The organism is Chryseobacterium sp. GW823-FHT05E08, from assembly GCF_058795655.1.
Map to the genome: position 1 here is coordinate 19,121 of NZ_JBXAHY010000006.1, position 57,671 is coordinate 76,791.

The 57,671-nt window shown below is 35.4% G+C and carries 42 protein-coding genes (1 of these 42 cut by a window edge); 29 read left to right on the top strand and 13 right to left on the bottom strand.

Annotation, left to right across the window (positions count from 1 at the left end):
• Positions 1-272: 272 nt before the first annotated feature.
• From AC1Q7L_RS18305 to AC1Q7L_RS18335, 7 genes are all read left to right on the top strand, one after another.
• The gene (locus AC1Q7L_RS18305) at positions 273-818 is read left to right on the top strand and encodes a peptidoglycan-binding protein LysM (protein WP_309944897.1); all 546 of its coding nucleotides are present in this window, start codon (positions 273-275) and stop codon (positions 816-818) included.
• Positions 819-1,019: 201 nt separating this feature from the next.
• Complete coding sequence (locus AC1Q7L_RS18310) at positions 1,020-1,565, top strand: peptidoglycan-binding protein LysM (RefSeq protein WP_492307448.1); 546 nt, start codon at positions 1,020-1,022, stop codon at positions 1,563-1,565.
• A gap of 82 nt (positions 1,566-1,647) precedes the next feature.
• Positions 1,648-2,448: a fimbrial biogenesis chaperone gene (locus AC1Q7L_RS18315; protein ID WP_223878199.1), complete on the top strand. Its 801-nt coding sequence runs from the start codon at positions 1,648-1,650 to the stop codon at positions 2,446-2,448.
• A gap of 9 nt (positions 2,449-2,457) precedes the next feature.
• Positions 2,458-5,262: a collagen binding domain-containing protein gene (locus tag AC1Q7L_RS18320; RefSeq protein ID WP_073174710.1), complete on the top strand. Its 2,805-nt coding sequence runs from the start codon at positions 2,458-2,460 to the stop codon at positions 5,260-5,262.
• A gap of 10 nt (positions 5,263-5,272) precedes the next feature.
• Entirely contained in the window at positions 5,273-6,706 is a 1,434-nt protein-coding gene (locus tag AC1Q7L_RS18325) for a hypothetical protein (protein WP_073174711.1), read from the top strand.
• A gap of 703 nt (positions 6,707-7,409) precedes the next feature.
• Positions 7,410-8,144 (top strand): sensor histidine kinase, encoded by a 735-nt coding sequence (locus AC1Q7L_RS18330; RefSeq protein ID WP_073174713.1) that lies wholly within the window; start codon positions 7,410-7,412, stop codon positions 8,142-8,144.
• Positions 8,144-8,788 carry a response regulator gene (locus AC1Q7L_RS18335; RefSeq protein ID WP_073174714.1) on the top strand — a complete coding sequence of 215 codons (645 nt, stop codon included), beginning with the start codon at positions 8,144-8,146 and terminating at the stop codon, positions 8,786-8,788. Before AC1Q7L_RS18330 ends, AC1Q7L_RS18335 begins: the two co-directional genes overlap by 1 nt.
• A 641-nt stretch (positions 8,789-9,429) precedes the next feature.
• Here the strand turns inward: AC1Q7L_RS18335 and AC1Q7L_RS18340 are convergent.
• The gene (locus tag AC1Q7L_RS18340; protein WP_223878201.1) at positions 9,430-13,335 is read right to left on the bottom strand and encodes a response regulator; all 3,906 of its coding nucleotides are present in this window, start codon (positions 13,333-13,335) and stop codon (positions 9,430-9,432) included.
• A 1,433-nt stretch (positions 13,336-14,768) separates the two neighbouring features.
• On the opposite strand from AC1Q7L_RS18340, the gene AC1Q7L_RS18345 reads away from it, so the two are divergent.
• The 3 genes from AC1Q7L_RS18345 to AC1Q7L_RS18355 all read left to right on the top strand — a co-directional run bounded on the left by AC1Q7L_RS18345 (position 14,769) and on the right by AC1Q7L_RS18355 (position 19,622).
• Positions 14,769-17,063: a hypothetical protein gene (locus tag AC1Q7L_RS18345; protein ID WP_073174716.1), complete on the top strand. Its 2,295-nt coding sequence runs from the start codon at positions 14,769-14,771 to the stop codon at positions 17,061-17,063.
• 64 nt (positions 17,064-17,127) lie between these two features.
• On the top strand, positions 17,128-17,721 hold the full coding sequence (locus tag AC1Q7L_RS18350; protein WP_073174717.1) for a phage tail-like protein: 594 nt from the start codon (positions 17,128-17,130) through the stop codon (positions 17,719-17,721).
• Between the two features lie 449 nt (positions 17,722-18,170).
• Positions 18,171-19,622: a hypothetical protein gene (locus AC1Q7L_RS18355; RefSeq protein ID WP_073174718.1), complete on the top strand. Its 1,452-nt coding sequence runs from the start codon at positions 18,171-18,173 to the stop codon at positions 19,620-19,622.
• 173 nt (positions 19,623-19,795) lie between these two features.
• Here AC1Q7L_RS18355 and AC1Q7L_RS18360 read toward each other — a convergent pair whose 3' ends face one another.
• Entirely contained in the window at positions 19,796-19,930 is a 135-nt protein-coding gene (locus AC1Q7L_RS18360; protein WP_262484369.1) for a hypothetical protein, read from the bottom strand.
• 630 nt (positions 19,931-20,560) lie between these two features.
• Here AC1Q7L_RS18360 and AC1Q7L_RS18365 point away from each other — a divergent pair.
• From AC1Q7L_RS18365 to AC1Q7L_RS18440, 16 genes are all read left to right on the top strand, one after another.
• Complete coding sequence (locus AC1Q7L_RS18365) at positions 20,561-21,916, top strand: sigma-54-dependent transcriptional regulator (RefSeq protein WP_073174719.1); 1,356 nt, start codon at positions 20,561-20,563, stop codon at positions 21,914-21,916.
• Positions 21,917-23,059 carry an FIST signal transduction protein gene (locus AC1Q7L_RS18370; RefSeq protein ID WP_073174720.1) on the top strand — a complete coding sequence of 381 codons (1,143 nt, stop codon included), beginning with the start codon at positions 21,917-21,919 and terminating at the stop codon, positions 23,057-23,059.
• Positions 23,060-23,061: 2 nt separating this feature from the next.
• Positions 23,062-26,583, top strand: coding sequence for a PAS domain S-box protein (locus tag AC1Q7L_RS18375; RefSeq protein WP_073174721.1), 3,522 nt, complete (start codon positions 23,062-23,064; stop codon positions 26,581-26,583).
• Between the two features lie 125 nt (positions 26,584-26,708).
• Positions 26,709-27,149 carry a response regulator gene (locus AC1Q7L_RS18380; protein WP_073174722.1) on the top strand — a complete coding sequence of 147 codons (441 nt, stop codon included), beginning with the start codon at positions 26,709-26,711 and terminating at the stop codon, positions 27,147-27,149.
• 7 nt (positions 27,150-27,156) lie between these two features.
• A complete protein-coding gene (locus AC1Q7L_RS18385; RefSeq protein WP_073174723.1) occupies positions 27,157-27,888 on the top strand; it encodes a polysaccharide biosynthesis/export family protein in 732 nt (243 codons plus the stop codon).
• A 9-nt stretch (positions 27,889-27,897) separates the two neighbouring features.
• Positions 27,898-30,039 carry a GumC family protein gene (locus AC1Q7L_RS18390; RefSeq protein WP_073174724.1) on the top strand — a complete coding sequence of 714 codons (2,142 nt, stop codon included), beginning with the start codon at positions 27,898-27,900 and terminating at the stop codon, positions 30,037-30,039.
• A 3-nt stretch (positions 30,040-30,042) separates the two neighbouring features.
• Complete coding sequence (locus AC1Q7L_RS18395) at positions 30,043-31,269, top strand: lipopolysaccharide biosynthesis protein (protein ID WP_073174725.1); 1,227 nt, start codon at positions 30,043-30,045, stop codon at positions 31,267-31,269.
• Positions 31,260-32,375 (top strand): glycosyltransferase family 4 protein, encoded by a 1,116-nt coding sequence (locus tag AC1Q7L_RS18400; protein ID WP_073174726.1) that lies wholly within the window; start codon positions 31,260-31,262, stop codon positions 32,373-32,375. The genes AC1Q7L_RS18395 and AC1Q7L_RS18400 overlap by 10 nt, the downstream gene beginning before the upstream one ends.
• A 3-nt stretch (positions 32,376-32,378) precedes the next feature.
• The gene (locus AC1Q7L_RS18405; RefSeq protein WP_073174727.1) at positions 32,379-33,668 is read left to right on the top strand and encodes an O-antigen ligase family protein; all 1,290 of its coding nucleotides are present in this window, start codon (positions 32,379-32,381) and stop codon (positions 33,666-33,668) included.
• 132 nt (positions 33,669-33,800) lie between these two features.
• The gene (locus AC1Q7L_RS18410; protein ID WP_073174728.1) at positions 33,801-36,110 is read left to right on the top strand and encodes a nucleoside/nucleotide kinase family protein; all 2,310 of its coding nucleotides are present in this window, start codon (positions 33,801-33,803) and stop codon (positions 36,108-36,110) included.
• Positions 36,107-36,847 (top strand): acyltransferase, encoded by a 741-nt coding sequence (locus tag AC1Q7L_RS18415; protein WP_073174729.1) that lies wholly within the window; start codon positions 36,107-36,109, stop codon positions 36,845-36,847. The genes AC1Q7L_RS18410 and AC1Q7L_RS18415 overlap by 4 nt, the downstream gene beginning before the upstream one ends.
• Entirely contained in the window at positions 36,795-38,027 is a 1,233-nt protein-coding gene (locus tag AC1Q7L_RS18420; RefSeq protein WP_083536218.1) for a glycosyltransferase family 4 protein, read from the top strand. The genes AC1Q7L_RS18415 and AC1Q7L_RS18420 overlap by 53 nt, the downstream gene beginning before the upstream one ends.
• Before the next feature lies 1 nt (position 38,028).
• A complete protein-coding gene (locus tag AC1Q7L_RS18425; protein ID WP_492307447.1) occupies positions 38,029-38,484 on the top strand; it encodes a glycosyltransferase in 456 nt (151 codons plus the stop codon).
• 42 nt (positions 38,485-38,526) lie between these two features.
• Complete coding sequence (locus AC1Q7L_RS18430) at positions 38,527-39,105, top strand: glycosyltransferase (RefSeq protein WP_492307446.1); 579 nt, start codon at positions 38,527-38,529, stop codon at positions 39,103-39,105.
• Positions 39,106-39,231: 126 nt separating this feature from the next.
• The gene (locus tag AC1Q7L_RS18435; protein ID WP_083536219.1) at positions 39,232-40,452 is read left to right on the top strand and encodes a DUF1972 domain-containing protein; all 1,221 of its coding nucleotides are present in this window, start codon (positions 39,232-39,234) and stop codon (positions 40,450-40,452) included.
• Positions 40,453-40,463: 11 nt separating this feature from the next.
• Positions 40,464-41,534 carry a glycosyltransferase family 4 protein gene (locus tag AC1Q7L_RS18440; protein WP_083536220.1) on the top strand — a complete coding sequence of 357 codons (1,071 nt, stop codon included), beginning with the start codon at positions 40,464-40,466 and terminating at the stop codon, positions 41,532-41,534.
• 599 nt (positions 41,535-42,133) lie between these two features.
• Here the strand turns inward: AC1Q7L_RS18440 and AC1Q7L_RS18445 are convergent.
• Entirely contained in the window at positions 42,134-42,286 is a 153-nt protein-coding gene (locus tag AC1Q7L_RS18445; protein ID WP_492307445.1) for a hypothetical protein, read from the bottom strand.
• A 299-nt stretch (positions 42,287-42,585) separates the two neighbouring features.
• Between AC1Q7L_RS18445 and AC1Q7L_RS18450 the strand changes: the two genes are divergently transcribed.
• Positions 42,586-43,839 (top strand): hypothetical protein, encoded by a 1,254-nt coding sequence (locus AC1Q7L_RS18450; protein ID WP_492307444.1) that lies wholly within the window; start codon positions 42,586-42,588, stop codon positions 43,837-43,839.
• Positions 43,840-43,994: 155 nt separating this feature from the next.
• On the opposite strand, the gene AC1Q7L_RS18455 is transcribed toward AC1Q7L_RS18450, so the two are convergent.
• The 9 genes from AC1Q7L_RS18455 to AC1Q7L_RS18495 form a co-directional block, all read right to left on the bottom strand.
• On the bottom strand, positions 43,995-45,245 hold the full coding sequence (locus tag AC1Q7L_RS18455; protein ID WP_492307443.1) for a hypothetical protein: 1,251 nt from the start codon (positions 45,243-45,245) through the stop codon (positions 43,995-43,997).
• Between the two features lie 229 nt (positions 45,246-45,474).
• A complete protein-coding gene (locus AC1Q7L_RS18460; protein WP_492307442.1) occupies positions 45,475-46,101 on the bottom strand; it encodes an NAD(P)-dependent oxidoreductase in 627 nt (208 codons plus the stop codon).
• Between the two features lies 1 nt (position 46,102).
• Positions 46,103-46,909 carry an inositol monophosphatase family protein gene (locus AC1Q7L_RS18465; protein WP_492307441.1) on the bottom strand — a complete coding sequence of 269 codons (807 nt, stop codon included), beginning with the start codon at positions 46,907-46,909 and terminating at the stop codon, positions 46,103-46,105.
• Between the two features lie 60 nt (positions 46,910-46,969).
• Positions 46,970-47,851, bottom strand: a complete 882-nt coding sequence (locus AC1Q7L_RS18470; protein ID WP_492307440.1) for an AraC family transcriptional regulator — start codon at positions 47,849-47,851, stop codon at positions 46,970-46,972.
• A gap of 65 nt (positions 47,852-47,916) precedes the next feature.
• Positions 47,917-48,552 (bottom strand): nitroreductase family protein, encoded by a 636-nt coding sequence (locus tag AC1Q7L_RS18475; protein WP_492307439.1) that lies wholly within the window; start codon positions 48,550-48,552, stop codon positions 47,917-47,919.
• A gap of 60 nt (positions 48,553-48,612) precedes the next feature.
• Positions 48,613-49,056, bottom strand: coding sequence for a nuclear transport factor 2 family protein (locus tag AC1Q7L_RS18480; protein WP_492307438.1), 444 nt, complete (start codon positions 49,054-49,056; stop codon positions 48,613-48,615).
• 57 nt (positions 49,057-49,113) lie between these two features.
• Entirely contained in the window at positions 49,114-50,112 is a 999-nt protein-coding gene (locus AC1Q7L_RS18485) for a VOC family protein (protein ID WP_492307437.1), read from the bottom strand.
• A 212-nt stretch (positions 50,113-50,324) separates the two neighbouring features.
• Entirely contained in the window at positions 50,325-51,182 is an 858-nt protein-coding gene (locus AC1Q7L_RS18490) for an SDR family oxidoreductase (RefSeq protein ID WP_492307436.1), read from the bottom strand.
• A gap of 114 nt (positions 51,183-51,296) precedes the next feature.
• Positions 51,297-51,875, bottom strand: coding sequence for a Crp/Fnr family transcriptional regulator (locus tag AC1Q7L_RS18495; RefSeq protein WP_492307435.1), 579 nt, complete (start codon positions 51,873-51,875; stop codon positions 51,297-51,299).
• A gap of 192 nt (positions 51,876-52,067) precedes the next feature.
• Here AC1Q7L_RS18495 and AC1Q7L_RS18500 point away from each other — a divergent pair, with 192 nt between their 5' ends.
• Positions 52,068-53,204: a helix-turn-helix domain-containing protein gene (locus AC1Q7L_RS18500; protein ID WP_492307434.1), complete on the top strand. Its 1,137-nt coding sequence runs from the start codon at positions 52,068-52,070 to the stop codon at positions 53,202-53,204.
• An 89-nt stretch (positions 53,205-53,293) separates the two neighbouring features.
• Positions 53,294-53,833, top strand: coding sequence for a DUF3575 domain-containing protein (locus AC1Q7L_RS18505; RefSeq protein WP_492307433.1), 540 nt, complete (start codon positions 53,294-53,296; stop codon positions 53,831-53,833).
• 168 nt (positions 53,834-54,001) lie between these two features.
• On the opposite strand, the gene AC1Q7L_RS18510 is transcribed toward AC1Q7L_RS18505, so the two are convergent.
• Positions 54,002-57,671, bottom strand: the 3' portion of a protein-coding gene (locus AC1Q7L_RS18510; RefSeq protein WP_492307432.1) for an RCC1 domain-containing protein. The gene runs 377 nt beyond the window's last position; the window shows 3,670 of its 4,047 coding nt (coding positions 378-4,047); the start codon falls outside the window, past its right edge — the gene reads right to left on this strand; the stop codon is at positions 54,002-54,004.

Below are 57,671 nucleotides of genomic sequence, written 5' to 3' on the forward strand. Positions count from 1 at the left end.
GTCTGATATTTTAGGTAAGCCAGCCGGAACTTATACGCAAACAGTAACTTATACCGCGACTGCTTTATAATAAAAAAAACACATCAATATACATGCCCTCAGTACCTGGAAAGTACTGAGGTTTTTTCAATTTAAACCCAATGAATAATTCTGTAGTGATTTTACTACATGAACTTCCGTTTTCCACTACAAAGAAACTTTTATTGCCGCTGTAAATTTGTAGTGTTCAATAGAGAACAATTAAATAAGAATAACAATAAAATATTACCATCATGACAAAACAAATCGCAATCACAGCCTTAACTATTGGAGCAATGATATTAGGAACTAACAATGTTCAAGCTCAAAATACTACTGCAACCACAACGGTAAACATTACCCTGAACGATGTAATCTCTATCGACGCAGGAAGTACTGCCATTGGTAATACGGTTGACTTTAACTATGCTACTGCAGCAGATTACAACTCTGATCAGACCATTACTAAAGCCAACTCTTTAAAAGTTACTTCCACGAAGAACTTTAATGTTAAAGTAAAAGCAGGAGGTGCTAATTTTATGAATGGAACCAACTTAATCCCTGTAAATGTTTTGACTATCAAAGCAGCTACAGCTGCCGGAACTATGGGCGGAACAAAAAATGCTGTGGTTTTATCGGCAACGGATCAGAATTTAGTTACCAATGCTCCTCTTGGAAGTGCATTAACACTGAATCTGGACTACACTATTCCCGCGGCAAAATCATCATCTTCTGATATTTTAGGTAAGCCAGCCGGAACTTATACGCAAACAGTAACTTATACCGCGACTGCTTTATAATAAAAAAACACATCAATATACATGCCCTCAGTACCTGGAAAGTACTGAGGTTTTTTCAATTTAAACCCAATGAATAATTCTGTAGTGATTTTACTACATGAACTTCCTTTTACCACTACAAAGAAACTTTTATTGCCGCTGTAGATTTGTAATGTTCAATAGAGAACAATTAAATAAGAATAACAATTAAATATTACTACCATGACAAAACAAATCGCAATCACAGCCTTAACTATTGGAGCAATGATATTAGCAACTAACAATGTTCAAGCTCAAAATACTACTGCAACCACAACGGTAAACATTACCCTGAACGATGTAATCTCTATCGATGCAGGAAGTACAGCAATTGGTGGTGTAGTCGCCTTTAACTATGTTACTGCAGCAGACTATAATTCGGAAAAAACAGTGGCTCAAGCCAACGCTTTGAAAGTTACTTCAACAAAGAATTTTAATGTAAAAGTAAAAGCAGGTGGCCCAACTTTCGTCAATGGTTCAAACTCAATCCCTGTAGATGTTTTGACTATCAAAGCAGCTACGGTTGCCGGAACTATGGGCGGAACAAAAAACGATGTGGTTTTATCTGCAGGAGAAAAAAACTTAGTCGCCAATGCTCCTCTTGGAAGTGCATTAACACTGAATTTGGACTACACCATTCCCGCGGCAAAATCATCATCTTCTGATATTTTAGGTAAGCCAGCCGGAACTTATACACAAACAGTAACTTATACCGCGACTGCTTTATAATAAAATTTTTAGTTTGTAAAGGCTCATTTTGCTGCGTTTTTCAGTAGTTTTGAGAATCTTTTATTATTAAACTATTTACACCATGCACAAGTTTATTCACCTTTTCATTTTCTTTATCCTTACAGGGTCTTCTTCACTTCTGGCACAAAGCATCTCTATGTCACCTACACGCTTGTTTTTCACAGGTAATCCAGGAGAAAAAGTAACAAAAACAGTCACGCTTCAAAACAACTCGGATAAAGATTATGTTTTTAATCTCAACTATAAAGATTGGGTTAGAGAAGAAGACGGAAATAAGGTTTATCTTGAAGCAGGCAGTTCAAAAACTTCCAATGCCTCCTGGGTGTCTACCTTAGAAAATGCTGTAACAGTTCCTGCCAAAAGTACAAAGGAGATTGTAGTAACCATGCAGATTCCGGCAAACGCATCACAGTCTGCTGTTACGAACAGTATGTTGTTTTTTACCCAACTTCCTCAGCAGGCAGATAAGGCGCGTATTCAGAATGGTATTGGTATTATCACTTTATTTGAGGTGGGACTTCACATCTTTTACACTCCACCGGGAAACCATGTGAAAAGTTTGGATATTACCAATATTTCAGAAGTGAGCAATGAGAGTACTACGAATAGAAAAGTCGCTGTAAGCATTCATAATGACGGAAACACCATCAATGATGCCACCGTTGAGTTTGAACTCACCAATACAGACAGTGGTAAAGAAATAAAATTACCCGCAATTTCCATCTCCATGTTTCCGGATACCAATCAGGTTGTTCAGTTTTCTTTACCAGAGAACATTTCAGGGAACTTCCTTGGCGTGGTTATCGTTAAAATGGCAGAATCCAATGATTTACGTGTAGGAGAAAAAAACTTTAAATTTTAAAATTAAGCCTTGAAACCACAGAATGGAATATCAATATCAGTACTAAGAAGAACAATCTTATTTTTTGTATTTGTTCTTCTGCACTTTTCGTGGGCCTTTGCACAGGAAAAAAAGGATATACAAATCCATTTTGAAAATGACAGTGTAACTGTTGAGAAGGGTTCTACTTTTACTAATTTCCTGGTCATTGAGAATAAAAGTTCTGAAGAGATTATGATTCAGAATATCATCCCTCAGGAACAATATCCGGGATTGCTTTTCTATCCCAAAAATGACTTTACCTTAGGCGTTGGTCAGTCTAAAAATCTTCCTGTGAAACTGATCGCCAACGTGGATTTTATGAAACTGAGATCCAATAAGATCCAATTCCAGGTTTCATATGCCACTCCAACGGTTACCAGAACTGAAAGCGCCTCGTTCTTTGTCGCTAAAGGCGAGAACAAAAACATCGCAATTTATACAGCCACCTACGAAAATTTCATTAACCCTGCTTTGCCCCAATCTTCAATTCTGCTGACTGTAGAAAACCAGGGCTATAGTAAACGAACCGTTAAGATTGATTTGCAATCAATTCCTGATGGTCTGGAAATTTTACCCAAACAGCAAACCTTATCTCTGGAAGGGTTAGAAAAACAAACGGTTGAGATCAAAATTGCAGTCAGAAAACAGAATACACTTTATCCGGAATTTAATATTAATGCAATCGTCACAGATCTGCTTGATAATAAAATTGTGGGAAGCAATACGCTCTACTTAGTTATTTTATCGCACAACAGACAAATTGCCCGTGGAAACGAAGCGGTGAGCGGAAGTAACTTTGTGGAAATGAGCTATAATGAAAACAGTTCAGGTTTCAATTTTCTTCAATTAAGGGGAAACACAGCATTCCGGGTGACTGAGAATTTAAAATCGCGCTTCAATATCGGTGCAGATTACTATTTTGAAGACGGTCTTTATAACGTGTATGATACCTGGCTGGAACTGGAGAGAAAAAATACGGTTTTACGCTTGGGAAATGTTAACAGCAGCGATTACGACTACCCTGTTTTCGGAAGAGGTGGGAAAGTTTCTACCAAATTTGGTAACAATAATCAGATTGAAGTTCTTGCGCTGGAAAGTAATTATAATCTGTACGGTACTTATTTCCAGCAAACAGAAGGATCTACCATGGTGGGTGCAAAATATGCTTTTGGAAATACTAAATCTTTCAATGGAAAAGTGTCCTATATTTTCGACCATGATCCGCGCTTTAACGTAGATACGCAGGTAGCGAATGCGGTAACATCATTGTTAATTAACGAAAAACACATCATCCGTACGGAGGTGGGAGTGAGTAACGAAAAAGGTCTTTCGAACAAAGACGAAAACACAGGAGCTTCAATGGGAGCCAATTACGAGGGAAAAATAGGGAAATGGGATGTACAATCTTTCAATTCCTTTGCCACCAAAAGTTATGCAGGGATCAAACGAGGATCTTTTTTTTCAAATCAGCGGATCGGCCGCCAATTTTCTGCTGCTCAGCGTGCTTTTATACAATATCAGAATTCGCAGGTAGAACCCGAGTTCCTGAGTTTCCAGAGTGAACCCATCCAACCTGGGAATACTTCTAATTTGCGTTATTATTTCAACAGTACAGAAGCTTTGGGACTAGGGTATCAGTTTTCTTTAAAGAAGTGGAATTTCCTACTTTATCCAAAGGTTGAAAAACAAAAAACAGCTAATTTTTATACATCACAGGAACTTTTTTCTTACCGATTGGAAGCCAACATCAGTACTACATTAGGTGCCCACGGATTGAACCTGACGGCTGAATATTCTTATTCAAAAGAGAATGATCAACCAGACTGGTTCAATAGTTTGAGAACAACTTTATCTTACAGATATAAGTCATTCTCCCTCAACGGAACAGCCCAATGGAACGCAATCAGTGTCTTTGATTTAAATTCTTATTATGATGGAAACCGTAATTTCGCCAATTATAATGTGTATGCCTCCTATAATTTCCAGATGTTTAATCATAATCTGACTGGATCTTTTTCAGCCGGGACCTTCTATTCGGAACTTTATAAAAATTTAAACAGTAATATCACCGGTAATCTGGAATATAAGATTTCGCCTTCCTGGTCCACCACAGGGTATTTTAATCTGTCCGGTTATAAATCTACGGCTGAATATGCAACCAGTGGAAGTTATTACCAGTTCAGAGTGGGAATTAAAAAATATTTTACCACAGCAACTGCTCTCGGAAATTATAAAGTGGCTCTCCAGTTCTTTGAAGATAAAAATTTTAATGGGCTTCTGGAATCCGGTGAATCGGTACTTGCTAATGAAATTGTAAAACTGGACAATTATGTAGCGATAACAGATAAGAATGGAAAAGTAGTTTTTCAGAATGTGCCTGAAGGTACTTACACACTGAAAATGAACGAAAGTGCAGGTGCCCGGTTGATGATGGATCCTGTCATTATGGTGCATGCCAATATTAACCGTAAAGTAGGCTTGGTAAAAAACATTAAGGTAAGTGGGAAATTAACAGAGATCAAACAAGCCTACGATACTGTGGAAACGGATGTAACAGGAATAGTAGTATATGCAAAAAGTGAAGAGGGGATGATCTATACAGCCGTGGTTAACCAAAAAAATGAGTTTGAGTTTTTCCTGAAAGATGGAAAATACAATCTCTATATTGAAAATGACAAATACAGCTATACACAACCCAGCCAAACTATTCAGGTGACAAAAGAAGGTTATTCAAAAGCCGTGGTTTTTGAGTATAAAAAGAAAGACACCACCATTAAGGTGAAAAAGTTTTAAATTTAAAAGTATGAAAAAGATGAGGTCTTTTCTAATAGGAATATTTACCATATTGTTCGGGTCTACAGCTACGAAAGCTCAGGATGTTTACCTGTCGGTCCCTGATAATACTATTTTTAACAGGAGCGAATTTACCTCAGTACCTACAAGGGTAATGACGAACGCCAACAGAACCAACTGGGATTATGCCTTTTTGGGATTACTCCCAACAGCTCCTACATTCACCTCTGTTTCCGGGCCAAATTTTACTCACTCTTCTTCCTCACTTACTTTACCCGGTTCCGTACTTCTGTGGCAGTTGGAAAGTATGGGTGGACAGATGCCATCTACCGGACTTTCAGGTTACTTACCAGGTTTTCAGTCGTTCAGTACAAGCGCTGTAAAATGGTTTGAACCGCCATCCATCAGTATCGGGGGCGGATTCAACCGGGGAAATATCAATTTTACATTTAAAATTCCTGCCTCACAATTTAGTACCAATGCTTTCCGGGCCGGGAATTACTCCATGGATATAACTCAGAATTATAATGACTTCACACCCCGTAATTTTAAAACAATTTTAGTCATCCCTTCAGCTATACGATGGGTAGCAAACTCCTTAACAAAATACATAGAAATATCTTCTTTGAATGACTACCGCAGTACAAGCACGCGGGTGTGGGATTTGGGGAATACGGAAATCGCAAATACGGTTGATTTTAATTTTTGGGCGAAAGCTGCAGCAACAACAGTTCAGTTCACGTCCTCTAAAGGTGTTCCGGGAACCAGAAATATAGCAAGCATTAAATTGGGCAATAATGGAGCGGCACTCACTACCAAAGCCTTATCTTCCGATTTTCAGAATTTTTCTGCTTCTAATTTCAGTGTTGTAGCAGGAAACAGAAACAGCTTAATTCCGCAGCTTTATGTGTCTGCGGAAGATTTTAAAAACTTTTTTTTTGAAGCCGGAACGTATACGTTTGATTTGAACTTCAATGCCAGCAGTACAGATAACTCCATTAACAGTTTGCAAAATACGGCTGTTCAGTTGAAGGTACTTCCTCTGTCGGAGATCACCATTCCCAGTTCCGGGCGCAGTGTAAACTTCAATTTTAATACTGCTGCTCATTACACTGATGGTCAGTCACAAATGATACCCAACCAAATTATTTTGTCCAATAATGAAAGTTTTGAGCTCTATGTAAAATCGGACGAAAATTATTTCAAGAAAGGCGGTCTGCAGACCAGCATCAATTCCAACATTTTACAAATTGGCATCGATGGGAGTTCTGTAAATGTTCCCTTATCCAAAACTCCTCAAAAAATACTCTTTAACGGAGCACCGGTTTTGGACCGTGCACTGAACGTAAGATACACCATACCACCTGCGGGTGCCCAAAGTTTGGTAGGGAAGGAAAATACCACATACTCTATCAATGTTTATTATAGTTTTACGGCTATTTAACAACACTTTCTGAAATAGCTCTTCCCTATGGAGCATGTTAATAGCAATAATCAATCGCCGTATCAGCACGGTATTGATAGATTATGGAGCTTTGTACCATGAGTATTCAATTGGAAGAGAAGTCTGTGTTCACGCTTCCAGTATTTTGTTTTGTGAGTACATTTTAACCAATATTTTATGGTTTCATTTCCACAATTGGCCGAAAACACAAAACTGCCCAAAAGATTTCCTAAAGGATCTCTATCCAGAAACCTTTTTTCCTTTGATGAGTTCTCCTCCCTCCATCAAACCCTTTATTTTTCATTACTTGTAGATACATTTTTGGAGTCTGGCTATCAATTATTGACGCTTCAAGCTGTCATTTTTTATCTTGCATCATTTGATCAGTTATCTCTTGATATTGTCCATTTTCCATCTTTTGCCCATTGTCGGTAATGCCAGTAAACAATTTACAAAGTGGATGTCTGTCGAAATATTATGCCACATAAAGCCGTTTTTAGTTAAATAAAATAGTAGATTTATTATTTCAGGTAAATCCTATTCAATTTTTCTTTTTACTAATATGATATTTTTTATAACTTGCCAGCACCTGGAAGAAAGGCCTGAACTATATGTTTTTATTGGTATTTAAAGAATATAACGCTTTCCGCCTTTTTTCAAAAATAATAATTCAAACAGCTTCTAAAACCATGATACTGAATTTATGAATGATTTTGTCAATGAACTCCAATTAAAAATCGAAAGACTGGAAAACGAAATCAATTTCAAGAACGGACTGATCTCGATATTGTCTCATGACTCAAAAGAACTGTTTGGAACTTTTCTGTGGCTTATAGAACAGTTAGAGCAAAAAACTTTAAGTGAGGAAGATTTTTTTAAGTTGTTGCCGCAGGTAAAACGCGATGCCCAGAAGAATCTGCAAACTACCCAGGACAGCATTGCCTGGCTAAAAACACAATACGGGGAATTTAAGATTAACCCCGTTAAAATCATGGTGATGGATCTCTTTCACTATTTAGAAGAAAAATACGCTGCTCAATTAAAAGAAAAAAATATTAAATTTTATTTTAAAGGAGATCACAACGCATTTCTTACAAGCGATCGTATGTTGCTCGAATATATTTTAGATAAAATTTTTAACAATGCGGTAAAATATTCCTTACCGGGTCAAGATATTTATTTACAAGCAATTACAGAAGGTGATCAGATTATGCTTTCTGTGATTGATTTCGGAACGGGAATACATGAAAAGTATTTACCTGGGATCTATAATCATGGCAATCCCATATTTCTGGGAACTGCAGGCGAGAAAGGAGTGGGATTAAGTTTGAAAATTGTAAAAAATTTTATATCCTTGCTTAATGGAAACCTCCAAATCATTTCCACTGAAAATAAAGGCACCACGGTTTCCCTTTTTTTACGTAAATTTATAGAGTAATGGGTTTAAAAGTAAACATTCGCATTGTTGTAGCAGACGATCATGGTATCGTCCGGATGGGTTTGATACAAGCAATTAAACGATTCAGACCCGATGCTATAATTTCAGAAGTAGAGGATTATAAATCGCTGTACAAATTAATTCTGAAAGAAGAATTTGATCTGGCCATTATGGACGTTAATATGCCTAATGGTACTGTTCAGGAAGCAATAGATTACATAAAAATTCACCAGCCTGCATTAAAAACTCTGATATTTTCTTCTCAGGATGAAGAGTTGTATGGAATGCGTTATCTGAAAATGGGTGCTGGTGGCTATCTAAGCAAGTTAAGCTCTACTGAAGTCATTGAGACTGCTTTAACGGCGATGCTCAGTAAAGGCCGATATGTCAGTGAGAATATAAAAGAAGCGATTTTTTTAGAATCATTAAACGGCGCTGTAAAAAATTCTCCCTTTGAAGCATTATCAGACCGCGAATTGCAAATTGCCAATAAGCTTGCTGAAGGTCTTCCTCTCAAAGAAATTTCTAATCAGCTGAATCTCCATTCATCAACGATCAGTACATACAAAGTAAGGTTGTTTGAGAAGCTGAAAATACGATCCATACCCGAATTAGTGGAGATTCTTAGGCTGTATAATCAGTAAATATTCTATTATTTCCCAATTTGTCATCCCTAGAAATTGTGGGATCTTGTACATCAGAACAAGATTCTTCACTCGCTGCCTTCAGGGAATCTTCCGTGAAATCACTTTGAACTTACGGAACAGGAGATTGGCAGGTCGACAGAAGCCAAGCTCACAAATTCCCTGTGCTATCATAAATACTTTTTTTTCTGAATCGTCCAACCTTTGAAGAAAAAGTGTTTTAAAAGATCTTTTAACACCAAATATTTAATTGTGAATCACCGGTGCTTTTTCATCCGCATAAATGATAATCTTACATATTTTCTTATCAATAATACCGGACCAGATTATTGATCGGACACATTCTTTATACTCAATAAAATTATACAGAAGAAGAATGAGAACCAGTGCTATAATAGAAAGCATACCCGGAATTTGGTTTCCTCATAGATTGTATTGCAGAAAGAATTTAAATTCCTAAAGCAAAAGGCCTCACATGATACAGTAATTGCCCGCACAACACCTTTTCTTCTAAAGAATCAATAACTTCTTTACCATTTGAGGGTCAAAAGTAACTTCGTCCTTCTTTTAATATTTAAGCTCACTTGCTTTGAAAATCAGATCATTATCTTCGGAAATCAAAATTAACTTAGCTTTTGATTTTATTTTAGTAAACTTTTTATTAGGTCTAATCCTATTGTTATTTCTTCTTTTATTTCTTTCTCCATCGCAGAAAAATCTATATTTTCATCAGCTTTTTTCTCCCATTTCAATGCACAATCTGAAAGCCTGAAAAGACCGGCAGTTCCGGCAGTGCCTTTAAGCTTATGAAGAATCATTTTGACATCGTCCGCATTTTTTACTGCTGCTGTGTCAACAATATTATTCTCTGTCTGTATAAGCTCGTTAATCACAAGGTTTAAAAAAATATCTTTGAATTCTTCATCACCACCAATCTGCTCATTCAGTATATCCATGTTGATATATTTCTTGGTTAGTATTTTAGCTTCTGTTTCAACATCTTTATCTTTTTGAATGGCAATATACTTTTTGAGCATTTCCAAAAGATCTGCCTGTCGCAAAGGTTTAGGCAGAAAATCGGTCATCCCAGACTCCATACATTTTTCTTTCTCTCCCAAAACGTTTCCTGCTGTTACACCAATAATAGGTATGTTTTTGTATCCGGGTAAGAGGCGAACCTGTTGTGTAGCTTCAATACCGTTCATTACCGGCATCTGTACATCCATAAGAATAATAGAGAATTCTCTTTTCTTGCATTCTTCCAAAGCTTCGAGACCGTTTACCGCTTCTGTAAGATGCGCACCAGGAATAAGTAATTTCATCATTTTATTATTCAGAACCATATTCACCGGGCTATCGTCTACTAACAGAACTTCTAGCTCTTTCATAAAAGAAAACTGGTCTTTTTGACAATGTTCAAGAGCAGCAACTTCTGTCACGGTATTTTGTGCCACACGTCTAAGTGTTTTATAAAGATCATCAGACTTTATAGGCTTTAAGAGAAAATAAGAATTGTCTTCCTTACGGAAGGAATTAATGACATCATGTTCCTCCGAAGAAGTATGAAGAATTACCAATGGTGAGGTCTCATTCCGTTCAATAAATAACTTTTTGATCTTATCAATTGTTTCCAAGCCAGAAATTACCGGCATATGATAATCCATCAGTATTACATCGAAATGTTCACCTCTTAGCAATATCTGTAAAGCTTCCATTCCGTTGGCAGCCAGTGTAGATTCTATATTTTTATAGGTAAGCATGTGTTGAAGAATGATTCTGTTTGCTTCATTATCATCTACCACTAGCACTTTTTTTATAGTGAGATCATCTTCTTCTCTCAATTCGGATATTTCGTAAGGAATTTCAATATCGAAGTAAAAAACTGAACCCTTCTCAGGTGTACTGATCAGCGATAAATGACTTCCCATATATCCAAGAATATTGTTTGAAATGGTAAGGCCGAGACCGGTTCCTCCGTAACGCTTACTGATAGAGCTGTTTTCCTGTGTGAAAGCATCAAAAATATGTTTCTGCTTTTCGATAGGTATGCCAATCCCTGTATCTCTTACAGAAAATCGTAGAACAATATTGCTATCATCCATGCGGAGTTTTTCTACTTTCAGCTCAATTTCACCTTGCCCCGTGAACTTTACTGCATTACCCAAGAGGTTAATAAGTATTTGCCTTAATCTGGATTCATCAAGTAATAAAGTTTTTGGAAGTCCTTGTTCAATATTAAGAAGAAGTTCAATATCTTTTTTCTGAGACTGATACAGAATCACATTAATAACCTGACTTACCATGTCATAAACATTACTTTTCTCTATCAGAAGCTCCATTTTACCGGATTCTATTTTAGAGAAATCCAAAATATCATTAATAATATTCAAGAGGTTTTCCCCGGATTCGTTAATGTAATTAAGATATTGAGTCTGAATATCGTTGAGAGGAGTACGCAAAAGAAGATCAGAGAAACCGATCACTCCATTTAAAGGTGTTCGTATCTCATGACTCATATTCGCAAGAAACTCTGATTTTGCCTTGCTTGCGATATCAGCCATTTTTTTTGCATTTTTAAGTTCTTCATTGGTGTGTACAGAATTAGTTATATTTTGAACAGAAACAATCACCCCTCCAATTTCATTATGTGACAGATACCATGGACCAACTTTAAGGTCGAAATGCTGAATTTCTTCTTTGCCCTCAATACTCATCGCAAAATCTTCATTTATATAAGTTTTACCTTGCAAGGCAGCGCGATAAATTTCTTTTCGTTCTTCAGGAATGTTTGGTGATATAACAAAAAGATTCTTTCCGATTATATCAGTCTCATTCATTTTGAATTCATCTTTCCATCTACTGCTTACAGAAATATAATTAAGATCTATATCAAACATCGCCACGGCAACTGGAACATAAGTTACAAACGATTGCATCATTGCTTCTTTTTTAGCAACATCAAGGAACATATTTTTGAATACATCAATATCCTGAATTATCCCATAAACCCTGTTGCAACTGCCATTTTCAAATTCCGGAATTCCTTTTACCCTTACCCAGATCGTAACACCATCATTACGCACTAGCTGAAATTCATCATCATACGGAACTCCTTCTGTCACCGCTCTGTTGAATAAAAATTTAACTCTTTCTCTACTATCTTCTTTGTAAAAACCGATAGCATTTTCTAAATTAGGCTGAAAATCATTACTTATCTTATGAATTTCTTTGGTACTTTGAGACCAAAATACGGTGTCTTTTTTCAAATTTACTTCCCAACCACCAACTTGAGCTACAGAACTTGTCTGCTCCAGCATTTTTTTGGTATGAATCAGATCTTTCTCTAAAGTCATTCTTTCGGTGACGTTCAATGCTGTGCTTATTATATAAGGTTTCCCTTCTTTATCTATCTCAACAAGATTGTGGTACATCCAAATCTGCTCTACCCCATTCTTTGCCTTGAGAATCATAGTTCCGAAATCCTCTTTGTTTTTATTAATCCTATCAAGATACTGGTATAAAGAAGACCAATTATGCTCAGAAACAAGGTCTCTAAGGTTTAATTTTTTTACCTCATCCATAGAATAATGAAGCGTTTCTCTACCTTTTTCGTTAACAGCGATAATGTTGCCCTCCATGTCATGCATACTCATCAAACCGATGGCATTTTCAAAGAAACTCCTGAAACGTCTCTCTGAGCTTTCCAACTGACGTTTTTCTTCAGTCTGCGCAGTAATGTTGATTCCGAAGCAAAAAATTTCAGAAAGTTCCTGATTTGGCTTCAAAACCCATTCTACAATCACGGAACTTCCATCTTTAACTATGGTAGAAGTAGTAAAAGATACTTCCTGATAACTCTTCGTAAGATTTTTAAGCTTTGAAAGTTCCTTATTGCCTTCATCGAAAACCTCATTGAAATGAAGCCCAATCATTTCTGTTTTCTTCAATGAAAACACTTTTTCTACTACTGGATTGAAATCTTTAAACTTTAATTCACCATCTAAAACACAGATCAGATTATTGGATATATTGAAGAGTTGTTGAAAATATTCTGCATAAATTGTCTTTCTCTTTACCATTAGAAGGTTAGAAATAACATCTGAAAGTTTTTTGAGTGCTGTAATCTGTCTATCTGTTATAATTCGGGGTTTATAATCAATCACACAGATTGTTCCTAATGTAAAACCTTCGTCATCAATAAATGGTATGCCTACATAAAATCGTATCCCTCCTTCCAAAATTAGTGGATTGTTCCGGGATCTGTCATCCAAAAGCGTATCATTGATAATCACAACTTCTCCGCTTGCTATCGAATATTGGCAAACCGTATTCTCGCGATGTACAGAATCGATCTCAAGACCTATACAGCTTTGGATGGTTTGAGTTTCACTTTCCATAATTGCAATTAAAGAAGCAGGACAATCGGCAATGAGACATGCAGTCTCTGCAAAAACATCAAATTGAGGGTCTTTGCCTAAGTTCAGCAGATCAAAAAATTCTAATTTTTTCAATCTTCCTAACTCATTATCAGGAATGATATTTTTCATAATATTAATCGCTAAATTATTTAAAAATTAATAAATATCATTATAATATTTATATAAATAACCTTTTATAAAAGTTTGAATTATAAATACAACAATCCCTAATTATTCAAAAAGCATTATTACAAATTTATTAATCTATATACGTAAATATTATATAAAAATTCATGGAAATATCTCTATTACATATGCCATATTAAACAAAATGTGATGATAAAAAAAATCTATCTTTCAATAAAATTGTTCGATAAAAATAAGCTTTGTAATTCTTATTTAATTTGACTCAATCGAACTAAATCATCTATAAAAGTGTTTGAAGAAATGATCGTCTTGATTTAAGGAGACAACTATTTGATAGTTGTCTCTCTTTTCATAGCCATAACAAAGTACTTATCAAACTGTTACAGTATAACATTTTACGGTTTGAATTTTTCACTTGAAATCTTTATACTATCTAATATATATAGCCTAAAAGGGTCTCACAATTATAATCATCAATAACGTTGAACGTTTGACATCTTTGGGAATTATATAAGAAATCACTCATAAAATCCATAATCCCAACCGCGCTGTACTTTTCAGGAACTTCAAGATTTTTACGCTCTCTGGTAGCAAGTCTCCTTTTACATTTTCACAAAAGATTTAATCATAGCATCTTGTAAATACAGTATACTTTCTTATGAACCCAGCTATATCACTCATTCCTAAGACTGTGATACATCTTTTTGAATCTTCGTATCGTCTTTTTGAATGATAGTAATAACTGCATCTTTCCAAGCTTACACATTGACACCCTTGTAAGATATTTAAGGAATATTCCCGAACAATGTACTCTACAGCCTTACGCTTTTGGACAGGCTTTACCACTTTTTTGAGAGCACATTTTTCAATGCTTCATGCTCTAGACTCAGGTTGGCAAACATCTTTTATAAACGATTATTTTCCAGCTATGACTCTTTGCATTTTGCCAATTCATTGGTGGTGCTGATGCTGCTGAAACATCTTTTCCAGTCATGTAAATTCTGATAATGAAAGCCGTACTTCCTAGACATTTCCTTTGCTAACTGACCTGATTAATACTCTTTTAAAATTGCCAAATGTATCCTAACAAAGGTAACAACTCCAATTTTAAATTTTTCAAGTATTTAAGACATAAAAATTATTTTAAGTTCAATTTTGAATTTAAGCATTTAATAATCTGAGCAATACAATCGATAGGTATGTAATGGGTATTTGAAATTTATGTTGTTCCACAATATTTTTATTGATTTGCATTCAAATTATCTGAGATAGATTTACTCTTCGGACATAAGCTCGCATCAAAACTCTGAAAAGCCATTTCATTAAATTTTAATGTGCTTCAAAAAAATTACTGTGACGTTAGCTATCTCTTTAATTAAGATTTTTCTAAAAAAAAGCAATAAATAAACACAAATATGAAAATTTTTAAGAACTACTTTCTTCTATTTACTTTGCTATGTGCAGGTATTTTGCACTCGCAATGTACAGTAAATGCAGGGGGGAATACTACAATCTGTGGAACATCATATACCTTATCAGGAAGTGCAGGGAACTCTACCACAGGAAATCCCATCTGGTCACTGGTTTCTAAACCGCCGGGAGCAACGGATCCCATTATTTCAAACACTAATATTCTAAATCCTGTAGTTACAGGAATGTCCTCTTATGGAAATTATACATTTCAACTTTATAAAAGTTGCCCATCAGGAAATACAACTTCATTAATAACAATCACTTCCCCTGGTGATATTTCTGGTTTTACGGCAGGTCCAGATATTACTAATATAAATGCAACGTTAGGATCTGCATCTTTAAACGGAGTGATTCCGGATGGCTATACCGGACAATGGAGTGCATATAATATATACACTTGGGAAAGAAGTAGTATAAAAACAAATATCAACTCTCAATTTAGCTCTGTTACCAGTGCTAATACTACATTTAGTCTTATCAATAAAACCAATCATAATGCAGACCCTGCATATGTGGTGACCCTTAGAATAACTTCTACCCTCAATCCGAATTGTTGGTACGAAGATTCTGCCATCATCCGTTTTGTGCCCAATCCTCAAATACAACCTGTTACAAACACCTCTAGATGCGCAGCCAATAATCTGGATTATTCTATACTATTACAAACTAATACTCCATTCTTTTCGACACTTACACCCGGTTCGTCGGGAAACACTTCATATGGAACAACTGTTACTATGAATATACTTAGTACGCCATCACCAAGTGCAACTATAACATTTGTAAGTTTGTCTGATTCTAGAGTCTACTTAAAAGACATCAATATTGTAGGAGCATATATTTTTACGCTTACAATTACCAATACATCTGGAAGTTATACTAGCCCCCAACTCACGTACGTACATCTTGGAATGTCACCATCTGCAGTTAATTTCTTAAATCCTTCATATCCCAACCAAATGATGGTTTATAACAGTAGCGGTAGTGGTGGCGAGGTTCATTGTGATTTAGCAGGTAAGCTAACACCAGTTACTTTTGGTTTTACACTTAATCCAGCAGACCCTGTGAGTCTTGTCACTACAATTACCCAGGATGGTATTATACCTCCAGGTGGATCTCCTACCATTTTAATATCGGGAGCAAATACATCTTCAAGAAGTGTAACGTTAACACCTCCACTTTCTGGATGGAGCATAGGAACCTATAGGTATAGAGTTACCCAAAGTTCATTAGGAGGCTGTACTACTACACAACTATATTACGTGCATATTTCTGACAAAGTAAGACAAAAGGTAACTGTAGATGATGTATATGTTTGTAATCAGGGAAATGGTATTACTACAGCAACAGTTACACTTCCGGCAGTTTACAAAGGAGTTATAAATAGTAGTTATCTTCAAGATTATATTGCATTCTATAATTTCACTCTAATATCAAAACCCGTTGGTTCCGCAACTCCAACTTATGAACCTTACACTAACAGAACTATTTCGAATACTTCTACGGTTATTGGTAATTTAGATAAACCCGGTGAATATGTTTTTAAGGTAAATCCTGTGGTTAACACCCCACCAATAGATATTAATTTCTTAAATAAGGAATACGCTTGTGCGGGAACATCCATGGAAGACACTTTTTCAATCTTTATATCTACACAAATTAATTCCAATGCAGGAAATGAGCAAATTATTTCATGTGTTACAAGTACAATACTCAATGGAAATGACCCTGGTACAGGAAACACTGGTAAATGGTTACTGGTATCTGCTCCTTCAGCCGCAACCCCTATTATCTTGACACCATCTAACAGCATTAGCACCGTAACAGGTCTTAGCGTAGTTGGAGTTTACAAATTTGAATGGACAATTCTATCAGGATCTTTGGGATCTTGTATAAGCAAAAGTGAAGTAACCGTGAATGTTAGCACATGTACAGCATGCTACAAACCTGCAGCAACTGGAACAACGGTGCAGTCTAAACATGGCATCACTTCTCTTGGAAGAGCTGGTGCAGAAAACGGAAACTGGCCAATGGTAAGAAATAACGCTTGGACTGTTCTAGAATCTAAAACCAAAGGATTTGTAATCAACAGAATTTCTACCACAGCAGCAATAGTAGCCTTATCAGATCCTGTAGAAGGAATGATGGTTTATGATGAACAAGCAGATTGTCTTAAAATCAATACTGATGGAACTTCTGGCGGCTGGAAATGTTTCAATACCCAAACCTGCCCATAAATATTTTAACGCTGTTAAGGTCTTAAACCTTAACAGCACTTTTTAAACAATTAAAAAAAACGAAATGCACAAATTAATTATATCGGCTTTTATCCTTTTGTCAACACTCGCCTATGCGCAAGTGGCAATAGGAAAAACAAGTGTTACAAACGCAACAGTCTCTTTAGAATTTGGAGTTAGTGATGTTACCAATGGTTACAAAGGAATCCTGCTTCCTTGGGTTTCTACCGTTGCCGGAGCTCCAAATGCAACCTACACCGGTCTCACAAATCCTGTAGATGGAACCATCATTTTTGATATATCCGATAAAAAAGTAAAATACAGAAAAGCAGGAGCATGGTCTGATCTTTCTAAAAATGAGATCACTACAGTAAATGGCATTGCCAATTATGACACCACAGGAATTATAAATACCACTTTGCAAGATAATTTAACAGAAAATTCCACTGCGAAAGTGATGATAGGAGGAAATCCATCTACGGATGCCACTACAGGGATTTTGGTATTGGCCGATACCAACAAGGCAATGATCCTACCAAAAATGGCTTCCCCACACCTTAATATTCAAAATCCACCAGCAGGAATGATGGCTTATGATACATTTGCTAAACAATTAGCCGTATTCAATGGTAAAGTGTGGAGTTTCTGGAAGCCGTAAAATAAATTCTAATAGATAATTTGTCGACAACTATTTTACTAGAAATTTAGCAAGCGAAGGCATATTCAATATTTATGTGCGGCATTTACCAATTAAAATCTGTGGTAGTAAAATTTTAGAAATATACTATGCGTAATATATTAATTAATAAAATATTCCAGGATATAATTTTAATATATATATTCAAACATTTACGTGTCATTTGATTAGCAAAATAAACACATTAATAAAATGCAATCTAAAATAAAAAAACAACAATAATATAACTGAAACATTATCTATATTATATCATATTTAATCTATATTTTTAACAAAATTAAAGTTATTAGACATAAAATGATTTTCTTCAAAAAAAATTCATCAACCATTATAAATTCATTAATTAACTCAGGATGTTAAATTTAAAAAATTTATGTTTTTTTATTATTATCACAACATTTCATGTAAACATGCTTACAGCTCAAAATTTAGCTCCAAAAGTAATTGACTCTTTGTCAAAGGTGTCGTGGGGAGAAGTAAAAAATAATAATTATGTGGCATTTATTAAGACACAAAAATATTTATTGAAAGAATCGCAGAAGATAAATTATTCCAAAGGCATTTCTAAAGCTTATTTTAATATTGGCATTTCAAATAAAATGGTTGGTGATTTCAGCGAAGCAATTAAAGCATTTAATAATTTTAAAAAATGTCAATATTCAAAAGTAAGATATGATATGCTTGCAGAAGCAGAACGACACATTGGAGACTGCTATTATCAACAAAATTTATTTGAAAATGCTATTGACAAGTTCAGATCAGCTATACGCATTGGCAAAAATTCAAAAAAAATGGAAAATGTGATTAATGCTATTAATTATAATAATATTGCTGGAGCAATAGATGGAAAATCTGGTGATAAGGACTCCGTTTATCATTACATAACCAAAGCATATTACTATATAAATCTTGCAAAAGATCAAATTCCAGATTCTGATAAATATACTTTAAAATCTTCAATAGCAATAAATTTAGGAGACATATGGAATGAGAGAAAGAATCAAGATTCTGCTGCTTACTATTATACTAAAGCCCTTGATTACAATAAAATTAATGACAATGTAGGTACAACGATGATCATCAACCACCACATTGGAAATTTTTACCTGAATAATAAAAAATACAAGATTGCCGAAGAAAAATTTTTAGTGTCCATCAAACTTTCCAGTGAATCAAAAAATATATATGTCCTCAGAGACAACTATAAAAGTATTTTACAGTTGTACAAAGAGACTGAGAATAAAAAAGAATACCAAAAATATTCCGAACTTTATATAAAAGTCAATGATATTATTACATTACTAGAAATTAAAAGTAAAAAGGCATCCGTCGATAATATCATACAAGACAAAAACGAAATTTTCCAGCAGAAAACCACCAAATTATACTTGATAATAGGTAGTATTTTGCTTTTAATAATTTTAATTGCTTTGTACGTCAACTATTTTCACACTAAAGTAAAAAATGGTCAAAACGACATCATTAATTCTTCTAAAATTCAGCTAGAAAATAAGCGAGCAATTATTGAAGAAAAAGAACAGGAGACAGAAAGATTAAAGTCAATGCTGAACGTTGCTTTTGATGATGTAATAAATCTAGCAAAGGAAAATAGTGCCCACTTTTTCACCCGCTTCCAAGAAGTTTATCCCGCTTTTTGTGAAAATCTTTTACAGATAAATCCAAATTTGGTATCAAGTGAATTAAAGTTCTGCGCTTATATATTTCTCAATTTTTCAACCAAAGATATTGCCCTATATACTTTTACATCACCGAAAACTGTTCAAAACAGAAAAAATAGTATAAGGAAGAAACTCAATATTTTATCTAACGAAGATATATACAAATGGATCAAAAATGTATAAAACGAACTAAATATCATATTATAATTTCTAGTCTTTAGTTATGTAATTATAATATTAAATAAATTGCTTACCAAGATTATATTTTTTTAACAAATGTTGTCTATAGATAGCATACAAAGTCAAATCTGAATTAAACTGACTACTGAATGAGTCTCCTTTGATGTAGATAATATTTAATCCAAAGATGGATTAAGCCGCTTGATGAAAGTAGCTCTTTCTTTGCCAAACAAAGAGTCGGAAGTATCTGTATTGGATATTTTTTTATAATCTAAACCTAATTTCAATTGCTCGCCGAAAATATATTCCATAAATTTAAGTGAGAATGAAATTTGTTTTCTAAAGCTTAAGAATTTATATTCTCTTCGATTGTTTAAAACAATTCTAAAGTGTAGGTTCTTATTACATTAGAGAAGTAATAAAGTTAAAAATATTGTGCTAAAAAGTTCAATTTATTTTTTTCAAACAACGGAAATAAATTGAAAACTTACTATTCCAATGCCGATTGCTATAAGTTTTGAAAATTAAATTGCATTAAACACAAACTAAAAGAATTTATTTGATAAAATTGGTCAAAACTTTGAATGGCATCTGTCTGGTAAGAACCTTATGATCAAATTAAATCTTATCAAAATTTTACTCAATTATATCTAACACATAAGATGGTGATAGCTCTTTTGCCAAGATTGTCACTATACAAATTTATCTCTACGCCTGATTCTTCAATATTTTGGACAAAGAAGTATATGAAAAATCAATAGGGTATAAAAATGATATTCCAAAATAATAATTATGGGATATCCGGCTTTGATAAATCCATTCATATTTACAATTTATTGAATACAAGTAAATAAAACACACCAATCATATTAAACATCTAAATAATAATTCATAAGTTGATGAAAAATCCTTATTTTAGTAATAACTAAAACTAAAACCAAATGGGGACTTTCAAAATTTTCATAGTTGACGATGACCCTTTTTTCGGAGAAATGCTGAAATACCATCTCCAGTTAAATCCCGACTATGAAATCCATCTTTATATGACTGCAAAGGAATGCCTTTCGGGCCTTTTTCTTAATCCTGATATCATTTGTATTGATTTTGGACTCCCGGATATTCAAGGGGATGAACTTTTTAAACAGATCAAACATCTGTATCCTGATCTTCCCATCATTGTTATCAGCGGACAGGAAAACATAGAGGTGGCAATCAATTTTCTCAAACAGGGAGCAAAAGATTATATCGTAAAAAATGAGCATACAAAAGAACTCCTGTGGAGCTCTATTATAAGGCTGAAAGAAAATATCTCGCTGAAACAAGAGGTGGAAGACCTTAAAGATGAACTTGAAAAAAAATACACTTTTGAGAGCACTATCATTGGACAAAGCGAATCTATAAAGGGTATATTTTCAAAGATAAACAAAGCTTTAAAATCTAGTATCAATGTTTCAATTACCGGAGAAACGGGTACAGGAAAAGAAGTGGTGGCGAAAGCCATTCATTATAATTCACCTAGAAAGAACAAGCCTTTTGTAGCGGTAAACATGGCTGCTATTCCTAAAGAACTTGTAGAAAGCGAATTTTTCGGTCATGAAAAAGGGGCATTTACAGGAGCTGCGGAAAGAGCTTCCGGAAAGTTTGAACAGGCTAATGGAGGAACCATTTTTTTGGATGAGATCGCAGAGCTTGATCTCAATATCCAAAGTAAACTGCTCCGCGCTCTACAGGAAAGAGAAATTACAAGAGTAGGGGGAAATCAGAAAATAAAACTGGATGTAAGAGTAATTACAGCAACCCACAAAAATCTCGCCCACGAAGTAAAAAAAGGCAATTTCCGGGAGGATTTGTATTACAGAATTATAGGCTTACCTATTGAAATCCCTCCCTTACGGGAAAGAGAACAGGATACTTTAATTCTTGCGAGACACTTTATAGAGCTATTTTCAAAGGAAAATAAAATCAAACCTTTAGGATTATCTGCTGATGCTAAAAAAAAGCTTCTTGCCTATAGTTTTCCCGGAAATGTAAGAGAATTGAAATCTATCATTGATCTGGCCTGTGTAATGTCTGACCATCCTGAAATAACGGCAGATGACATTAGTTTTTATACCCTTGAAAAAGATTCAGAGTCTTTTCTCGACGGGCAAAAAACATTGAAACAATATACTACAGATATCATTTTACACTTCCTGAAAAAAAACAATAATGATGTGATTAAAACATCAAAGGCTTTGGATATAGGCAAATCAACAATTTATAATCTTATTAACAATGTTGAAATAAAAAAATACTAGATGAAAGTTGCCAAATTACTTTTTATAAACGGAGAATGCAGACATGAAAGGAATGATGAAAATCTTGACTATCAAAAAGCTCAACTGGTAATAGGATACGGAGCAAGACACCTTATTGAAAGCAATGATTTTTATTTTCAGCTAAAGGAAAAGTTTCCCTATGCAGAGATTGCCTTATCATCATCGTCCGGAGAAATTTTCTGTAATGAAGTATATGATAATACAGTAACTGTTACTATTATCAGTTTCTTAACATCTCATATTAAAACTTCACAGATTAATATAGAAGACTTTCCGAACAGCTACGAAGCTGGAAGAACCCTTATGGAAAAGCTTCCTAAAGAAAACCTTAAATGGGTATTTGTTTTATCAGATGGCAGTCGCGTCAATGGCAGTCAGCTGGTGCAGGGACTGAACGCCGGACGCCCTGATCGTGTATTAATTTCAGGAGGATTAGCCGGTGATGGGGACAAATTTGAAAAAACAGCAGTTGGCCTAAACCAGGTCCCTTCATCTAATCAGATTGTAGCAATTGGTTTTTATGGAGAAAATCTGGAGTTATCTCATGCATCATACGGAGGGTGGGAAAGCTTCGGGTTGGAAAGAACAGTTACCCGTTCTCATCATAACATTCTATATGAAATCGATAATAAAAATGCCCTTGATCTTTATAAGAAATATCTTGGAAAATATACAGAAGAACTCCCGGGTTCAGCACTTCTTTTCCCTCTTTCGCTTCAATCTGACAATACCTCCTCTCCGGTTGTACGTACTATCCTTTCTATTAATGAGAAAGATAATATGATGGTCTTTGCAGGCGACCTTCCAGAAGAAAGTAAAGTAAGATTTATGAAGGCCAACATGGACCGGTTGATTGGTGCGGCCAATGATGCGGCTAGTGAATGCCTTAAAATAAGTCATAATAAACCTAAAATGGCAATTATTGTAAGCTGTGTCGGAAGAAAATTAGTTTTAGGAGACAGGACTGCTGAAGAAGTGGAAATGGTGAGAGATGTTTTTGGCCCTGACACCCTCATTACAGGTTTCTATTCATATGGAGAGATATCCCCTCTGGAGCCCTTTGATGATTGTGCCTTACACAACCAGACTATTACCATTACCACCGTTAACGAAACTGAATAAAAATGGAACCTGAATTTCACAACCTTTTAAAAAGACAGATCAACAAGTATCTTACAGAGGACTGTAAGTCTCAGCCGCAGTTCAAAAATTTCATTAATGCTGTTAATCAGTCTTATCAATCTTTTGAAAGAGATAAAGAACTCATGGATCATGCTTTTAAACAAAGTGAGGAAGAGTATCGGGAAATCTACATCAACCTTAAAAATGAGAACATTTTAAAGCAAAAGTTGATCTCCAATCTTTATGAGTCCATCAAAATTCTTGATCCTAAGATTGAACATCAGGATTCGGAAGACCTGACTGAGTTGTCCTCCTATGTATCTGAACAGCTAAAAAAAAGAATCTTCCTGGAGAAACAGCTTAATCAGCAACTCCAATTTCAGAACCTGTTAATGGATATATCTTCTGAGTATATTAATATTCCTTTTAAAAAGGTGCCACAAAGTGTCCAGAAATCACTTCAGGAAATGTCCGAATTTGTGAAGGCAGACAGAGCTTATATTTTCAGTTATGATTTTGCAAATAACACCTGTTCAAACATGTATGAGTATTGCAATGAAGGAATCAGTACTCAAATAGACAATCTTCAGAACGTACCTCTTGGCATCATCAGTGAATGGGTGGAAGCCAACCAAAAAGGGGAAAGTATTTATTATCCCGATGTTCAGGAATTGCCGGAAAGCAATCTAAAAGACCTCTTAAAGGAGCAGGACATCAAAAGCCTACTTGTAATCCCTGCCATGTTACAAAATGAATGCCTGGGCTTTATAGGTTTTGATTTTGTCAGGAATTATCATACAGTATCACATACCGAGAAAAATCTCCTTACCATATTTACTCAGGTTCTTGTGAACGTAAGGGAGCGCATCATTCTTGAAAGAGACCTTTCCAGAACAGTGGAAATTCTGAAAAAGCTATTGGCGAATCTCCAGTCCGGAATCTTAATGGAAGACGAAAAGAGACAAATAATCTTTACCAATGATTTGTTTTGCAAAATGTTTAATATACCTATTTCCGCCGATGACATGATTGGAATAGATTGTACAAATTCTGCGGAAGAGTCTAAAGCTTTGTTTAAGAATGAAGATTATTTTGTCAAGAGAATTAATGAAATACTTAGGGAAAAGAAAATCGTAACCAATGAACTTCTGGAAACCCGGAATGGGAAGTTTTTAGAGAGACATTATATTCCTATCTTCATTAAGGATCATTACAAAGGACATCTCTGGAAGTATAATGATGTAACGGAACGGGTTGTTACCCAAAACCTCCTAAGACAAAGTGAAGAACGCAACAGAATGATCATGGATTCTGCCATGAGTGCCATCATCATTACCAACCACAAGGGGCAAATCACTTTTTGGAATAAAAGTGCGTCTTCTACTTTCGGTTGGACAAAAGAAGAAGTAGAAGGTAAAAAAATTCTTGAAAAAATTATTCCGAAAGCAGATAAAACGCTCCACACATCAATGCTGAATAAACAGCTGGAACGAAACATTATCAAAAAAAACGGCGAAGAACTTACAGTAGAAATATCAGTTATTGCTGTAGAACAGGATGATAACAAATATTTCTGCTACTTCATCAAAGATATTTCTGAAAGAAAAAGAGCTGAAGATCGCATCAAGAGACAAGAGGAAAAATACCGGAACATCATTGCCAATATGAATTTGGGATTGCTGGAGGTAGACAACAACGAAACCATCCGCTATGCCAATCAAAGTTTTTGTGATGTATCTGGCTATGATCCGGATGAGTTAATTGGCAAAAGTCCTTCACAGCTATTTGTATACGGAGACAATAATCTTGAGTTTGTAAAAGAGCAGATCCTATTAAGAAAAAAAGGAGTTTCAAGCGTATATCAGCTTCCTGTAAAAAATAAGAGAGGAGAAATTAGATGGTGGGCAATAAGCGGAGCGCCCAATTATGATGATAACGGTAATCAACTTGGTTCAATAGGAATCCACCTTGATGTTACAGACCAAAAAAAACTGGAAGAAGAACTAAAACAGGAAAAAGCTAAAGCATTGGAGGCATCCAAAGCCAAGGAAGTCTTCCTCGCCAATATGAGCCATGAAATAAGAACACCTCTTAATGCTATTATAGGTTTTCTACGAGAGTTGCAAAGAATAAGACTTAATGCCACCCAAAAACAGTTTGTAGAAAACAGCTATAATGCTTCGCAACATTTGTTATCGATTATTAACAATATTCTTGACATTTCCAAAATCGAATCCGGCGAAATGTCTCTGGAAAGCAAAAGTTTTTCATTGCAAGAAAGTATCGAAAATGTTATTACCATTCTACAACCTAAAGCAAAACAAAAAAAATTACAACTATACGCTGTTTTTTCAAAGTCCCTCACCCCTGCTCAAAAAGGAGATTCTTTAAAGATAGAACAGATTCTGTATAATATTATGGGCAATTCATTAAAATTTACTGATAAAGGTGAAATAAAGGTGGATTGTACTGTTCTTAAAGACTTTTCCCGTTATCAGACAATCTCTATCTGCATTTCTGATACCGGAATCGGAATGAGTGAAGAGTATATAAACAATATCTTTAAAAAATTCAATCAGGAAGACAGCTCTATTTCCAGGAAATATGGCGGTACAGGTCTTGGAATGACAATTACCAAAGAGCTGGTCTCATTAATGAAAGGAAAGATTGAAGTAAATAGTGAGAAAAATAAAGGAACTGCTATAACCATCACTTTCAATGTTGAAAAAGGAAATGAAGAATCACCTTCAAAATCTTCCCAAAAGAAACAGAAAATTTCTATTCAGGGAGTTCATGTATTGCTAGTTGAAGATAATGAACTGAACCAGCTGATTGCTGAAAATTCTCTGAAACATTTCAAATGCAGCGTTACAAAAGCGGACAATGGCAGAATGGCAGTAGATCTCTTAAGGAAAGAAAAGTTTGATATTATTCTGATGGATATCCAGATGCCTGAAATGGATGGTATAGAAGCCACCAAAGTATTACGGGAAGAACTTGGAATCGAAACACCCATTATCGCCCTTACCGCAAACGCTTTCAAAACCGAGATAGACAACTGTATCAGTGCAGGAATGGATGACTATATTACCAAACCGTTTATTGAAGAGAACCTGCTTAATATTATTCACAAATACACCAAAATTCAAAGAAGAACCAACACAACGATATTCAATATGAGCAAAACACTTTATGATCTTAAAAATATACAGATCCTCAGCAGAGGAGATGAGGATTTTATTCAGAAAATGCTTTCCATATTCATTTTGCAGACCCAGGAAACAATTCCTTTGGTAGAAAAAGCATTTGAAGAGAAAGACTATGCAGAAATAGCAAGGCTTATCCATAAGATCAAGCCCAGTATAGAAGGCATAGGTATATATTCCATTAAGGAAGAAGTAAAGCAGCTGGAAGTATCAGCAAAAGAACAGCATACAGATCTTGCTGAACTGTATGTCCTATTTGAAAACATAAAAAAGATTCTTATTACCGTAATAATCCAACTGAAGGAGGAGATTAAATAATGAGAAACCATCCAAAATCAAGACTCAATTCCATATTTTGGAAAAAGACAAATGTATAAATTGCTGATTTTTAAATAATTAAATACAGGCACAATAATAGACTTATTATTTTCAAATTAAAAAAGATGGAAACAAATAGTCAAAATTTAAAGTTCTTTATTGTAGATGATGACAGATTCTGTGCAAGTGTATATGAGCAGTATTTGAAAAATCATCATTATGAAGACATTATTTGCTTCAGCAGTGGCGAAGAATGTCTTGATGAGCTTCATCAGAAACCAGATGTTATTTTTCTGGATCATAACATGGAAGACCTGAATGGCTTTGAGGTCTTAAAGAAAATCAAACGTTTTGATCCCAACATTTATGTGATCATGGTCTCTGCACAGGAAAACATCGATACTGCTGTAAATGCACTTAAATACGGAGCATTTGACTATCTGGTAAAAGATGCGAATGTCTGCGAAAAAATGACAGAAACTATAGACAAGATCTTGAAAATAAGAGAAGAAATGTCTCAAAACAAATTAAAAGGTTTCCGCAAATTCTTTTCAATTTTATTTTAAAAAAATTATGGTAAAAAAATTCATCATATCATCCATTTTCATGCTGTTGCTTTTTTCCTGTAAAACATATAATGTGCTGGAAGAAGAGCAGCCATCACGAACTATGCAGGATTTTAGTTTCGACCCGAATTACGAATACAGAATCCGCAAAGACGACAAAATAACACTTTCAGTTTGGGGACAGGACGACCTGAGTGTGGGATCCGTATATGGAATCTATAACTCTAACGAGGTCTATGGAAAATGGCTTTTGGTGGATATTAACGGAAATATTGAAATTCCAAAATTAGGAACAACTTCTGTGATTGGCAAATCTTTGCCTGAACTGAAGGAAGACATAAAAACCAAGCTTAAAAAATGGCTTGTGAATCCGATTGTTGATGTGAAAGTTCTTAACAAAGAAATTGCCGTGATGGGTGAAGTACGAAATCCCGCAGTGATTCAGGTCGATAAGGATCAGAATACATTACTTGAGCTTATCTCAAAAACAGGAGGTTTTGAAATGTACGCCAACTTAAAATCGGTGAAAATTTTAAGACAGGAAGGCGAAAACGTAAGGGTTACCAACATAGACCTTACCAAAATGAAAGATGTTCCTAATCAAAATATTATGCTCCATCCGGGAGACTATGTTATTGTACCTTCTAAGAAGAGCAAGGACTTTGATAAAAGAGTCTCTACTATTATTCCTTTTACAACAGTTACCTCCGCAGCAGCAATACTCATTGGGCTTCTATAAAAAACGATCATGAATAACGAAAATGTCCGGTTTCTGAAACCTTTGCTAAGAGGTTTGCCCATTGTCATCCTGGCAATGGCAATTTCTGTATTGGCGGCCAAAAAGTACCTCAACTATGTAACACTGATGTACGAAAGTACAGCAAAACTAAAACTTGCCGATACCCAGCAAGGCGTTCCCAGTGCCAATCTTTTTAAAGATTTCGATGTGTTTGCCTCTGCCAACAAAATCAGTACAGAGATCGAGGTTTTGAAATCGACCTCACTGATAGAGAAAACACTTTCGAAGCTCCCTTTATCTACAGAAATCTACAGAAAGGGAAAGGTTCAGTCGGTTGAGCTTTTTAATGATTCGCCTATTAAAGTAGCCGCGACCTTCAGTGATGATAAAAATAATGATAAAAAATTCCTGTTAAACGTTCTATCCAAACAAACCTACTCTATTACCGTTCCCGGTACTATCACACCGAAAAAGGGAAATTTCGGAACTCCGGTTCATATAGCTAATGGGCAAATACTCATCAGCCTTAATGAAAATTACATCCATTCCAGACCAGATGTTAAAATCATCGATCAATATGAAATTGAATTTTTAAGCAGAGAAAAACTTCTGGACAACATCAATAAAAACCTAGATATTGTTTCTGTGGACAAAGACGTTCCGGTAATCAGAATCAATTATAAAAGCAATGTACCCGAAAAAGCGGCATTGATCGTCAATACCCTTGCCGAAACCTATATTCAGGATTACATTGAAAATAAATACCGTGCCGCCAATACTACTGTAGATTTCCTTAACGGAGAGATCGGGCAGGCCAACCATAAACTTTCTGATGTAGAGAATCAGATTGAAAACTACAAAAACAAAGAACATATCATCAATATTCCGCAGGAGACCGAAACGGATCTAAGGAAAATATCCCAGCTCAAAATCCAGAAAAGCAATCTGAAAATGAGCCTGGATGCGATAAAGGATCTTAACGGATATATTACGCAGGGTAAAGACAATTATCTGGATCTTGCCACCAATTTTGAGGCCTTTAACGACCTTCTTTCCACGGAAATGATGAAAAATATAAAGCAATTACAGGCAGAAAAAAAAGATCTTCTTCTCACCTACACCCCTGAACATGAAAAGGTAAAAATAATAGATACTAAAATCAAAGATCTTACGGACTACCAAACCGAAAGCATTAGGAATACACAAAAAAATCTACAAATCAAATACAATGATATCGATCAGGATATCCGCATCGCTGAACAGTCTTTTGTAGGCTTACCGGAAAAAGAAAAACTCCTCAACATCATGAACAGAGAGTTTAATCTGTATGAAAAAAATTATAATTTTCTTAATGAAAAGAGAATAGATGCTGAAATTGCCAAAGCAGCGAAAATTTCATTTCACAAAATTATTACCAGAGGAGAGATTTCTACCCATCCTGTATCTCCCATGCGTTCCATCATTATCATTGTGGCTGCTATGATGAGCATGATCGGTTCTATTGCTCTTATCTATGCCATCCATTTTGCCAAAGCAAAAGTAAATGATGTCTATACGATCGAGAAAAACAGTTCCATCCCCATCGCTTTCACAACACCATTTATTAAAAAAAGAGAAAGAATACCTTATTATTTTCTTGAGAACATTCTTGAAATGGAACTTAAAGGCATCATCGCAGAAAAAAATATCATCTGTATCACTTCCTATGACAATCCCGAACATCATACCTTCCACGTCAAAAACCTCATCAAAGCACTACAGATGCAATCAAAAAAAGTTATGGTGGTGGATGTTTCCAATACCTTGAAAGATATTCAGGCAGAGCATTATATCAATTTTTCCGGGGATGAAAATCTTAAACTTACCTCAACGGATATTCACAACATGATCCGCGAGAAAATAAAAAGTACAGACCTTTGTATTATTAATAATCAAGCCATCAGACAAGGGAAAATGCCGCTTCTTTTTCTGAAAATTGCCGATCAGAATCTTTTCCTTTTAGACAGCCGGAAAACTGCTGCCAAAAGTATTATGAGTGTAGAACTGCTAAAAGATGAATATAAGCTTGATAATCTATGGTTTATCCTTAATAAAGAAGGCTACAATCCGAGTATTCTCACAACCGTAAAAAAATTAATCCAAAAAAAATAAGCGGTGAAAAAGCTGAAAGAAATAGCGTCCAAACAATCATCTCTGGTCTTCACAGATCAGCTGATATTCAGTGGATCCAACTTTCTGCTCACTTTTTTGCTGGCGAGGAAACTTAGTATTTCAGATTTTGGTTTGTTTTCTTCCGTTCTTTTGGTAACCTATCTACTTGTCGGGATCTGCAATGCAGTTATTGTACAGCCGTTTCAGATTTCAGCAGCAAAAGAATTCAGCCGAAAATCACTGGGATTTGTTTTTCAGGCTGCTTTGCTATTGATTTTTGTTTTTGCTTTGCTATTGTTTACAGCCAAGTTTTTGCCTATTTCCGCCATAGAATTTTTTAAGAACAACTTATCAGCGGTTATTCTTTTTACAACTGCCTATATTTTTCAGGATTTTGTCAGAAAGATCTTATTGACGGTTGATCACATTTACCTTGTACTTTTTATTGACAGCATTTTTCTGGCTGTTTTCCCTTTAATCTGGTTTGAACAGAATCTCAATGTATTTAAAAGCCTGTATATCATAGGTATTATTAATTTTATAGCATCCATTCCGGGAGTCATCTACTTCATAAGAAATTCAGACTTTAGCTTCAAAAACAGTTCACTCTTCCGCTATCATTTTATGGAAGGGAAATGGCTCCTGAGCGCCTCTGTTGTACAATGGTTTTCAAATAACTTCTTTACTCTGGTCGCAGGTATTTATCTTGGTATTAATGCCTTGGGAGCATTAAGGCTTGTGCAGTCTTTTTTTGGAGTCATCAATATTGTTCTGCAGACTGTTGAAAACTATTACCTCCCGAAAACGGCTCAGCTTCATTATCAGAATAAAGGACAGGAAAAAAAAGAACTTCTAAAAAATATGTCGAAAGGAATGGCAGTACTGGGAATTCTTATTGCCGGCTTCTTTATCTTTTCAGAACCTCTTATTACTTTTCTGGGAGGGCAGAAATATCATCAGTATGGTTTTGTTATCCGGCTAATATCCGTTTTGTATATCGTTATCCTCTACGGCTACCCTACCCGAATTGCCATCAGAATTTTGGAACAAAATAAAGCTTTCTTTATCGGTTATTGTATCTCTTTTGTTTTCTCGCTCCTGAGTTTTCATTTTCTCTTAAAGTATTTTGAACTGTATGGAGCCGTTTCAGGACTTGTGATCAACCAGATTCTAATGATTGTGTACTGGAAGATCCTTCTTAACAAAAAAAATATTTCTGTATGGGCATAGTGCATATTATATTAGGTAAAGCCAATCCCGAAAAAATGAACGGGGTTAATAAAGTTGTGTACAATCTGGCAACTCAGCAGGCAGAAAAATCCGGGAAGGTAGAAGTGTGGGGAATTGCTGAAAATACAGAGGTTAATTATCCTGCAAGAAATTTTAAAACCAAAGTTTTTCAAAAAAGTCAGAACCCTTTTTCTATTCCTCAAGCCCTTACAAAAGAAATTTTGAGTGCAGATCACAACACCATTTTTCATCTTCATGGAGGATGGATTCCCGTATATTACTCTTTAAGTGAATTCCTGAAAAAACATCAACGCAAATTTGTAATTACCCCTCACGGCGCTTACAATACCATTGCCATGAACAAAAACAAATGGGTAAAAAAAATCTATTTAAGGTTTTGTGAAAAGAAGGTAATCGGAAATGCAACCAAAATACACTGCATCGGCGAAAGTGAAATAGAGGGACTCCAATCTATATTTCCGACAGACAAAACCGTTCTTATCACGTATGGATTCGACAAAATAGTCAACAGCTTTCCTGAAAAAGCACACGACAGCACAATCCTGTTCGGTTTTATCGGAAGACTGGATATTTTCACCAAAGGACTGGATATTCTCATGGACAGCTTTTCAGATTTTATCAAAGAAATTCCTGATGCAAAGCTTTGGATCATTGGAGACAGTAATGAAAAGCATCAACTTCAGCAAAAAATAAAAAATCTTCAGCTTGAAAAAAAAGTGGAACTGTTGGGAAGTAAATTCGGAGATGAAAAGAATTCGCTGCTGAATCAGATGGATGTCTTTGTACATCCCTCTAGAAATGAAGGTCTCCCTGTTTCGGTCATAGAAGCCGCCAATTTTGGAAAACCTTGTATCGTAACCCAAAATACCAATATCGGTTATTTAATTGATGAATATGGTGCCGGTATTACCATTCCCTACCCTGATAGGAAATTATTACTCCAGGCTATGCGCGATATGTACGCAATATGGACAGACAAAAACCAATACAACACAGCTTCTCAGAATGCGCTGAAAATGGTTGAAAAAGCATTCGATTGGGAACATATTATCACTGAAATGAATTCCGGACTTTATCATCTATAGAATATGGAAACTTTATCTATATCCCATCAAAAATTTTTAAAAACAATAAACAGCCAGCTTTTTATTGTCCTTTTATTAATGGTTGCCTGCTTTTTTACCTGGAGTGAGAATGTCGCGATTACAAGAGCCATAAAAGTAGTGGGAAGAATGGGCGTTATGTTTTCATCTATACTTATTTATCAAAAAATAATCAGGTATGGCAGCATCAATTCTCTTACCTACAAAAACATCTTCTCCCCTATTCTTTATATGACCTATCTTACGTTGGGGTTTATCTCCTTTTCGTGGAGTACAAATCCGGGCTTTAGTGCCCTACAGTGGTTTATGACTTTTCAGAGCTTTGTTTTTGCCTATTTTTTTGTGAAAAGCCTTAAAATTCTGGATATCTACTTTGAAGGACATACTATCAGGCTCTATCATTTGCTTGGTAATTCTGTTTTTATCCTTCAGTTGGTTTTCGTCATTGGAATGTGGGTGGCTCCAGATGTTTTTTTCCGTCTCACAGATGGCGGTGAGGAAGCAAGACTTGGCGGAACTTTAATGAATCCCAACGAACTGGGAATGTTAGCCGGTGTAGGATGTGCCTGTCTTATTTTTGACCTTTACCGCTTTAAAAATAAAGTATGGACCATCATCAAAATTCTTATCATCATGTATGCTCTGTATATGACAGGGTCCAGATCTTCGCTTATCGGGGTGTTGCTTATTATATTTTTTCATGTGAACCAAACGAAAAGAAAAACCCTTAAATTCGGAATTATGGCCGTCGTAGCTGCGGTAGCACCATTTGCAGTATACAGTATCATTTTGAAAGGAGGAGACCAATCCCGTCTGGAAGAAGTAATGAGTCTTACAGGAAGGCTTCCTTTCTGGAAGGCACTGATAACAGAAGGCTTACCAAGAGAACCGCTTTTAGGCTTCGGTTTTATGCGGATCGATTACAAAGAATTTTTTCAGAGTGCCCATACCTATCCTGGAAAAATGACCCATAATACCTTTATGCAGGTACTGATGAATTTGGGATTCATTGGTTTTACAATTGTTTTATTTCAGGTATTTTTTACCGTGAAATCTATTTTATCCGAACAAAAAGAAATTAAACTCATGCTGATCGGGATTTTGATTCCTGTTGTTATTAATTCTTTTACAGAATTTGGAATCTTTGGTGAGAGTAATTATGGCATCATGTTTTACCAGATTATCATTTTTTCCATTGCCTTTAAAAATAACAATCATCTTACCCGCCCGCAAAAAATCATATTAAGAAAAAAACGGCCGGATCTTGTGGTTTAAAATTCCAGCCCTTGCACTATTTTTCCATTTTTTGGAAAATAAAAATTAAAAAACATCAATAAAATACTGAAATACAAACATTTAAATACTTGGCAAACTATTTACATCCTTATTTACTATACAAGAAATGCCATGAAGAATATATTTAAAAATACAGGATACAGATTGTTTACGAAACAACAGCCAGAAAGTGTGAAAATTTCTTTTTCTTACATCCCCAACCCTGATGGGAGTGTGAGATGGTTTTGGAGCTCAAATTCAAAAAGACCATTATTTTTAAAGTTCTATAATATAGCCACCTTTAAGGCAAAAATGTTCTCATTGTTTGTAAAATTACTATTTGTAATGCATCTACAGAAACTGATTTTCAAGAAAGAAACATTGTACTATATAGCAGGTGAAAAGCCTATTTTCGACATTGAAAGTGATTGGGCAATTTTTACCGGAACTGTAGGTCCTAATAATAAATGTCTTTTATTTTCAGATGGATATTTTTATAAAATTGCAAGTACAGAGCAAGCAAAACAACTCATCCATAATGAATTTCAAAGCCTAAAAATATCCAAAAACAATGCAAAATATATTACCCCATCTTCAAAAATGGTTAATGAATATGTTCTACAGCTTTCAGATATTTCTGCTGGCGGAGAGAGAGTAAATGAATTGACACTTATACACGCAAAGACAATACTAGACATTACAAAAAAGAAAACACAAAGTACAAAAGTAGCAGATTGGAGATATTTTCAGGATCTAAAAACTGATTTTGACAGTCTAAATGATGAGCGGATTCCTAAAAACTTATTACGAAAATTAAAGCTTGTCCTAAGTGGCATCAATGAAAACGAAAAAGTAGATCTTTCTTTTTCTCATGGTGATTTTACTTCCTGGAACTGCTATATAAAAGACCATACACTGGCAATCTATGATTGGGAACTGGCATCCTTTGAAAGACCAAAAGGATTTGATTTTTTTCATTTTATTATCCAAAACGGTATCTTAATTCAGAAAAAATCCTGGAAGAATATTTTTAAAGAGATTAAGGAAAAAAATGCAATAGCCTTCCAGTATGACGATAAAGAACTTGAAAAGTATTTAAAATTTTATCTTCTCATCAACCTATTATCATACCTGAAAATATATTCGGAACAAGAGAAATGGCATGTACAGATTCACTGGCTTTTACAGACCTGGACTGAAGCTTTAAATATTTTTCTTACAGAAAACAATACAGAAAGAGAACTTTTGATCATGGATATTTTTGATCAGCTGTATCATACCCCTTATGCCACTTTAAAATTTCATAACGAAGCTCCTGAAAATCTGAAATTAAATTCTGATATCGATATAATCATATCTTCCCGAAATGCAAAAAAGATGATTGCCTTTTTATCTGCCAACAGTCTCGTACAAAACGTTACAACCGTTAAAAAATCGTTTATGTACTCTGTAAGAATTATCACAAAGCATCATGAAATTCTTAACCTTGACCTCATCTCTCAGTTGAAATGGAAATACCTGCAAATCATGGATACAAATGAAGTTTTGGCAAACAAATTTAAAAACAGTTTTGGAGTCTATAAAGTTTCTGAAAAAGATACAGCCCGGTTTATTCACCTCTTTTATCATCTTAATGAATCGGAAATTCCTGATTCCTATAAAAATTTTATTTCAGAACATGTGGATTCAAAAAAAACAAATGATAAAAAAACAATCATAAAAGTTCTGAAAACAAAAAATGACAACAAAGGTTTCCGATTTCTGAAAAATGTATACCATTTTCTGAAAGATTCTTTCTCAGAAAAAGGCTTTATCATGACATTCAGTGGTGTGGACGGAGCAGGAAAATCCACTGTTATTTCTGAAGTTTCTGAGCTGATAGAAAAACGGTATCGAAGACCTGTAAAAATATTGAGACACAGACCCTCACTTCTTCCTATTCTGAGTGTATGGACCAAAGGTAAAGAAAAAGCCCACCAGGATGCGGTGAGTTCTCTGCCAAGACAAGGGAACAATAAGAGTCCTGTTTCTTCTTTATTCAGATTCGGGTATTATTATACAGATTATATTTTAGGGCAGTTTATTATTTACCTCAAATATGTCCTAAGAGGAAAAATAGTACTATATGACAGATATTACTTCGACTTTATTGCAGATGCTAAACGAAGTAATATCCAACTTCCAAAGGCTGTTACTGAAAGTGGATATCATCTGTTGATGAAGCCGAAATTCAATTTCTTCCTTTATGCGGCTCCCGAAAAAATCCTCAGCAGAAAAAGAGAACTTTCTTATCGTTCTATAGTGGACTTGACCACAGAATACAGCACATTGTTTTCAAAACTGAATAAGAAAGACCAGAATGTAAAATATCTTTCCATTGAAAACAATGATCTTGATACGACTTTGGATACCATAATGAACACCATAATTACTGCAAAATGAAACCAATTGTTGAAAAAATCATAAGACTTAGAAACCCTGATTTTACGATAGATGATTCATTGAACTCCGGAGCTATTCTTCAGCTGATATGGATTCAGCTCTGGAGCATCATCAGGGGATTAAAGGTTATTTTCTTCTTTAAGAATCCAAAAGGAATGCTTTTAGGGAAGAGAGTCAGCTTTTTTAATCCTTCCAAAATGAAATGGGGGAAATTCCTGAGACTGGGAAATGATGTCTATGTTTCTGCATTGTCAAAACAGGGAATAGAATTCGGAAATAATGTTTCTATCGGAGCTTTTAGCAGAATTATTGTTTCCACTTCCTTTAATAATATTGGAGAAAAGATAAAAATAGGAAATAATGTAGGCATCGGAGAATTTGCCTATCTGGGAGGTTCCGGAGGACTGGAAATCGGTGATGAATGCATCGTTGGGCAGTACCTGAGCTGTCATCCCGAGAATCATAATTATGAAGATTTAGATATTGCCATAAGAAATCAGGGGGTTAACAGAAAAGGAATCAAAATCGGGAAAAACTGCTGGATCGGCAGCAAAGTTACCATTTTGGATGGTGTAGAGATTGGTGATGGCTGCATTTTGGCGGCAGGAAGTGTCATTACAAAATCTTTTCCCAACAACAGTATTATAGGAGGCATTCCTGCAAAACTATTAAAAACAAGAACTCATGACAACCAATCAATCTGTCCTGGCAACTTGCTACGCAGTGAATCCTTATAAAGGTTCAGAAGATGCGATGGGCTGGAATTTTGTGTATCAAATTGCCAGATTCCGAAAAGTGATCGCTATCACAAGGGAAAATAACAGAGTACATATCGATAAATATATGGCAGAAAATCCTGATACCATTTATCAGAATATGCGTTTTCTCTATTTTGATCTTCCCTATTGGATGCGTTTCTGGAAAAAGGGCAACCGGGGAGCAATGCTGTATTATTATCTTTGGCAGAAAGGAATTATTTCGTTTATCAAAAAACAAAAACTAGATTTTGATATTGTTCATAACGTCAATTTTCACAACGACTGGACGCCAAGTTTTTTATGGAAGCTTAATAAGCCAATGGTCTGGGGGCCCGTAGGACATCATCCGCTGATTCCCAAACAATATCTGCAAGATTATTCCAAAAAATATTTTATAAAAGACCGTCTCACATGGATGGTGAAAAATTTCTTCTGGAACTTTTCGCCTTCATTAAGGAACACTATCAAACATTCAGATCATACCTGGTGCATGAATACCGGAGTCCCTGAAAAGCTTGGTCTTTCTGAAAATAAATATTCACTCTATCCGTCCGTAGCTTCGGAAGACTTTTTCCAAAGCAATGATATTACTGTAAAATCTGATTTTACGGTGATAAGCGTGGGAAGATTTGTTCCGTTAAAAGGCTTTGATTTAACCATAAGATCATTTGTAGGGTTTATCAATAGCCTTCCGGAAAAAGACAGAGCGCAATGCAGGCTGATCCTGGTAGGAACAGGTGAACAAAAAGAATTTTACCTGCGTCTTATTACCGAAAACCAGATGAATGATTATATTGAAATCATTGAATGGATCGACCGCAGAGACCTAATGAAAATGTACCAAAAAGCTTCCGTATTTCTTTTTCCTTCGCATGAAGGAGCAGGAATGGTGGTTCCGGAAGCACTTTCTTTTGGATTACCGGTGGTATGCCTTCAAAATGAAGGTCCTGGAGAATTTGTGAATCATCAGTCTGGTATTACAGTTCCCCAGCAGGAATATAACCAGACTATACAGGGCTTAAGCGGCGCATTGCTCAGATTATTTTTGGATAAAAATCTTCAGAAAGAAATGAGTGCCGGAGCCAGAAAACATTACCTTGAAAGATTCTCATGGGAAAAAAGAGGAGAACATCTCAACAACATTTATAACCAACTGTAAGATGAAAAGAATTGTTGCCATCCATTTATTGAACGATTACAGCGGAAGTCCGAAAGTACTGATGCAACTTTTGAAAGCCTGGACAAAAAACGGAATTGATACTCATCTTTTTACTTCCGGTGGACGGACAGGGTTTCTTTCCGATATACCCAACGTTAAAAATCATTTCTTTTGGTATCGGTTTTCCCCCAGCTCATGGGTAAGAATAGCTAATTTTTTTGTGAGCCAGTTTCTTTTGATGATCAAGCTTTTGTCTTTTCTAAAAAAGCAGGACATCGTCTATATTAATACGGTACTTCCTTTTGGGGCAGCTATTGCCGGAAAAATAAAAGGTTGCAAAATCATTTATCACATTCACGAAACCTCCGTAAAACCTAAAATATTTAAAAATTTTCTTTTCGGAATGGCAAAACACACTGCTGATAAGATCGTTTTTGTTTCAGATTATCTCTTATAACAGGAATCTCTGATAGATCGTCAGGTCCTTCTCTATAATGTTTTGGAAAGTGATTTTACAGATCAGGCAGATCAGTTCCAATATTTGGAAAAGCCCGTTCCGATTGTCCTGATGATCTGTTCTTTAAAAATATACAAAGGTGTTGACGAATTTTTAAAATTAGCAGAAAAAAACAACAGCTACCTGTTCAAATTGGTTGTGAATGCTTCTGAAAAAGAAATACAGGAGTATTTCAGAGGAAAAACAATTCCGGAGAACCTTACCATCTATCCTACACAAACCAATACCCATCCTTTTTATCGGGAAGCAAGCATCATAGTCAATTTATCTCATCCTGATCTTTGGGTAGAGACTTTCGGACTGACAATTCTGGAAGGAATGCGTTATCGTCTCCCTGCAATTGTTCCTCCGGTTGGCGGGGTAACCGAATTGGTGAAAGACGGTAAAAACGGATTTTTGATTCATTCTAAAGATATCGACGAATTATCTGAAAAGATTACTTATATACTAAGCAATTCAGATGTGTACCAATCTCTCAGCGAGGCATCTTATCAGACAAGTCTTTCGTTTTCAGAAACTTATTTTGAAAAGGAATCTCTACAGATTATTTCCAATTTATAATTTATTTTCCATTTTTTGGAACATGGCATCATAGCTCAAACAACTTAAAATATTGGTTATCAATTATTTAAAAGTGATTTTACTTTTGGAATATGAATAGTAATACTGTTATCAAATACATCTATTATGAAGACAAAAGTAGCCATTATCGGAACTGTGGGTTTACCCGCTAAATATGGAGGATTCGAAACGTTAACCGCTCACCTTGTAGAAGAGCTTGCTGATACTTACGATTTTACAGTCTACTGTTCATCAAAAAAATATACGAAAGAAGAGAGAACCGAAAGCTGGAAGGGCGCAAAACTAAAATATCTTCCTCTTGATGCCAACGGAATTCAAAGCATCCCTTATGATACCTTGTCTATTCTTCACTCATTATTCTGTAGTGACGTTCTATTAGTTTTAGGGGTTGCAGGAGCATGGTTATTACCATTTGTAAGATTATTTACCCATAAAAAAATTATCATTTCGATTGATGGTATAGAATGGAAAAGAGACAAATGGTCTTTACCTGCAAAATTATATTTGTGGTGGGCAGAAAAACTGGCCGTGAGATTTTCCCATATTGATATTTCTGATAATGAATCTATCCAGGATTATACTTCTTTACGATATAAAACGATTAGCAGAGTCATAGAATATGGTGCCGACCATACAAAAGTAAATTTGATCCCAACTTCTGAAAATATAGAAAAATATCCGTTCTTATCAGAAGAATATGCTGTAAAAGTATGCAGAATAGAACCAGAAAATAACGTTCATACTATTGTAAAAGTTTTCAGTGAACTTCCTGATCGTACACTGGTATTGGTTGGCAACTGGAAAAACAGCCAGTATGGTATCGATATAAAGCAGCAATATTCAGGCTTTAAAAACATTCATCTTCTGGATCCTATTTATGATCAGGAGCTCATAGACCTTATTCGTGGAAATGCTTCTTTCTATATTCATGGGCATTCTGCAGGCGGTACCAATCCTTCTTTAGTAGAAGCGATGTTTTTAGGGCTCCCTATTATAAGCAATGGAGTTTCTTACAACAGAACCACAACAGAGCATCAGGCTTTTTATTTCTCCAATGAGGAAGATCTTAAAAATGTTTTAACTGAAATTAAAAAAGAAGATCTGAAGAATTGTGCCATACAGATGAAGAAAATAGCAGAGAGAAGATATACCTGGAAAAAAATCGCAAAAAAATACAGTCAGCTAATTGAAGAAACATTTACAATCAATAAGAAAACCAATGTTTACCCTGTGATTTCAAAATTAGATAAAAAAATTCTTGAAAAATATAACCTAGAACATTTGAAAAATATACAACTGTTCAACAGTTCAAATAAAACCGCTTAAAACCAAACGCCATGAAAAATTGTATAGAACTATCCATACTGGGAATTCTTGCCTTCATTTTATCGATGTGTATCATTCCGATGATGAGAACTGCTGCCCAAAAACTTAAATTAGTAGATATTCCCAATTCAAGAAAAGTTCATCAGACGGCAATTCCTTTAATTGGAGGCTTAGTAATAGGCATTGTTGTTATTTTGCTAATGGGTGTTACCGTCAGTAACAGCCTGAAAGAAATACTTCCCATCATCATCACTTCATACATTATGCTGTTGGTAGGAACTTTAGATGACAAAACGGACATTAAGGCAATCTATAAGCTGGGGATACAACTCTGTGTGAGTGTAATAATAGCAACATCCGGAATCAGAATATCTTCTTTGTACGGGCTATTCGGAGTTTATGAAATCAATATTTACCTGCAATACATTCTTACCGTTTTGGTTATTACCACTGCAGTGAACTCCTTTAATCTGATCGATGGAATAGACGGATTGGCAGGAAGCGTTGCAGGAATAGGTTTTGGTCTATTTTTTATTATCACTCTTATAGAAGGCAACGTTAGCCTTGCAAGAATTGGCATTTTGTTCATTGGCAGTATCCTGGCTTTCCTCAAGTACAATTTTTCCAAAAAAAACAAAATATTTTTAGGAAACTCCGGCGCCTTATTTTTAGGATATCTATTAATTTGCCTGGGCATTTATATTACGAAATTTGACCACAGTACAGCTCATAATTTCCCTTATGGTATCTTCTTCATTCTATTTGTATTTACCATCCCTGTCATAGATTCTGTAAGAGTATATACTGATAGAATTTTAAGAGGTAAATCTGCATTCAAAGCAGATAAAACACACATTCATCATCATCTTTTACAATTGGGACTGTCTCATAAAAAAATTACTTTGATCTTTTTATCAATCAATGTTTTCGTTCTTGCTATTCAGATCATCTTTTTCAAAAGCTATTCAATTTACACTATATTATTTTCTTTTCTTGTATTCATCTTAATATTTAAGCTGATCAAAACGATCAACCTTTTTTTAACCTGGAAAAATAACATCAAACAAATGGAAAATTCATAAACATATCTTACAAAATGAAAATAGAATCATATAAAAACTGATACTTAATTTTGTTTATAGTTTTTTTTCAGAAACTAAAATGATTGGGCTGTAAAACAATCGGAATCCTTTGTAAATATTTCACTACATAATTCGATACTTCTTTGGCTGTGGGTGCAAGACCATTTAAGACATCTAATTATTGGAAAACTGATAATTTAACTTTTTATGAATTTTAGAAATTAAATTGATAAAAATGAGCTTTGTAGTTCTTGCTTAATTTGGCTCAAACGAACCAAATCATCTATAAAAGTGTTTGAAGATAATCCCGTCTTGGTCACAAGACCGACATTTGAAGATTTCACTCTTCAATGTCGGTTTTTTTTATTTCCTAATCCACTGTTATACTGACCGATACATTGTGCAACAATATTCATTTTAGGTATTTGAAAACTTTTCCCGTCAAATTCAACTTTTTAAATTAACCCTAACCCACCATTTTTGCAAACTGCTGCTAGCAAACGTTTTTTCTATTTATTTAATTTTTCTAATTCGGGTAATTCATTTTTATACTTTTCAACGTCTCAAATTAAATTCCAATTTTTAACATAGTCAGAGATTCAACCTAAGCCAACTTCTGTTCTTCTTTTATCTACATTGTCAGGGTCAATTAAAGGTAAAACATATTGAGTTTTATTATTTGGATTGGTTCCTATTTGGCTTCCGTATATTTGTTTTCTACCTTCTCGAATTTCTATTCTGTCAATTAACAAAGCTAAAGAACTTGGACTTGCATTACGTCAATCTGATTTACATAACTTTCGTAAAGCTATTTATGTTACTAATATAAAATTTATTTTGATGATTTGATTCTTAAGTGCTTACTATTTTTTTTGACCGCCTTGAATCTATTAAGTAATTTCTGTCTGAAAAGATTAAGACTGTTTTACATACTTATAACGAATCAGCGTACAAGACTTTACAAGGATTTTTTGAAGCCTAAGGTGCAGGACACTCTATTAAGGCATTCATACTAATTTAGCTAGAAATCAATTAGTAATCAGATTATATTATGTATCGAAAACTATATTTATCATTACTTTTAGTAAGTTCATTTTGTGGACTAACTTACGCACAGCAACTGGCCTTTCCCGGAGCCGAAGGGTTTGGACGTTTTGCGGCTGGCGGACGGGGTGGCAATGTTTATCACGTGACCAATCTTAACGATACAGGCGCAGGTTCATTTAGGGATGCGGTAAGCCAGACTGGCAGAACTGTTGTTTTTGATGTAGCTGGTGTGATCAAAATCAAAGAAAAAATTACAGCTGCCCCCGGAATTACCATTGCAGGTCAGACGGCACCGGGAACTGGCATCACTGTTTATGGCAATGGCGTATCTTTTGGCGGTAATTCCATTATAAGATATATTAGGTTCCGAGGAAGCATTAATATGCCCAAAGGAGCTTGCACCGTAGTAGCAGATGACCTGAAGGATATTATCTTTGACCACGTTTCTATAGAATGGGGCAGATGGGATAATCTGCATGTAAAAAACAGCACCAATGTTACCCTCCAATACTGCCTTATCGGTGAAGGTATAGATCCTCAGCGTTTTGGAGCCTTATTGGAAAATCCTGTAGATATGACCGTGCATCACAGTCTATGGACAGGAAACCAAAGTCGTAGCCCCAAGGCGAAAGCAAAAATTGAATACCTTAATAATGTAGTCTACAACTGGGGCAAAAGCGCTTTCATTGGAGGACATTCTGCTACAGACCATTATCAGGATCTTGTTGGTAATTACTTTATTGCCGGGCCAAGTTCGACCAATGATTTTTTAAGCATGTTCACTCCTACTGATCATGTTTATCACAAAGATAATTATGTAGACCTCAACAAAGATGGCAAAGTAAACGGTCGCTTGGTTATTGATGAAGATTTTATCAAACAAACAGCCACGCTGGTAAAAGAACCATCAGCAATGTCAAGAAGTAGTGTTAAAATTCATGCTGCGGATGATGCCTGGAAAATAGTTCTGGCAGAAGCTGGTTCTTCTCTAAAACGGGACGTAGTAGATAACCGCATCATCGGGTATTTTAAGAGTCTCGGTAAGAAAGGTCAGATTTTCAAAACTGAAGCTGATGCCGGCGGACAACCGGAAATGAAACAGATAATCTCAAAGCTTAGAGATACAGATATGGATGGCATTCCTGATAGCTGGGAAACTAAAAATAAGCTGAACGCTAACGACGCTGCAGATGCAGCAACAATAACGCAAACAGGTTATACAAATTTGGAAAACTATATTAACAGTTTAGTAAAATAATTGAAAATATTTCTGAACCGTTAGTTATTCAGGTTGACGAATTCTTCCATGGTGAAAATTTCGGGGTTATAAAGGGTATGTCTTTGTTAAAAAATAAAAGAGACTGTTTTTTGAGACAGCCTCTTTTTTATTTCTTAATCTAATACGCATTTCTGCTATTCATATTTAGAAAAATCAACCGCAAATATGCATCGATTGACCTGACTTCCGTTCTGTGCTCCGGCATTGGGTTCAAATTCCGTCAAACTCCACAGATAACCATATTGAGATTCATAGTAAAGAGATTCGGATCCGTATGGCCATCGGTAACGTACAGTATCATCGGCTCCATCGGTATAACGGGCTAATCTTGCATTGGAGCCATAAGAATTGCTTGGAGATCCGGTACACGAAAGCCATGTTCTGTTCCCTTTTCGGAATACCCCTTGTATTCCATGAGCGTGATTATCCGTGAAAAGACTATTCTTTGGGGTCACTGCGACAATTCCTGTATTTTGAAGTGTTCCATTCGCGTCAACAGGAAAACCAAATACCTGAGGAACAATGGAAGCATCAGCACTGCCTGCATAGTATTGCCCTGTCCAGAACTGAGTTCCTTCATCATTGACCTGTATAGTGGAGAAAGGATTAGCATTGTTAATTTTTTGATACCCTATCTGAGGCAATATATATCGATAATTAAATGCGAATAAATTACCGTTGGCATCTTTACCACATTTCTCATTGGTCGTGTCACCTGTGGTCACTTCAATTATTTTATTCAAATCAAATATCCGAACACCCAAATTTGTGCTGCTTAGATATATTTTACCCTTAAAATAGGCAATCCCTCCGGCATGTACGTTCAATGGAGCGTAAGAACCATATTGTGAATAAGTCGTTGTAGTTGCCGGAATATCAGGCTGTACCAACAGAATATGACGATACGTTAGATAAGTACTTGAACTCGGACTAATGTCAATCAGCGTAATGCGGGAACCTTTATACTCAGCATCATCTTTTGCATACCAACTCACCAACAGATAACGAACACCATCTTTGGTAAATCCTGCAATCCCTTGAGGTCTCCAAATCGATGTAGTTTCATCATCGGTATTCCAACGGATTCCTCTTACTCTGTTTTCTTCAGGGATATTGAACCCGTATACCTCGGTGTAAGCATTTCCGCCTATAGCCTGACGGTTTTTATCGATCTGAGATGGGTTCAGAAAACTAAAGCCAGAGTTGATGTAGGTACTTGTATCCACATAAGCATTGACACTTACGTCCGTAGCCGCTTTATTAACGTTGAGTTTTGAAGAAAGCTCTTCTTCCATTGAAGCTGAAGCAATTTCATTATTCTGGCATCCGATGCCTGTTACTGCAAGCATAAGCATCCATCCAAGGAATTTTTGTCTTTGAATCATGATTAATTTAATGTGTTTTAATAGTTTTTTAATTGTTTGCGAAACTATCGGATTCTCTTTTTATTTAAATCACGTAAGCGTTAATTATCTATTAAATTTATGATTCCAGCACTACTCTGGAGATTTCACCAAAAATGATCAGTCTTCAAGATACCATCCTGACCAGATGTTAAAAATGGGGCTTTACTAAAAAATAGTGGCGGATATAATTCTGTCACTATTTTTTAGATTAATTTGTTAGCGCTACATATTGATGAATAAATCTTTGATTTTCAGCTTCGTCAATTAAGAATTTTGCTACATCGGCTCTTGATATCTTTTCCACTTTCATTCCTTTTTTAAGTTCGGATAATACTTTGTAAGATGAGGTTGCACTTCCGTTGGTAAGTATTCCGGGTCTTATGATTTCCCATTTCAAACTACTTTTAGTGATCAGTTCTTCCATTTCTGTTTTATTGATGTATTGATCTTTCAGGAATAATGATATAACCGTTCGCATAAAAAAACTTAAATAATTTTTACTTTCTCCCGCCCCAAAACCTGTAATGGCCAAAATTGGTGGAGAAAAATTAAGTTCATCAGTCACATTAATGAGCGTTTTGGCAATATCAGAAAAAAGGGTTGTTGCTTTTTTATTTTTTGTTCCTACAGTTATCAAAACCACCTCGGAATTTTTAATTGCTTTTTTCAAATCAATTGGTGAGGTTGCACTTCCATTTATTTTAATGAGATTGGGATGATCTGTAATATGATTTGTGTTTGTAGATAATGCTGTTACCGTATGTCCTTTTTCGAGCGCCTGATTTACGGATTCCAATCCAATTCCAGCTCCAGCTCCTATGATTGCTATATTCATTTTAAATTTTAGATTTAATTGAGAGATATTTTTCAGCAGCCGTTTTTTGTGCTGCCAAGAGGTTTTCACTTCCCCATTTCCAAGATTTCCCATCGGTTGTTAAAATTTCAGCTCCAGCTTCTTTAGCGATAAGCAATCCGGCAATCCAATTATAGGTATCGAGATCTTCCTGAATAAACAGATCAATCCTTCCTGCAGCTACATAAGCCAATTGCAGTCCGTGCGGCCCATAATTTCTAACAATTCCAAAATTATCCAGCAGTTTTGTTACCGTGGATCCAATCTTTCCATTCAAATGATTGTTGGATTTGTCCTGATGTCCATACTCAAAAACCGCAAGCATAACTGCCAGATCTGTTTTATGACTTATTTTTAATACTTTATCATTCATAAAAGCACCTTCACCATCTTTTGCCCAAAACATTTCATCAGCCAACGGATCATAAATAACAGAAAATAAAGGTTTTCCATCACATATAAGGGCTAAATTGATCGTCCAACCCGCAATATGCTGAAGATATTGTATGGCGCCATCCATTGCATCACACAACCAATATTCGTGTTGTCCAGCGGGATTTCTTTGTGATTCAGTATCGAACTCGTCACCAATATTCCAAGGAGTATTTGGAAATTCAAGAGATAAATTTTCTTTTAAAGAAGTCAGACACAAGGTATCGATGTCTTCCAACTGTTTTAAAAGCCCATCCATACTTTGCGGTATAGGATTTTGTTTATAATCTTTTAGAAAGGCATCCCCCACTTTTCTTACAGCATCGAGTATGACCGGGATATTGATTTCGTTTTGCATTTTAATTATTGTATTAATTACAAGGCAAATCTACTTACAGGATTGCTCTTAATGATAGTTTCAATAAAGGGAAGGATAGTCCTGATCACGGAATTTTTTTCGAAATTCAAGAGGTGTAAGTTTTGTTATTTTTTTAAACAATTTTCCAAAATATACAGGCTCATTGTAACCCACTTCGTAAGCAATTTCTTTAACAGTTTGTTCTGTAAAATAAAGCAATCTTTTGGCTTCCATAATCGATGCTTCCTGAATATGAGCGGAAACCGGACTTCCTGTTAATGATTTTACGGTGTCGTTTAAGTGAGAAACTGAGATAGAAAGTGCCGAGGCGTATTGTGCGGGCTGTTTCCAGATTTTGAAATGTTCTTTGCTAAGTTTGATGAAGTTTTCCTTAATAATAATACTGCGGTTTTCTTTCCCTTTTTCAGCGGGCAAATTGGCAACCAATTCTCCAGCAATAAGACTTAAAAGTGCATTTAGTAAAGAATTAATACTTTTTTGGATGTATGAATTTGTATCTCGTAGTTGTACTTTCTCCATTAAATCAAACAAGATAATGATTTGCTGAAAAAAAACGGATTCCTGATGAAGTAAAAACGGATTATTAAATTTATTTTCTAAAAGCTGCAGCACTTCTTTATTGATGAGCGAAGGATCAAAACTGATCATCCATCCTTTTGGATCTTTTACTTCTGACACATAATGTACGGCTTCAGGAAATACACAAATTAATGCCGGAGCAGTAAACTCAATGATTTCAAAATCAATATTTAACCTAAATTCACCTTTTACCGCTACCATCAATTGACAGTGATTATCCCGGTGCGGTTTAGAAACATCGTGTTCTTCAACTTCCTGATCTTCCATATTTACAATCACAATTCCTGCCTTTGCCTGCGGCGAAAGTTCAAAGTGTTGGATTATATGTTTTTCATTTTTCAAGATTGTTAAATGTAGAAATATCTTGACTAATTGCAAAATGGATAATAGAAAATTTTAGTGATTTGTTATTTATAAAAAGTTACAAATTCTTCCATTGGTTTGCGTACTTTTTCATTTTTAAAATTCCAGTCATTTTCTTTGTCCCGATAGCCTACTGCCAAAAGCATCGAACTTCTCAGTCCTTTAGAACTTAAGTCAAGAAACTCATCAAGAGCTACAGGGTCAAAACCTTCCATTGGCGTTGTATCTATTGCCTGTGATGCTGCAGCCACAATGGCTAAACCTAAAGCGATGTTGGCTTGTTTTGCAGCATGATGGAAATTCTCTTCAATGCTCATATTTCCAAAGAATTGTTTAGCAAAATGTCTTTGTCTTTCATAAGGTGCAGATTCAGAATGTCGTTTTAAAATGAGATGATCAAAAACGTGGTCAATCCTTTCCTTAGTATATTCATCCCAAACGGCGAAAACCAACAGATGTGATGACTCGGTAATTGCAAATTGATCCATAGCAATTGGAAGAATCTGTTTTTTTATTTCAGAATCACTGATGACGATAATCTCATACGGCTGTAAACCAATTCCTGAAGGTGCCAAATGTGCAGCTTCCAGAATGATATTGATTTTTACTTCTGCAACCTTTTCTCCTGTCATTCTTTTAGTAGCATAGCGCCAGTTCAAAAGGTCTATTATATTTTCCATTTTTGATAAGGTTTTTAAAATCAAGGTGAAAAAAAATTCAATCACCTTGAAATATGTTTATTAAAAGATTCCCAGCTGCCCCAACATAATCGTTGCTCCAGTGTAACAATGGAATGATTTGATCTTGCCGTTTTCGATTTTGAAGACATCACAACAAGGAACTTGTATCGTTTTTCCCGTAGCTTCAATAGGTCCTGATGGTAATTGTAACGGACCTTTATGCGTTCCGTTCAGAGATAATTCTACAACTACTGTATTCTCATCTTCCAAAACATACAGATCATATAATTCTCTGTGCATATCTGGAAATGCAGTGGCGTAAACATCTACTGTTTTACCGATGTCTTCACCGTAATATTTGGTTCCCGCAGAGACATCCCAGAAATAACCGTCTTCTGCGAACAGATCAACAAATCCTTTTGTATCCTGGATTTCTGCGATTCTGTACAATTCACGGATTAATGTTTCATTTTTTGAGTTTGGGTTGATGATTGAAGATTTCATAATTGATAATTTTAAATGTTATTATTAAGTAGATTATATTGATTTTAATTTCGAAGATTATTTTTTGCTGTCCACGAAAACATAGAGTTTAACCGCTTTTCCGTTCTCGAAGACGAAAAGATCCATTCCAGTCACAGCATCAGGTTTTTCCGGTGTTCCGTTTTGCCAGAAAAGACGTGCAATGTTGTGATTGACATCAATCGTTTTGATGTGAGTGAATTTTGAACCAGGCGCTTTTTTCTGCAGATCTTCCACAAAACCGTTGATCTCTTTAAAGCCTTTTGCGATAAAATTACTGTCTACCATTTCGATATCGTCGGCATAAACTTTTTTCATCAAAGCTTCACGTTTCTTCAGATCACTTTCATTCCAGATGGCGAGATGTGTTTCAACTAATGAACGAATTTCTGCCTCGGATAAAATTTTTGAACTAATTTCTGATTTTGATGAATTAAAATCTTTCGGAGACCATAGAATTGCAGCAGGTTTATTCTTTTCATAACCTTTACCGTTGGGATAAGAAACCAGTTCCATTTTTGCACCCCAAGGTGTCAAGAAATAAACCCAGGTTTCACCTTCTGTATCGCCTGACGGCATTAGAAATGGCTCACCCAAAAACTGTACGCCTTTACTTTTTAAAAATGTTACACTTTGCTTGATGTCATCCGTATAAAAAGCGATGTGGCTTGCACCAAGATCGTCTCCACCAGGAAATTGTTTGCTGCCTTTATTATCCTGATATTGGAATAATTCGATATTGGCACCAGTTCCGGCTTTTACCATTTTGATCGTTACTGCGCCAGTTCCGGACTGCATATGATTGTTCTTTTTCCAAACATTGTCTAAAGGAATTGGACCTAATGTAGTGACTGCAGAAAAGCCTAATATATCTGTAAAGAAATTAACTGCCTGATTCATATCCGGAACATTGATTCCAACATGATCCACACCAAGAATTTTTGATTTCTCTTGTGCGCCAAGATCAGAAACTGAAGCTGATACTAATAATGCACTGGCGACTGCAGTTGCTTTGATTTGTTTTTTTAAATTGCTCATCTTATTTAATTTTTTTATTGTTATTTGATAAAGCAAATTTCTACCATTTGACCGCGTTCTTCCATTGACAAAAGCTTGAAAAAAAAACAAACAAATGTCAATAAAACTGAAATTTATTTAAAACTATTTCCTTTTAATCTCAACAAAAACCACCTACAAAAAAGGGTTGAAGCATAAATTCTTCAACCCTTTTTAATTTTTTCGAAAAGTAATTAATCATTATATTTTGCTAACCATTTAGCTTTGAGTTCAGCTCTTGCATTGATAAATTCAAGATCAGTTCCCTGAGCAACAGCGTCCAGCGGAAAACGTAAAGGACGGGAACCTTGCTTCATTTGTATCAATTCCAGAATTCCGTCAGCAATAGTTTGTGGATCCATATTGAACTCTTTCATCTTACCAAATAAGGCGGAACCTATGGCATTGAATTGCTCTGTCGCAACCGGATCATAAATACTTGCAATTTCAAGTTTATCTGCATTAACTCCGGCTTTCTGTCCAGTATTCATTTCTGTTGGATAAACTCCGGGTTGTATGGAAACATTATCGATATTAAATTGTTTAAGTTCATCCTGCAGACCTTCCGTTATACTTTCCACACCAAATTTTGACGCAAAATATGGAATCATAAATGGCGATGTGTGTGCACTTGCACCTGAACTAATATTGATGATTAAACCACTTTTCTGCTCACGCATTGATGGTAAAACAGCCTGATACGTTCGGATAACGCCATAAAAATTAACCTCAAACATCTGACGTATTTTGTCCAGACTGTATGCTTCTAATAATCCAAAACCGGAGACGGCAGCATTGTTGACCAAAACATCTATTTTTCCAAATTTCTCTAATGTCTCGGCAAAAGCATTATTTACAGATTGGTCGTCTGTGACATCAATTTCAATGACGTGGATATTGGGTAATGCTTCCAGTTCTTTGGCAGCAGCTTCATTTTTACCTGTCACGCCACGCATTCCTGCAATAACCGTATAACCTTCTTTAGCAAGTGTAGTTGCTGTTAATTTTCCAAATCCTGTGCTTGTTCCTGTAATAAAAATTGTCTTGTTCATCTTTTTAAATTTTGATTGTTATTTAATAAGACAAAATTGACACAACAGGACCTCATCTTCCATTGATAAAAGCTTGAAAAAAATCCAAACAAATGTCAATGAAATGAATTAAGATTATTTCTTCACCTTATTTCTACGTAGTCTGGTAAGCGTTTCCGGCGTAATGCCAATATAGGAAGCAATCATATGCTGGGGAATTCTGTTGACGATGTGAGGATATTTGGCAAGGAAATTCTCATACTTTTCTTCTGCAGTAAAGCTGATATTGGCCAGGATTCTTCCTTGCGAAACAATAAAGCTTCTTTGAATAAGCTGATTGACCAACTGATTAAGCTGTGGAATATCTGCACACAGTTTTTCAAAATCAGGTTTATCAATTAAGATCAATTCTGTTGGTTCTATGGCATCAATATTTAAACGTGAAACTGTTCCGTTGATAAGGCTTTCACGATCGCCTGTCCAATAATTATCGGGCGCAAAATTGATAATATGTTCTGTACCATTCTCAGCAATGGAGAAAGTTTTTACTAATCCCCGACAGATAAAAGCATTGTAATGCCAGACCTCGCCTTCCTGCGAAAGAAATTGTTTTTTGCGAAGTTTTTTCTCTTTACTGGCCGATCTTATTAATTCTAATTGGTCGTTGGAAAGCTCAATTTTGTCTGTGAGGTACTTTTGGAAAATTTCGAACATCTATTTCATAGTTATAGAGCAAATTTAGAAATTTAAAAAGAACAAAGTTGTTTAAATTTTCAAGATATTGATTTACTATTCTTTTTTAATTTTCATCAAATGATTGAGTTTTTTATTTTGATATTAATATAAGTTCGTTTTATCAATTCATATGAAAGAGGTATATTTAAAAACAATTTTTAATATAAAAATTTGATCTATACAACACTTTTAAATATTGCAATTTTCCAAGGAATAGTCTTAGGTTTAGTCATTTTAAGGTCTTCTCTATTCAATAGTAATTCAAATAAATATTTAGCCTACTTACTATTTGCACTTTCCATTGTTTTACTGAATTATGTTTTTGAAATTGAAGGTGCATTTACGTCCTATCCTTTGCTACGTTTTCTGGATTATATTGAGTGGATATTTTTACTACCCGTCTTCATCTTCCTGTTTATAATAAACCGAATAGATGATTCCGTAAAGAACAGACAAAGAACTTATCTATACTACATTCCGTTTGTCTATTCCTCTACTTTTACGATTACCTACCATCTTAATGATATTTTGGGAATTTATAAAATCGGAGATTCAGGTATGTTTATAATTAATATACTTAGACTGATCCAGCTTTTATTTGCCTTTATCATCATCTTGTTTCCCCCTTTTTACTCTTATTTTATGATAAAGCACTTAAAAGACCCACAAGAGAAAAAATGGATAATTACCTTATTAACTACACTCTATTTATTATTATCTATCTGGCTAATTACCTATATGACTGGCTTCTTTTTTGGAATAGACATTTCTTCTACCATGAGTGTGTTGGCTTTATGTGCAACGTTTATTATGCACTGGACAGCTTATATAGGCATTTACAAATACAAGCTTGCAAAAAACAAAGATGCTGTCTACCATTTTTTAAATCAAGATTCAGCTGTTTCGTATAGTAACGTGCAAATTGTACAAAATAATTTCCCACAAGAATATAAGGAATCTATCACGGCTGACAATCTTTACTTTCAGAAACTAGAACTTCTTTGCAAGGATCAGCACATTTATACCGACAGTACATTAAACAGAGAAAAAGTCGCTGAAAAGCTAGGCATAAGCGCAGGATATGTTTCACAAATTGTAAACACGATAACGGGAGATAACTTTGCCCATTATATCAATCAATATCGAGTGGAAGCCGTCAAGGAAATGATTTCAAATTCGGAATATGAAAACTATACTTTGTTGACGATGGGATTAGAATCCGGGTTTACTTCAAAAACGACTTTTTATAATGCCTTTAAAAAAGTTACCGGTCAGACACCCAATGAATATAAAAATACCATCAAATAAGTCCCATTTTATCCATTTTTAAGCTTTTGGAACCCGTTCTAATTTGATTTATTTGAGTTTTGCATTCAAATAATTCAAATTAATTTTTTATGAAAAAAAACTTTTTACTGGTAATCATTTTGTTTGCCTTTTATTCTGTTAAGGCTCAAAATGAAACTGATGCAAATCTTTATCAGAAAAACAATGAAATCAGATTAAATTTAATCACCCCGTTATCCGGTGCTGTGGAAGTAAATTTTGAACGGCATCTCAACAAAAATTCATCATTGGGGATCTCTGCATTTTTTGTTTATGATGATAAAAAAGAAGAGGATATGAATTACTTCATTTCCCCGTATTACAGATATTATTTTGGAAAAAAATATGCTTCCGGTTTTTTTGTTGAAGGATTTGGAGCGTTCACTTCCATTGATGGAAAAAAAATATACGCAGCAGATAACCTGACATTCACTGAAAATAAAGATGTTTATGATGTTGCGCTAGGTGCCGGTCTGGGTTATAAACTAGTCACAAAAAAAGGATTTGTTTTTGAAGCCAACGCAGGTTATGGAAAACTTTTGTTCAATGCAGACAAAACGGATCATGACGTGGTTGCAAAATATGGATTGAGTATTGGCTATCGATTTTAAATATCTAAAGAATGAATGAAATCCCAATGAGAGTTGGGATTTTATTCAATAACATAATGTTTAAAAATAAAATCAGTGTGCAGGAAAATCCATACACACTGATTTTTAATCAATTTATGATCTCACTATTATTATCTAGTTTTCACATAAAAGCTTTTTTATCAACACTTATCGTTTGATTACTTTCACTGTTTTCACCGTATTATTAACAGTATTTATCTGAACCAGATAAACTCCTGATGCAAATCCTGAGAAATCAACCGTTCCTTTTGTATCATTAATAACTTTAGTTGTTACCAATTGTCCCGCTGCACTGTAAACTGTCACAGAAGCAATCTTTTCGTTATATGAAACATTTAGGTAATCCTGTACCGGATTTGGGAACACTTTCAGATTATCATTCTTTGATACTGTTGAAGTTTCATCCACTGCTAAAGCACTTGTAGGACAAGCGACAGGAACAAAAATTCTCTTTCGAACATATGTACCATCTCCTAGTTGACCAGAACCATTAAACCCACAACCTGATAAAAATCCACTATTATCTATTACAAATGTATTGAATGAACCTCCTATAACAGTCTGTCTGTTAGTGGAATTTCCTATTTGCATTGGAGTATATTTAAAGTCTGTAGTTCCGTCTCCCAATTGTCCAACATCATTGAATCCCCATGTCCAAAGTGTTCCATCGGTTTTTATTCCTAAAGAAGTATAAAAATTGTTAGCATCAATACTCTGCCAATTTGTTGATGATCCAATTTGTATAGGACTTATTTTATCAGTTGTAGTTCCGTCACCTAATTGTCCATAAGTATTAAGTCCCCAAGCCCATAACGTTCCATCGGTTTTTAATCCTAACGAATAATTAAGTCCACCAACAATACTTTTCCAATTTGTAGCAGTTCCAATTTGTGTTGGGATATTTTTAGGAACTGTAGTTCCATCACCTAATTGTCCGTTACCATTAAGTCCCCAAGCCCATGACGTTCCATTGGTCTTGATAGCAACAGTATGGTATACTCCAGGTGCTACAATTTTCCAATCATTTGCTGTGCCTATTTGTGTTGGAATAGAAATATTTACTGCCGTTCCATCTCCTAACTGTCCGCTATCATTAAGTCCCCAAGCCCAAAGTGTTCCATTGGATTTTATAGCCATTGTATAACTGTCTCCAGTTGTAATACTTGTCCAATCATTTGCTGTTCCTATTTGTGTTGGAGTAGATTTATTTACTAAAGTTCCATCACCTAATTGTCCATTATTATTATATCCCCAAGACCATAACGTTCCATCTGTTTTTAATGCTATAGAATGGAATTTACCAGCAGATACTTTTGACCAATTATTTGCTACTCCAATTTGTGTTGGGGTAGTCTTTTGAATAGTCGTTCCATCTCCTAACTGTCCATAATTATTGCCTCCCCATGCCCATAATGTTCCATCGGTTTTTATTCCTAATGAATAAGTATCTCCGGGACTAAAGTTTTGCCAACAACCTGTTGTAGATGTAGGAAGTGTAGTAAATGATCCTCCCGATATCCAATTAACCTGGCTGCTTGATCCACAATTAGAACTTACCCACCAATAGTAAATAGTATTAGGTAATAAATTTGTCAAATTTGCCGTTGTGGAAGATGTAGTTCCATCTATACCACCAATCGTTGAATTTGTACTGTAAAGATACTGATAACCTCCACTAGGAGCCGATGTCGGTGCCACCCAATTAAGAGTAGCTGATGAAGAAGTTATATTAGAGCTGTACAATTGACTTGGAGGATTACAATTTGATGGACAAGAAATAGATACAGGTAAGGTTTTCTGAACAGTAGTTCCATCACCTAGTTGCCCATAAACATTACTTCCCCATGCTTTCAATACACCATTATTATCAATAGCAAAAGAAAAAAGTCCACCAGCAGAAACCTGCTTATAATCAGTAGCATTACTCATGCTAATCCAATTTTTATTAGTAGTGGTTCCATCTCCTAATTGTCCGGCAGTATTAAGTCCGCAAAAAAACATATTCCCATACATCGTAGTTCCTAAGGTATGGAATCTTCCTCCGCTAATGCTTTGAACTCCGTCGTTCACAGCCGTTGGAACTGATCTATTTAGATTAGATCCGTCTCCAAGCTGTCCGAATTCATTGTGTCCCCATGTATATAATAATCCATTTGCTTTTCTTCCAATAGAGTGATAAGCTCCAGCTGCAACATCAGCCCAACCTGTATCTTGTCCTACCTGAATAGGTATATTTTTATTTGTTGTTGTGCCATCACCCAACTGTCCGAAAGCATTATACCCCCATGACCAAAGAGTACCATTAGTTTTTACTGCTAGAGAAAAGCTATCTCCTGCAGCAATATTCACCCAGTTATTAGCTGTCCCAATCTGGGTTGGTATCATTTTATAAACGAAAGTACCATCTCCTAATTCTCCATCAAAATTAGTTCCCCAACTCCAAAGAGTACCGTTTGATTTCAATGCTATGGTAAAATTATTTCCGGCAGCAACGCTTACCCAGTCGGTAGCTGTTCCTATCTGTACTGGTGCAGATTTATCAACATTAGTACCATCTCCCAATTGACCAGTTGAGTTTGTCCCCCAAGCCCAAAGAGTTCCATCTGTTTTTATTCCTAGACTATGAGAATTACCGGCACTAATTTTTCTCCAATTTGTAGCATTTCCTATTTGCACTGGAGTATTTTTGTTAATAGTAGTTCCGTCACCCAACTGTCCGAAAGAATTACTGCCCCATGCCCAAAGCGTTCCATCTGTTTTTATTCCTAAAGAATGAATAAAACCTCCAGTAATCTTTTGCCAGCATCCAGTAGTAGAAGGAAGCGTAGTGAAAGAACCTCCAGATACCCAAGTAGCTGCTCCAGATGCACAATTGGATGAAACCCACCAGTAATAAGTAGTATCAGATAATAAATTACTAAGATTAGTACTGTTAGAAGCAACAGTAGTAAGTACCCCTGATAGGGTTGGACTGGTACTGTACATGTAATTATACCCTCCATTTGGTGCTGGTGTTGGCGGAAGCCAATTAAGCGTAGCTGTAGTAGAAGTTATATTAGAAGTATACAATTGCGTCGGAGCATTACAACTCGTCGGACAACTGATAGAAACAAGCGTATTTTTTTGAGTAGTGCTCCCATCTCCTATCTGCCCTACATTATTGGCTCCACAAGCAGTTAAAAATCCGTCTACATTAATAACAAGTGTAGTTCTAAAACCTGTCGCAACAGTTTTTCTGTCAAAAGCAGTTCCTATGAGTTTTGGAGTATTTCTATTTGTAGTAGTTCCATCACCCAATTGTCCCGCAGAATTTTCTCCAAATCCATAGAGAGATCCATTTGATAAAATAATCATAGAATATGCATTTCTTGCCGCAATACTCTGAACTCCCTGATAAATTGAACTTGGTGTAGCTCTGTACGCATTGCTAGTTCCATCGCCTAATTGTCCTTGATCATTTTGCCCCCAAGAATAAAGAACATTATTTGTTTTAGTCGCTAAAGAATAACTAAAACCAGCCGCCACATCTCTCCAATCCGTGTTGGTTCCAATTTGAGTGGGAGTAGTTTTATTGACTATAGTTCCATCACCCAACTGCCCCGAAGTATTAACTCCCCATGCCCACAGAGTACCATTCGTTTTTATAGCAAGAGTATGAGTTATTCCCAAAGCAGCCGTTTTCCAGTTGGTATCTGTTCCGATTTGAGTGGGAGTATTTATATTAGTTGTTCCTGTGTTTACTAATTGTCCACTACCATTATTTCCCCAGCCCCACAATGTTCCGTTTGTTTTTATAGCTATTGTTTGGGCGCTTCCT

Bases quoted from the DNA above. Each gene is read 5' to 3' on its own strand.
- AC1Q7L_RS18305 (WP_309944897.1), top strand. From the start codon at position 273: ATGACAAAACAAATCGCAATCACAGCCTTAACTATTGGAGCAATGATA.
- AC1Q7L_RS18350 (WP_073174717.1), top strand. From the start codon at position 17,128: ATGCACAAATTAATTATATCGGCTTTTATCCTTTTGTCAACACTCGCC.
- AC1Q7L_RS18315 (WP_223878199.1), top strand. From the start codon at position 1,648: ATGCACAAGTTTATTCACCTTTTCATTTTCTTTATCCTTACAGGGTCT.
- AC1Q7L_RS18375 (WP_073174721.1), top strand. From the start codon at position 23,062: ATGGAACCTGAATTTCACAACCTTTTAAAAAGACAGATCAACAAGTAT.
- AC1Q7L_RS18370 (WP_073174720.1), top strand. From the start codon at position 21,917: ATGAAAGTTGCCAAATTACTTTTTATAAACGGAGAATGCAGACATGAA.
- AC1Q7L_RS18490 (WP_492307436.1), bottom strand. From the start codon at position 51,182: ATGAACAAGACAATTTTTATTACAGGAACAAGCACAGGATTTGGAAAA.
- AC1Q7L_RS18435 (WP_083536219.1), top strand. From the start codon at position 39,232: ATGAAGACAAAAGTAGCCATTATCGGAACTGTGGGTTTACCCGCTAAA.
- AC1Q7L_RS18325 (WP_073174711.1), top strand. From the start codon at position 5,273: ATGAAAAAGATGAGGTCTTTTCTAATAGGAATATTTACCATATTGTTC.
- AC1Q7L_RS18400 (WP_073174726.1), top strand. From the start codon at position 31,260: ATGGGCATAGTGCATATTATATTAGGTAAAGCCAATCCCGAAAAAATG.
- AC1Q7L_RS18385 (WP_073174723.1), top strand. From the start codon at position 27,157: ATGGTAAAAAAATTCATCATATCATCCATTTTCATGCTGTTGCTTTTT.
- AC1Q7L_RS18345 (WP_073174716.1), top strand. From the start codon at position 14,769: ATGAAAATTTTTAAGAACTACTTTCTTCTATTTACTTTGCTATGTGCA.
- AC1Q7L_RS18480 (WP_492307438.1), bottom strand. From the start codon at position 49,056: ATGAAATCTTCAATCATCAACCCAAACTCAAAAAATGAAACATTAATC.
- AC1Q7L_RS18425 (WP_492307447.1), top strand. From the start codon at position 38,029: ATGAAAAGAATTGTTGCCATCCATTTATTGAACGATTACAGCGGAAGT.
- AC1Q7L_RS18330 (WP_073174713.1), top strand. From the start codon at position 7,410: ATGAATGATTTTGTCAATGAACTCCAATTAAAAATCGAAAGACTGGAA.
- AC1Q7L_RS18455 (WP_492307443.1), bottom strand. From the start codon at position 45,245: ATGATTCAAAGACAAAAATTCCTTGGATGGATGCTTATGCTTGCAGTA.
- AC1Q7L_RS18485 (WP_492307437.1), bottom strand. From the start codon at position 50,112: ATGAGCAATTTAAAAAAACAAATCAAAGCAACTGCAGTCGCCAGTGCA.
- AC1Q7L_RS18505 (WP_492307433.1), top strand. From the start codon at position 53,294: ATGAAAAAAAACTTTTTACTGGTAATCATTTTGTTTGCCTTTTATTCT.
- AC1Q7L_RS18420 (WP_083536218.1), top strand. From the start codon at position 36,795: ATGACAACCAATCAATCTGTCCTGGCAACTTGCTACGCAGTGAATCCT.
- AC1Q7L_RS18390 (WP_073174724.1), top strand. From the start codon at position 27,898: ATGAATAACGAAAATGTCCGGTTTCTGAAACCTTTGCTAAGAGGTTTG.
- AC1Q7L_RS18410 (WP_073174728.1), top strand. From the start codon at position 33,801: ATGAAGAATATATTTAAAAATACAGGATACAGATTGTTTACGAAACAA.
- AC1Q7L_RS18405 (WP_073174727.1), top strand. From the start codon at position 32,379: ATGGAAACTTTATCTATATCCCATCAAAAATTTTTAAAAACAATAAAC.
- AC1Q7L_RS18335 (WP_073174714.1), top strand. From the start codon at position 8,144: ATGGGTTTAAAAGTAAACATTCGCATTGTTGTAGCAGACGATCATGGT.
- AC1Q7L_RS18440 (WP_083536220.1), top strand. From the start codon at position 40,464: ATGAAAAATTGTATAGAACTATCCATACTGGGAATTCTTGCCTTCATT.
- AC1Q7L_RS18310 (WP_492307448.1), top strand. From the start codon at position 1,020: ATGACAAAACAAATCGCAATCACAGCCTTAACTATTGGAGCAATGATA.
- AC1Q7L_RS18450 (WP_492307444.1), top strand. From the start codon at position 42,586: ATGTATCGAAAACTATATTTATCATTACTTTTAGTAAGTTCATTTTGT.
- AC1Q7L_RS18415 (WP_073174729.1), top strand. From the start codon at position 36,107: ATGAAACCAATTGTTGAAAAAATCATAAGACTTAGAAACCCTGATTTT.
- AC1Q7L_RS18460 (WP_492307442.1), bottom strand. From the start codon at position 46,101: ATGAATATAGCAATCATAGGAGCTGGAGCTGGAATTGGATTGGAATCC.
- AC1Q7L_RS18365 (WP_073174719.1), top strand. From the start codon at position 20,561: ATGGGGACTTTCAAAATTTTCATAGTTGACGATGACCCTTTTTTCGGA.
- AC1Q7L_RS18495 (WP_492307435.1), bottom strand. From the start codon at position 51,875: ATGTTCGAAATTTTCCAAAAGTACCTCACAGACAAAATTGAGCTTTCC.
- AC1Q7L_RS18360 (WP_262484369.1), bottom strand. From the start codon at position 19,930: ATGGAATATATTTTCGGCGAGCAATTGAAATTAGGTTTAGATTATAAA.
- AC1Q7L_RS18380 (WP_073174722.1), top strand. From the start codon at position 26,709: ATGGAAACAAATAGTCAAAATTTAAAGTTCTTTATTGTAGATGATGAC.
- AC1Q7L_RS18465 (WP_492307441.1), bottom strand. From the start codon at position 46,909: ATGCAAAACGAAATCAATATCCCGGTCATACTCGATGCTGTAAGAAAA.
- AC1Q7L_RS18475 (WP_492307439.1), bottom strand. From the start codon at position 48,552: ATGGAAAATATAATAGACCTTTTGAACTGGCGCTATGCTACTAAAAGA.
- AC1Q7L_RS18340 (WP_223878201.1), bottom strand. From the start codon at position 13,335: ATGAAAAATATCATTCCTGATAATGAGTTAGGAAGATTGAAAAAATTA.
- AC1Q7L_RS18355 (WP_073174718.1), top strand. From the start codon at position 18,171: ATGCTTACAGCTCAAAATTTAGCTCCAAAAGTAATTGACTCTTTGTCA.